Here is a 55,390-nt window from a genome sequence, read left to right on the forward strand (position 1 = left end):
GAACATTTATATGTAATATAATACATTAAAGGACATAATAAATCTATACTTATTTAGTAATACATGACAATATCCTATATTATAACATAAAATTTTCGATTTATAGTTAATATACTTCAATTGAATATATTGTATTACTAATTATTCGACATTAGTAAAACAAATAAAACATATAGCAATTAATATAAGACAAAAAAATAGAAGCTTTTACATAGCTTCTATTTTTTTGATTATTTTATCAATGCATCCTCTAAACCCATTCCAATCGTAGCTATAGATTGAGCACCGGCTACAGTAAGTTTCTTATTAATTAGGAAATAAGGAACTACATCGACTCCGATGTCTTGAGATTCTTTTTCATCCATTTGAACTCTATCAGTATATTTATCAGTATTTAAGATTTTACGAACAACTTCTTCTTCAAGGCCTGCTTCTTTAGAAATTTCAACTAAAGTATTTATATCTGAAATGTTTTTGCTATCAGTAAAATATGATTTAAATATAAGGCTTACAATTTTTTCTTCTTTACCAATTGCTTTTGAATACTGAAGTAACCTATGTGCATATAAAGTATTGACTGGAATAGCTTTATCAAGTCTATATACAAGTCCAAGCTCTTTAGCTTCAGCAGTTAATCTTTTATTGTTTTCTTCGGCTTCTTGAATAGTTATTCCATATTCCTTTGAAATTAACTCACTAATAGTACCAGTGTACACTTTACTAGCATTAGGATTTAATTCAAAACTTTTATAAATTATCTCTACGTTTTCTTTATCAGAAAAATTTTCAAGTGCTTTTTCAAACTTAGCTTTTCCTAAATAACAGAATGGGCATACAAAATCTAACCACATTTCTACTTTCATTATAGATCACTCCCCGTATTTTGGATTTTAGTAACTAAATTATTCCACTTTGGTTATAGGTTGTCAAGTGTGTTGGTATATAAGAGATACTATAGAAGAAAATGTAGGGAATATAAATGAAAATAATAGCAATTAACGGTAGTCCAAGAAAAGAGGTCTTTTATAGAAAGATTTATGTTCCCATATTTAGTTTATGATACATCTTATTCAAGTCTTTTTGGATCTTTTGAATCATTGTTCGTCAATGATACATATCAATTTAATGATTATTCAAAATATGTTTCAACATGTTTTTATGAAAAGAAAAAGGCACAAGTTAGAAAAGAGCAGTTTCCAAAGGAATGTATAAACGCTTTTAATATGGAAGTAAGATTCGCGGAGTAAATTACATCTACATAAAGTAATGGGAATAGAGATAATATTTATAAAATATTTCATCAAGTCTTTTTAGAAAAGGCACAATGAAATTAAAATCAACCGCCCATTGGTCTCATTTTACCATCACTTTAATAGTATTGTACTGAAAATTATTCAATAATATAACACATTATTATACTATTATTGATATGAATTATATATAAGAAAATAAAATATAGTTTTACAGAAGTTATACTTGTATTATATTCATAACTATAATTTATGTACTTGACATAGCAACATAGTTGCAATACAATATAGTTACTAGGTTACATTACAAGGTAGGTGATATGAAATGGCAAATTCGTCTCAATTATTAAAAGGAATTTTAGAAGGTTGTATATTAAAAATAATTTTAGAAAAAGAAACCTATGGGTATGAATTATATAGTTCGCTAAAAATCAATGGTTTTGATGATTTATCTGAAGGGACTTTATATCCTTTGTTAATAAGGCTTGAAAAAAATGGCTTATTGTCTTCGATAAGCAGGGATTCACCACTAGGGCCAAAACGAAAATATTATTCTCTTACTAAACTCGGGGAACAGGAATTTTTAAACTTTTGTAGCTCATGGGATAAAATTTCAAAATCAGTCAATAGAATATTGGGGGATGATCTAATTGATTAAAACAAAATCATTAATAAAACAATTAAATAAAGCATCTGAGAACTTATCTAAAGAAAGCAAAAGTGTATTTGATGATATTGTAGTCTATGTAAGAACATCAAATATAAAAACAAGAGATGCTGAAGAATTTTCACAACAGATACTAGACAGTTTTTTAAATGCAGAGCAGCAAGGTGTAAGTATTGAAGAGGTACTAGGAACAACAGATATTAAGCATTACTGCGAAGAAATAGTAACTACCTATAAATCAAGTTATAATTACTCATCACTATGTAGCGAATATGTTATGTATACAGGCATGATAATAACAATATTATCAATTATTAATTATATTACACAAAATTTAGAGACAATTATAAAATATGGTATTAATGATTTTACTTTTTATATAAGTTTTAATTTAGGAATTATTTTGCAGCTTTTGATTATAGGTATTACTATAATTACTATTATGGCTTATATCAAAAAAAGCTGTTTTATGGAAGAAGTCAAGGTTAGTAAAATAAAAGAGTTTTTTAAACTTTGGGTAATAGTATGTCTATGGTTTGGTATTATGGTTGCTTGTATGTTTTTAAGAAAAATATTAGTATTTAGATTAAATATAATTATAGTTCTTATTGTAGGTATTGCTTTATATTTTATAGGCCATTATTTATCAGAAAAATAAATAAATTAATATAATATTTATTGTGATGTTCTTTGGTAGATACCATAAGACATGTAAAAATTAATATTTCTTTAATTTAAAAAAGGTAACACGAACATAATATAAAAAATTATGTTCGTGTCACCTTTTTTATTGCATAATTTAGAATTAAGATATCAATGACTAATCCTAAAATTATAATTAGTATTTCTGAAATTATTGATAAAGTAAAATACTCACCTATCTGAATAAACATTAGTGCTGTTAATACGGAAGTAACTAAGAATATACTAATTAAAATAGAAAATTTCACCTTCCCAATTTTTTTTTCATATTCAATAATATCGCCCATTATATCAAGTAGCATAGATATCCCCAAAACAATACTACCCCATTTTTGAATTCCAATAACTTTAGCAAAAACCCAAAAGAATATCCCGAACACTATAATAAAATGTTTGTATTTTCTCCATAAACTCATAATAATCTACCTCCTAGTATAGACATAGCTTTTATTGCATAGTTGTGTTAATTATAAATTATAGTTAATTAAAATTTTACAGGTTTTCACAATAAAAACAATACAAATTGCATGAAACGTACATACTTTGTCATAAACAACTATTTTTATATATAAGCTAATTCGAATGATACAGTATATCCTTTATATATAAATTTTTAACATTTTTCTAACTATTGATATACTATGAAATTAGAGTTATAGTTATATTACTAATTAAAATAATATTAAAAAAGGGAGAGGATTATTAATGACAAATAAAAAACTAACACCAGAGGAAATATCAAAAATAGAAAACGATAAACTTGAACAAGCAAAAAAAGATGCGAATTTTGAACCAGAGCCATCCGATTCAGAGTTTGATATTTGTGGACCTTTACATTGTGATAAAGAACTATAAAACATATGGGCAATCTCTATACCTTAAAGTTAATTAAGGTATAGAGATTGCTTTTTTTATTTTATAGGGAATTATGGTACAAAGATGTATAATGCTATAAATGCGTAAAAATTTAATTTTACTGATAATGTACTGCAGAAGTGAATTCTTGTATAAAAGGGGTTCCGCTTGCGGATATCAGATCTACGGTTGAAATGGCAACTTGTAGGGCAGAATGTGGTTCGTAATTAGATCCATTTTTAACACTATACCCTGAAAAGCTGTGAATCATGTAATGATTATTCTTATATTTGCCAAGGTACATCATAACATGCCCGTCTAAAAATAGTGCAGCGCCTGGTTTTAATTTATCTATTAAAGTGTACCTATTTTTTAGTGAATCATCCCTTTTGAATTTAAAAGAATTAGTTTTATTAGAAAAACTATTTTCTTGTTGGCAAGCATTGCGTGGAAGTAATAACCCAAAACATTTATAAATTGTTAGAATAAAGCTAGAACAGTCTTTTCCAGAAAACTTATCTCCCCAATCGTAGGGTGTATCGATAAATTTAAGTGCCTGATTTATTATGTTATACCTTGTATATGGAAGGCTTCCATTTGTAATGTCTTTGGTGGTATCTATAGTAGCAGTTTTAAATATAAGTTTGCCATTAATGTCACGAGTTGGATATTTTATCATAAGATTATCTATTAAAGTAGATCCGTTATGCTTTAATAAACATATCCTCGTACCCATTTCACATTTTATAGTTACTTGGGTGGAGTCTTTTCCGTTAATGGTTAAATTAGTTTCTTTGGCAATAACCATTAGGAAGTCTTTGCTTCTAGAATAATCAAAAATTTGTGTTTTATCTTGTGATAATGCTATATCAGTACTTTTAATCCAGCCAAAATAATTGTAAAGTTTCACAAAATACCATTTTTTATCACGACTTCTATGGAGTACTAAAACGGGTTCAAAAGGAAGGCAACTTGTTTGTTGAAACCTGTCAAAATTATTTATTTTGCTATGTTCAAAAGATGAGAAAATAGGATCATCTACAGGAAAACTTCTTACTGAAGTCTTTTTTATGCTTATACCATATTCAATTGTAGTATGATTTTTTATTTTATTTAAATTTAAATTACGTATAATTTCTTTAAAATAATTATTGAGGAGTAACTGCCCACTAGAATCAAACATATCTTTATTGAATAGTTCATATGATTGTATGAGATCTATGAGGGTTTTAGAAGCTATAGTATCCTCTTCGTTATATAAATCATATAATGAAGTTATTCTAGGTCTGAGATTATTATTGAACTTTTCAATTTCATCTACAGAAAGTATATTTTCTTTCGCGTTAGTAATATCACGCATCCAAAACGAAGCTGAATACATAAAACTGGGTAATATATAGTCATCTTTATACATAAAGACACCTCACTAGTTAAAGAATTATATACATTATAATGCTAATTTAAAATATAATCTATATTAAATATAGATAGGTTATTTATATATATATAAATAAGCCTTAACTTTTGGAGTTGAGCGAAATGAAAATTATTGATGTAAAGATTGAATATATTTCTGTCCCATTAAACAGGCCATTTAAAACTGCATTAAGAACGGTTAATAGTGTTGAGGATGTAATTGTAAAAGTAATAACTGACTGTGGTAATATTGGGTTTGGGGAGGCTCCTCCAACAGCGGTTATAACTGGAGATACTACAGGAGCAATTGTTAGTGCAATAAATGATGTTATTAAAAAAACTATAATTGGTATGAAAATAGAAAATTTTGAAGAGCTCATGATAAAATTAAACAAATGTATGGTAAATAATACGAGTGCAAAAGCAGCAGTTGATATCGCCCTTTATGATCTTTATGGTCAATTGTACAATGCACCTTTGTATAAATTACTGGGTGGTTATAGAAAACAAATAACTACCGATATAACAATAAGCGTTAATGATCCTATAGAGATGTCCCAAGATAGCTTAGAGGCTGTAAGGCTAGGATATAAGACACTTAAGATTAAGGTTGGGAAAGAAGCAAATCTAGATATAAAAAGGTTACAAAAGATTAGAGAAGTTATTGGTCCAGATATAAAAGTCAGAATAGATGCTAATCAAGGGTGGACACCAAAAGAGGCAGTTAAGATTTTGAGAAGAATGGAGGATTTAGGACTGGATATTGAGCTTGTAGAACAACCTGTAAAAGCACATGATTTTGAGGGCCTGAAGTTTGTTTCAGATAATGTATATATACCAGTTATGGCTGATGAGAGTGTGTTCTCTCCAATGGATGCATTAATAATAATGCAGATGAGAGCAGCTGACCTTATAAATATAAAATTAATGAAAACAGGTGGGATTCATAATGCACTTAAAATTTGTTCTATGGCAGAGATATACGGAGTGAAGTGTATGATAGGATGCATGCTAGAGGCAAAAGTAAGTGTAACAGCAGCGGCTCACCTAGCTGCTGCAAAAAGTATTATAACTAAAGTTGATTTAGACGGTCCAGTTTTATGTAAAGAAGATCCAATTATTGGAGGAGCCATATTTAAAGGAAACACTATTATTCTTTGCGATGCTCCAGGGCTTGGTATAACAGGGGTTGTTTGTAATGACCATTAAATATTTTAGTGAAGGTCCTAACAATCCCCAAAATATTAACATAAAACCTTTTTTTTCAGAAAAAGATTCTACTGGACATATATTGTCTTGAAGTTGGCATATTATAGGAGGATAATAAAGATAGCTAAAGAAAAATAGTTAGATAAATTAAGTCAACTTCTGCAATTAAAATCTAAGGAGGCAAGGCGATGAAAATATATTCAATGTTAGAGACCTATGATGTGATAACTAATGAACGCTCTACTATTTTTAAATTAGATAAACATTTGGAAGCTCCAAACTGGACTAAGGATGGAAAATATATTATATATAATTCTGAGGGGCTTATTTGGCAGTATGATCTAGAAAGCGGAGAACATAGAAAAATAGATACCGGTGATATAACGGACTGTAATAATGACCATGTTCTTTCAGCAGATGGTATGAATATTGCAGTTAGCAGCATGGCTCCTGGTACTGATACGACTGCATGCGGTTATAATTCTTATGTTTATATAATTGCATTATCTGGAGGTATACCAAGAAAGGTTACTCCACTTTCACCTAGTTTTCTTCATGGATGGTCGAATGATGGTAAAATTTTAACCTATTGTGCAATGCGTGATGAGAAGAAGGGGGATATATATACTATCCCAGTTGAAGGTGGAGAAGAAACCAGATTGACGAATACGCAAGGTCTGAGTGATGGACCTGAGTATTCAGCAGATGGAAAGCATATATGGTTTAACTCTATACAATCGGGATCGATGCAAATTTGGCGTATGAATAATGATGGGAGCAATCAGAGACAAATAACTAAGGACGAACGAGATAATTGGTTTCCTCACGTTTCACCGAGCAATAAAAAAGTAGCCTATATATCTTATGAAAATGGTGATGTAGAACCGGGTGATCATCCAGCCAATAAAAATGTGGAGATTCATATCATGAATTATGATGGAACTAAGAATCACACAGTAGTAAATTTATTTGGTGGACAAGGAACATTTAATGTGAATTCCTGGTCACCAGATAGTAAAAAATTTGCATTTGTAAGTTATGAGTTATAGTAATTAAAAAGTAAATATAATATTAATAAAAAATAACTATTTAGCAGGAAAAAACTCTCAAATGTAGAATAGATATATAAAAGATTATTTAAAGGAGGTCAAATAAATGCCAAAATTTGAAATTCCCAAAGATAAGGATGAAATAAAAAAACAAATTAAAGCCTTACAAAGCCTATTACCTATAGATGATAAAAAAAGTGATAGGAAAAGTAAGCAAATACATCAAGATGAAATTAAAGCCCTTAAAAAAGCTTTAAGTGCGCAATAAGAGTTATTAACTATTAATATATTTATCACATAACACGCTCCTTTTTTATTAATACTATAAAAAAGGAGCGTGTTATTATATGAAAAATAAAAAATATAGCAAGTTATTATCTATCATTGTTGCATTAACATTAATGGTTAGTCTTTATTCGTCGGCAATAGTTTAGGCGGATACTATAAGAAATCAATATAATGGAACTCCGTCAATACTTGCAAAGGGTAACCATGAAGTTGGTAAGGGAGGAACATATGCCTCTGGATTAGTTGTAAGCAATAGCAATTATGCTGTATATGCAATAATTCATCAAGCAAATCATTTATAACTACTGATATGGATAATATTAAATCATCTTTGAATTCCATAAATTCATCAACATCGTTTTTTGTTGTTTCTCATTGCCCTATTCATTATTTTGGAAAATGAACAACAGGAAATGCATCAATGCTTGTTGATATTCTTAATAATCATAGTAAGTTAATATTCCTTTGGAGACATAATCATACGGTACATGATACAAACTACGGTAAAGCTAAAGTATCAGGTGATACCATGCAATGTTCAAAGTCATCTTCGGCAATTCCTATCAAATTTACGTATGCAAATATGGGTGCCATGAATCAAGAAAATAATGGAGCATATGGACTACTTATAAATTTAATAAAAGAGAGTAATAGTACAAACATTAAGTTTGACTATAAAGATATTTCGGGAAAAACTATTTCAAATTATTCTGTGATCATAAGTTACAATATGCCTGTAAGGGTAAAATATAAAAACTGTTTCTAGTGCATTAGAAACAGTTTTTGTATTTAGTAGAGTTTATTCAGCTTTAGCAATTAAGCAAGTAGATTATACTTGCATAGGTACATGCTTAATGAAAAAGGGGTATAATAAATGTAAGCATGAAAAGTTAAATAGGTTTGAAAGTTTAAGAGTTAAAATTTTTTTACTAGGAGAGGATTGTTGTGAAAAAACTGATTTTAGTAACATCACCACCAGCAAGTGGAAAAACTTATATAGCAAAAAAACTTGCAGAGGCATTACAACATGTTGTCTATCTTGATAAAGATACACTCATAAAATTGTCAAAACAGATTTTTGTTGTAGCAGGTGAAGAATATAATAGAAGCTCAGATTTTTTTAATGAAAACATACGCGATTATGAATACGAAACAATAGTAGAACTCGCAATGGAAGCTCTGAATTATGATGATATTGTGCTAATTAATGCACCATTTACAAAAGAAATACGAGATTTAAATTATGTCAAAAAGTTAAAAGAGGCATTAAAACAAAAGAATGCGTCATTAGTCGTTATTTGGGTAAAAACTTCAATCGAAGTAACGAAGCAAAGAATGATTGAGAGAAATTCTGATAGGGATACATGGAAACTTGCGAATTGGAATGAATATATTTCAGGAATTAATTTTGATATTCCTATTGCTTTGGATGATCCATGTGTAAAAGATGATTTGCTTATCTTCGAAAACTCTTCTGATAAAGAATTCGAAGGTTCCTTAACAAAAACAATAGATATACTGGAAGAATCATCGGGTAGAAAATAAATCAATGCTATATTGGTAAAAGAAGGGAAGGGTTAAATTGAAAAAAATTGCAGTTCTTTTAGCAGAAGGATTTGAAGAGGGCGAGGCATTATTTGTAGTTGATGTTTTAAGAAGAGCAGGCTTTCAATGTAATTTGGTAAGTATCAATGAAGAAATGGTAAAAGGTTCTCATGGTATTAGGGTACTAGTGGATAAAATTATAAGTGATGAAATAAAAGAATATGATATGATTGTTTTACCGGGTGGATTACCGGGCGCAACAAATTTAAGAGATGATGAAAGGGTCATTGAATTAGTAAAATATTTTGATAAAGCACCGGAAAAATTTGTTGCTGCTATTTGTGCTGCACCAATGGTTTTAGAAAAAGCAGGAATTATTAAGGGGCGCAAAATAACATCATATCCTGGAGATGAAAATACTACATTATTTAAAGAGGCAAATTATGTAGAAGATATTGTTGCGGTAGATGATCACTTGATCACTAGCAGAGGACCAGCTTCAGTCCTACCATTTGCTTATACATTAGTAGATGTATTAGGTGGCAATAGTAGTGTGTTAAAGCAAGGAATGCTTTATGATATGGTAAGACAAAGTAAATTCAAGTAGATAATATGAAAGAAAATATAATCAGTTTATATTGAATTTATATTGAGATAATAACTAAGCTTTATTAAATTAATAATGTTCGAAAAATGTGAATTAAGGGGAGCCAATTTTTGGCTCCCCTTAATTCACATTATATTTGTAATAAATAAACTCACCATATTTATTGCACATCCATATATATACAATATGCTTGTTTTAACTTTAACATATACAACAAAAAACTGTTTTACTGTCTTCTCAGCAAATTATACATACACAACTCATAAATGGGGGAGGAAGAGGAGGAGAAACAGTAGTAAGTTCTGCTACAGTGCGAACTATTTCTGACGGTGCAAGAAATGGTAGTCATATTTTCAAAACTTTTGGTTTCATAAGTATGTATCTATTTATAGCTTTAGTTATAATTGCATTGATAGCGAAAAAATTAAATTATAAAAGATGGAAACTAATTCATAAGATTATGGTTATAGCTTATATTATTGGTATTACCCATTACTATGGAAGTTCAAATTATGCTGTTTTGGGATTAGACCCATTTAGAAGTTTTTATCAATCAGATATATCACAGGATTACTCTATTGATTTCTTTTATGCTTTCAATAATTAAGAGGAAGGTGCATATGTTGAGGAGATAATGGGAATGCCTAATAGAAACAACTTAAGAGTGCATTTATTGAATTCACAAGAAGAAGGATTTTTGTCTGGTGAAAAGATAATTAAATATTATAGGCTTTCATTATGATAATTTTCAATTTAAATAAATAAACATAAGTAATTATTTTTTAGAATTAACGGATATCACGAGAAGCTTTAATTATAAAATGATTGAACTTAATCGTAAAAAGTGTTATGCTATCAATGGTAAACTGAGTAGAATGTGTTTGCTACATTAAAATTAAGTATAAAATTGTAATTAATAACACAATATATTGAAGAGCTTATTTTTATAGGCTCTTTTTTAGTGATAAAAAGAGAGGTAATAATATGATTAAAGTTGATAACTTGTCCTACTCATTTCCGCAAAAGGACTTGTATAATAACATCTCATTTACATTAGAAGATGGTCAGCATTGTGCTTTTATAGGAACAAATGGCAGCGGAAAAAGCACACTGATAGATATAATTATGGATCCAGAAAAATATATGTTCGATGGAAAGCTCGAGATGGACCCCAATTCTAGAATTGGGTATGTAAGTCAATTCTCACAACTGGATAAAATGAAAGAAATTACAGTCTTCGAATATATTGGGGAAAAATTTATAAAACTACAAAATGAAATAACATCTATTTGCAGCAAAATGGAAACATCTTCAGATATTGAATCTTTACTAGAAAAGTATCAACAAGCTTTAGATGCATTCGATGCAATTAATGGGGATGATTTCGAAAACAACATTAATAAAAATCTAAGTCTTGCAAACTTAATCAAGTTTAAAGATTTAATGATATCTGAACTTAGTGGTGGGGAATTCAAGCTTATTCAAGTAATTAGGGAAATGTTAAATAGTCCAGAATTAATGATTATGGATGAACCTGATGTGTTTTTAGATTTTGGGAACCTTAATTCTCTTAAAGATCTAATAATTTCACACAAAGGAACAATGTTAATTGTTACGCACAATAGATATTTATTGAATCATTGTTTCAACAAAATTTTGCATCTTGAAAATAAGGAGCTCCAAGAGTTTGATGGAAGCTATATTGATTATAACTTCTCATTACTCCAAACTAAAATTGAAATGCAAGAACTAGCTATTGCTGATGATGAAGAATTTTGGAGAAATGAGATGTTAATAAAAAAACTAAGATATCTCGCAACTGAGCATACTGAAGCTGCTAAAGGAAAATCTCTAAATGCTAGAGTTAAAATTCAAGAAAGATTAGAAAAACGTAGAATTAAAGCGCCATTTGTAGATATTAAAGAACCGAATATTACTTTAGTTACAAATAATGAAATAGCAGAAACCATTGCTTTAAAAGTTAATGATTACAGTGTTAGCTTTGATGATATGCTTCTAGAAAATGTTAATTTTGAGATTAAATCTACTGATAAAGTAGCTATTGTCGGATTAAATGGTACCGGTAAAACAACTTTATTCACAGAAATCTATAAAAATAATAATGATTCTATTGAGATAAATGAGGAAGTTGAAGTGGCTTATTTATCTCAACTTCAAGGTAAAACACTAAATGAGTCTAATACTATACTTGAAGAGTTCATAGATGCTGGGTTTAAAACTTATGAAGAAATTAAATTATATGTTGCTGGCTATGGGTTTGAAGAAGAAATCGTTAATCAAAAGATAGGGTCTTTATCTGGCGGAGAAAAAAATATGCTTCAACTGGCTAAAATTTCTGCTAGTAACGCAAACATGTTGCTTCTTGATGAACCTACAAGTCATTTAGATACCTATTCACAAATAGCACTGGAAAAAGCTATAAAAAACTATAAAGGTGCGATTCTCATGATTTCTCATGATTTCTACTCTATAGTAAACTGTATGGATTTTGTTTTAATTATTGAAGATAAGACAATTAGAAAAATGAGTATGCGAAAATTTAGAAAGGTGATTTATGCTAGTTATTTTGACAAAGATTATTTAGCGATTGAACAAAAGAAAAAATTAGTTGAAACAAAAATAGCAATGGCTTTAAAAGCAACTGATATTGAGCTTGCAAAAGTTTTGTCAGAGGAGTTAGAAGGGCTGATTAAGTTACTCTAAATTTAGTGAGTAGTTATAAACACTCCATTTAAGACTGCTTTATGTCGCTAATGATTATATTGAAAAATCAAATAAATACAACAGTAAAAGTTTATTTCATAGAGAAATCTATGGGGTAGGCTTTTTCTAGTTATTTAGATTATAAATCTGTAATTATTTACAAAAATGTTACTTTATATAAAGGTGTTTGGGATTTAATATAGAATTATAATTAGTAAAAGAACTAACTTGTTTGGAGTAGGTTCTTTGAAAAATAAATCTTATGTTAAGGATAAATTTGATTAAGGAAATCTTATTGGAAAAGAAAATTATTCTACGTATATCTCGAATTGCAGCAGGATTTATGTTAGTAGGAAGTTTTATACTATTGCAAATTATTCCAAAATAAAAGCAATCAATTTAAGTAACACATATATCAGTTAGTAAAAAGAAAAGGATTAAGGCACAAAATGCCTTAATCTTTTTTATGGTATAATTTCTCAAGAGAACTAGGGGGCGGTGTTATGGAAGATTATCATAAAATTAATTTTGTCATCACCATATTAATAGCGTTGCTACTTGTAGGAACATTTGGATATAAACTTTTATTAGGTGTTAGCATTGTAGATGCATTATATATGACTGTTATAACAATATCAACAGTAGGATATACTGAAGTGGCTATTATGGATGCAAAAGCTAAGATTTTTACTATAGTTCTTATTTTTTTAAGTTTAGGTACTGTGGGGTATATATTTAGTAGCATTGTAGCTTATTTTTAGATGGAGATTTAAAAGATGCATGGAGGAGGAGACGTATGGAAGTTGGGATATCTAATTTAAAAGACCACTATATAATATGTGGAGGGGGTGAAACAAGTGGGAATGCTATAAAGCAATTTAAAAAAAGTAATGTCCCATTTGTTGTAATAGATAAAGATGAAGAAATAATAAAGGGACTAATAGAAAATAAAATATATGCTATTCAAGGAGATGCTACGGAGGAAGAGGTATTAGATAAGGTACAGATAAAATTTGCTAAGGGCCTTATTTCTTCATTGTCTACAGATGCGGATAATGTTTATACAGTCTTAACTGCAAGAGAAATGAACAGTAAATTATATATTGTATCTAGAGCTATAAATAAAAATGCAAATGAAAAACTAATAAAAGCAGGTGCAAACAATACAATCTCTCCAAATGAAATAGGCGGAAGTAGAATGGCAGCTCTAATGCTTAGACCTACCGTTATTGCTTTTTTAGATATAGTAACCCATGATGGAGATCTGATTTTGGACTTAGAGGATGTTACTATTTGTGAAGATTCCATTATAATAAATAGGAGTCTCATGGAAGCTAAAATTCCTGAAAAAACAGGACTAATAGTTTTAGCCATTAAGATGAGTAGTAATGAAAAATTAGTTTTTAATCCAAGTTCTAACCAGATACTAAAAATGGGTGATACCATGGTAGTTCTAGGGACAGAAGAACAGGTTGTTAAACTTAAAGAAATCGCTAAAGACATAGGACAAAGAAAGTTAAGTTAGTTGCCTGAGAAGGTAAGAATGTAGGATTAGGAGGTCAGATATGATTAAAATGATAAAAATAATTATTGAAATAATTAATGAATTGCATGATATGCTTACAAATTTATTTGATAGCTTTGGTATGCAGTTTTCAGATAAGCAACTTCATTTTATTATTATAGGAATAGTTGGGATGTTTATTTATTTAGTAGTGAATTATCTCTTTAAAGCTATTTCTAAATATAGTATTTCTGCATTATCATTTATATATACAGTAACTGTACTTGTGGTTATTGTGTTTGGTATCGAAATTGAGCAAAAAATTACGAATAGAGGTCATATGGAATTTTCAGATATAGTAGCAGGACTATGGGGATTTACTGCATTTTTTGTTGCTTATCTTATAATTTATGGTTGTATTTTACTAATTAAAAAGTTCATAAAAAAATATGGACAGAAAAGATCGCTTAACCACTAACTATCTCTGTTTAGAACACTTTTATATCTTGTGCCATTCCATCTTTTCCTAAAAGCTAAGGGCGTTATTCCCTCACGTTCTTTGAAAAGGTTAATTAAATGGCTTGTATTATGAATTCCTAGTTTAGAGGCAATTTCTGAAACGGGGATTTCAGAATATTTCAATAATTCTTTAGCTAAAGAAATGCGATTTAAGATTAAGTATTCATTTGGTGTAACACCAATATATTTTTTAAACTCTTTTTCTAGATAGTATTTACTAATTGAACATTCTTTAGCTAACATATCTAGAGTAGTTTTATCTGTTAAATTTTTATCTAAATAATTCATTATATCTTTTATAAATTTGGGAAGGAAGGGTTTGGGAGAATTAGGAGCAGAAATATTAAATAGAAACTCTGTTAAAAGGTCTACTAATAGCTTAGAAGTTAATGGTTCAGTTTTTATATTTTTTTCTTGGTGAGTTAATATTAATTGCCGGATAATTGAAGGTACTATACAATCTTTTTCAAAGTTACATATTGGAGAATTACTTTGAGCGAATTGTTGATAATAACCACAGCTTGTCCCACCATTAAAATGAACCCAAAGAATCTCCCAAGGGTCACTAGTATCAGCTTTATAGTACTGATATTTCATGCAATCAATAAAAAAACTTTGGCCTTCACACATAGTATATGATTCATCATCATATTTTAAATATCCTTTTCCGGATAAAACGTAAACAATTAAATAAGAATTTAAATTTTCTCTCTCAGTATAATAATTAGACCTAGTTTTAAAATATCCCACTTCTTCTATATAAAAATAAACTGATTTAGCGACCAAGCTAGGAGTAGTTATAATACGAACTGAATCATCAGACCAGTCATAAGATACATTTTCTTTAAAGTTTTTAATTTAAAAAACCTCCAAACAAGATACTAGTATTTTACAATAACATTCTTTGATATTTTGATTGCTGTAAACTATTACAATCAATTTTAAAGAATTATATTTATTATAAGTAATAAAACATATAAAATCAATAGCTCTAATAAATATTAATTAATCTTATATATTTATTAGAGCTATTTCAAATTTGGAAATTCGCTTAATAGTATTTATTAAAAGCATTTCTAAGCAACATACTATTATTTCCTAGCAACATCCTTTGATGTTTTATCTATTGTAAACGATTATAATAAAATTGTAAAAGAGTAAATTATTTTTAATATAAGGAGTGATTGAATATGTCGAATTTAACTGCTATAAAACCTATTAAAAAACCACGTATCGGACTTTATACTATTGGACTACGAGCGTATTGGGGACAATTTGAAGGACTTAAAGATCGAATGATAGAATATGGTAAGTTTTTAGAAAAGGGAATGTCAGGCCTTGGAGAAATATTTAATTACGGATTGGTAGATACGCAAGAAGAAGGAAGAAAAGCGGGTGAATGGTTTAATAAAAACAATGTAGATTTAATATTCTGCCATTCTGGAACTTACGCAACAAGTTCAACGGTATTACCTGTTCACCAAATTTGTAAGGCACCTGCAATAATTTTAAATTTACAACCAACTGACCGAATAAACTATGAAAAAACAACAACCGGTGAATGGCTTGCATATTGTGGTGCATGTCCTGTGCCTGAAATATCCAATGTATTTAATCGTGCAGGAATTAAGTTTAGAGTAGTAAATGGATTGCTTGGACTAGACTATACTCCAAAAATTTCTTTAGCAAATGAAAACACCAGTGAAAAAAAAGAAGCAATTAAAGCATGGAAAAATATTAATGAATGGATTAGGGCAGCCTCGGTTATAAGAAAATTAAAGCATAGTAGCTTTGGATTTTTAGGTGGGTATTATAGCGGCATGCTTGATATGTATAGTGATTTTGCTATGATACAAGCACAAACAGGAATGCATATAGAAATGCTTGAAATGTGTGATCTTGATAAATTTTTAAATGATGTTACCGAGGATGAAGTCAAAGAAAAAATGGAAGAAGTGTTAGAAATGTTTGAGATTAGTGGTGATTCACCATCTGATCCTTTAGCTAAAAAGCCAACAGAACATCAGATAGAATGGTCATGTAAAATTGCAGCTGCCCAAGAAAAAATGGTAAAAGAATATAATCTGGATGCTTTAACGTATTATTATCATGGATCAGAAGGAAATCATTATGAGAAAGTTCAGAGTGGATTTATAGTGGGACATTCATTACTTACAGCAAAAGGAATTCCTTGTGCTGGAGAGGGAGATTTAAAAACAAACCTAGCTATGAAAATATCTGATATTTTAGGAGTCGGTGGTAGTTTTTCAGAGATTGTAGTAATCGATTACGTGGATGGAACTATTATCTTAGGTCATGATGGCCCTTTTCATATAGCAATATCAAATAGAAAGCCTATTTTAAGAGGAATGGGTCTATATCATGGAAAGAGAGGAACCGGTGTATCGGTTGAAGCTAAGGTTAAAACTGGAGATGTCACTACACTTAATGTAACACAAACTATAGATGGTAAATTAAAATTTATAATTAGTGAAGGAAAATCTACAAATGGTCCTACAATGCAAATTGGGAATACTCAAACACCAATTAAATTTAAGAAAGAACCAGATGAATATATGGAGCAGTGGTTTGCAGAATCACCTACACATCATTGTGCAATGTCTATTGGGAAAAATGCCACACTATTTGAAAAGGTTGCAGATCTTTTAAATATAGCACACGTGACTTTATAATAAAGAGGAGGTATTTAAATGTCTGATGCAAAGAGTAATTTTAAGGAAACACTAATTGTGTCAATGTCCAACTTTTTGGATGCAGGTGCAATTGTAGCAGGAGCTTGTGGATTGACTATGTGGGTAAATTTTTTAAATCTAAATGATTCGGCAGTAGGTTTACTCGCAGCAGTTAGTGCAAATGGATTTGGAGCAGCGATTGGTGCCTTAATAGGTGGTCGCTTAGCCGATAAATATGGAAGAAAATTCATATATAAGTATGATTTATTAATATATATGGTTGGTGTTCTATTAATAGCTTTATCTATGAATTTTCAGATGCTTTTAATAGGATACATTATTACGGGTATAGCGGTAGGTGCAGTAGTTCCAGCATCTTGGACTTATTTAGGAGAACAAGCGCCTAAAGGAAAACGTTGTGCAAACATTGGATGGGGTCAATTTTCATGGGGATTTGCACCTATGACAATATTTATTTTATCCATTTTTCTAAGTAATTTAGGTTTACTTGGAAACAGAATTATGTTTGGAATATTATTTGTTATTGCTTTAATTACATGGATTTTACAACAGCAGATTAGGGAGTCTGAAGTTTGGGAGGAGCAAAAAGAAAAAGAGAAAACGAATGGATATGTGAAAGCTCCTATTAGTGAAGTATTTACAAGTAAACCCAACAGACAAGCTTTTACTCTTTCCGCTGGTATTTATATTTTATGGGCATTGGTTGCTGGATTACAGGGATATTTTTTACCATATATTTTCACCAAAATAGGAGATTTAACTAATTTACAATCAAATGGTTTGAATGCTCTCATCTGGCTTCTAACAATTCTTTCCACTTGGTTAATTTTTATAAAAAAAGGAGATACGTGGAATAGAAAGGTATTATTTTCAATAGGTTGTTTAATGCAAATTGTGGCATGGCTTGTTCTTATTTTTGCACCAATGGGCTGGTTCTCACTTATATTCTTTGATATAGTATGGGGAATTTCGGCTGGATTTAGTTCGCAATGTTTCTTTGCTCTTTGGAGTGTAGAACTTTTTAAAACACAATATAGAGGTCAAGTACAGGGGATTATATTCTTCTTGGTACGTGCAGGGGTAGGAATAATTTCTTTAGTTTTCCCTACTATGCTAACATCTTTTGGTTTTGCGAAAACGGGAATGTTTTTAGTGGCTATCCTAGTTGCACAATTGGTAATTGGGTTAATTTATACTCCAGAAACTAGAGGAATGAGTGTTTCTGAAATAGAAACTCAAAGATATGTACAAGATTAACAATCACAAAGTTAAACTTCTTATCAACAGGTAATCTTGTGATTGAAATTAGTAAAATGACTTAAATTTATTCAACTGTAAAAAGTCTTACGAAATAGTAAGGCTTTTTTCACATCCTTTAGGAATTTATGTACTATATTTTACTTTTATTACGCTTAGTATCCATACACTTTATTTTTTATGTTGATTAGATTATAATAAGGTGTATTAGAAAAGGTGGTGCTATAATGAGTTTAAACAAACAAAAGAAAATTGCTATTGTGAATGATTTTACCGGATTTGGACGATGTTCTATAGCAGTTGCATTACCCATTATATCAGCAATGAAGATACAATGCTGTCCATTACCTACTGCAATATTATCAGCACATACAGGATTTCCAAGTTTCTTTTTTGATGATTATACTCCTCATATGAGGGATTACATGAATAATTGGAAAGAGCTTGATTTACAATTTGATGGAATCTGTACTGGATTTTTAGGTTCAAAAGAACAAATTGATATTGTTGTAGAATTTCTAGAAAATTTTAAAACAAAAGATACGACTGTCATGGTCGATCCTGTGATGGGTGACTATGGAAAACTTTATTCTACATATACACAGGAAATGTGTGATGAGATGAAGAAGTTAATTAAATATGCGGATGTAATGACACCTAATCTTACTGAAGCCTGTAGACTTCTTGATATTCCTTATCCCAAAAGAGCTTTGAGTCCTGAGCAACTTGAAAATATTGCAAAAGAACTTTGCACAAAAGGTCCAGATAAAATTGTTATCACTGGACTGCAACATAATGGGAATATCCGAAACTTTATATATGAAACAGGAAAACCATATACTATAATAGAAGTAAAAAAAATTGGTGAAGATCGTTCAGGTACGGGAGATGTTTTTTCATCTATTGTAGTTGCGAATATTGTTAAAGGAGTAGATATCGTGACTGCGGTAAAAAAAGCTACGGATTTTATTAGCAAAGCAATTAATTATACTGCTAAAATAGGTACGCCAGTAAATGATGGTATTTGCTTTGAAGAATATTTGACTGACTTACAATAACATAGCATAAATTTAGTAATATAAAGAAAAAGAGGATGATATAATATGGTTATTTTATATACATATAACAATGGTGTTTATATCAATTTAAAAGATGTTGATATCACGAGTAAAGATTTGATAAAGAAAAATATTTATATTAATTTAACTAACAATTGCCCTTGTTCTTGTTTGTTTTGTTTAAGAAAAACTAAGGAAATGGCTAAATCAAATAGTCTATGGTTAGACACAGAACCTAGTGCTCAACAAGTTATAGAAGAGTTTGAAAAATATGATTTAGCTAAGTTCAATGAAATTATATTTTGCGGATTTGGAGAACCCTTAACCCGTCTTGATGAGGTATTAGAAGTGGCAAAACACTTAAAAAATAGAAGCAGCAATAATCCAATTCGTATAAACACTAATGGACTCGCGGATTTAGTTAATAAAAAGGAAACTGCAATATTTTTTAAAGACTTGATTAATACCGTATCCATAAGCCTTAATGCATCAAATGCGAAAGAATATTTAAGATTAACTCGTAGCGAATTTGGTATAGAATCTTATGACGCAATGCTGAAATTTACGATCAGCTGTAAAGTGTATGTTCCAAATGTAGTTATGACAGTAGTCGATTGCATTGGACAAGAAGAAATAGATGCTTGTAAAGCTGTATGTGATAGTATTTGCGTACCTTTAAGAGTACGTCCTTTTGAATAAGATAAAGTTGTATGCAATCCAAGTCCAATTATAGGATTAAGTATTATTAAAAAGTATGAAGGGGGTATACCATATATAAAGGTATATCTTCTTTTTTATATTGTATTAAAAAACGAATTTCAATGTAGTAAAGCAAAACTAAACTTGCATTAAAGTATTAAATTTATATTATTATTATTATTATTATTATTTACCTTTTAAATTTCCTATAAAAGTATCCAAAGAATCATTAAAAATCATTGTGAAAATATCTTCATTTTTTACTTGTTTAAACTTTGAATCAAGGATGTCCTTATAACTTAAAATTGTATCAATTTTACTTAAAAAAATATCTACTAATTCACCATCAAAATGTTTATTCCTTTCTTCTTTTAATATTTCTATACAATTTTCAATTGGATAAGCTTTTTTATATACTCGCTCATTAGCTAATGCATCAAAAACATCTGTAATAGCAACTATTCTAGCGCAAAGTGGAATATTAGTTCCAATAAGACCTGACGGACAACCACTACCATCCCACTTTTCATGATGACCCAATGCTACTTCACAACCCATTTTAATAATATCTTGTTTTGAATTACCAAGGATTTTTGCACCGATTAATGTATGAGTTTTCATTATATTGAATTCTTCAGTTGTAAGTTTTCCAGGTTTTAAAAGGATGGCATCTGAAATGCCTATTTTCCCAATATCATGCATTAATGCTGCATAATTCATTAACCTAATTTTTTTTCCAGATGTTTCTACCATATTATATAAAAAGGATGAATATAAACTAATTCTAACCATATGCAGTGCTGTATCCTCGTCGTTATATTCAGCAGAATAACATAAACGCTTTATAATTTCGTCCGTTAATTCTATATTTTTATTTACTGCACCTTCAAGTAGGGTATTTTTTTCTATCAGTTGGGTGTTTTTATCTTCTATTTCGCTTAGTGTACGATTTAGAAAGTAGCTCATTTTTTTATTAACAATCTCTTGCTCACTTTTTAGATAATTAATATTAGGTATATTATAATAAATACCATATCCATTTAATTTACTCTTCATTACTTTTAATGAATCTACAAGTATATCTGATGAAAAACTCAAAAATCCATTAAATTTTCTAAATTGATCTTCCTTCGCAGGCTCATTATAAAATATCTCTTTACTTAAAAAAATAGCTGGATGATTGGGATGATTTACAATAATATCCCATTCATTTATCATTGAATCTTCTGGATTCAGTTCAATAAATATCGTATTTTTTAGACTCTTTATCTTACTAAAATCAATATTTCGAGCGAATATGTATATCTTTTTACATAAGTTATCAAGGATTTTGTATCTATCAAATTCCTGCATAAAAAACTCAAACTTTTGAAATGATACAAAGAGTTCTGATTCTAATTTAAATTCAGTAACCATATCTTCAAGACCATGACTTATACCGATAAGAGAAGATTTTGCATATATCTTTTGTTCAATGCTAGATGATCTAGTCATAATAATATCACTTAATTGGCGCATTTACTCAACATCTCCTTCACTTCATTGAATGTTACTAATGTAATATTCGAATTCTTTATTAAGAACTTAATATTTAACAAGAATTAACATATATGAATAATAAATTGGAATTATATTTTATTTTTAATGAACTACATCTTATACATTAACAACATATATTAACTTAATTTAGTATAATTCACTTCTTTAAAATTATTTATCACTAAATCTGCCATAGAAATATCTTGGCTTCCTGCATCACCGCTATTAATTCCTATACATTTCATACCTGCTTTTTTAGCAGCACGAACCCCATTGTGTGAATCTTCAATAACTATACAATTTTCTGGGCTTACTCCCAACTTCTCTGAAGCAAAAATAAATATATCCGGTTCAGGCTTACTTCTTTGTACATAGTCACCGGTAACAAAAACTTCAAAGTATTCTTCTATTTGAAATTTCTTTGCAATAGCCATGATTACATTTAGTGGCGATGATGATGCAATAGCTAGCTTTATTCCATTTTTATGAAAGTCTTTTATTAGTTCTTTCACCCCAGCAATAAGTGTTATCTCGCATTCATCTGAATTAAGATATTTAAAATATTTACTTCGATCATATTCAATTAACTCATCAAGTGTTTGATTAAGATTATATTTATTTTTTAGAGCTTCCCACATATAATGAGAGGTTGCTCCTACAAAAGAGTGATGCTCATCCTCTGTAACCTCTATGCCTAATTTTTTATAAGTTTCATTTTCCAGTTTCATATGTGTTGGTTCACTATCAATAATTACTCCATCCATGTCAAATATAACTGCTTTTAACATGAAATTATCCTTTTTTTTATCCAAACTTATCATCTCCTTATAAATATAGCATTTGAAATAATATGTATTTTATACTAGCGAAATATATCATACAACTCATAGTAATATATAATTTTAAATTACTCTATTATTTAACTATACAGGATTTATACATATATTACAAATTTTATTATTTTTAATACAAGTTAATAATACATTTTAAAGCAGGTAGTTAAATTAATGTGGTTTTTCTATAATGATATTAAGTGAAAAATCTGATATGATAGGTATATACATTAGTAATTTAATAGACAAATTCAAGGACAAAACATTAAAATAACAATTGATAGGAGAAAATATGAAGATATTCCAAAAGTTTATGAATTTAAAGAAGAGTAAAAAGCTACCTACAGTAGAAAAAGTAGATTCTATTAATACCGATGTTATAAATAATGATTCTGAGAATACTAAACCTTTTAAATTAGATCGACAAAAACTATTAGAGTATATGAATAAAAAGGATGAAAAATAATACTATCCTTTCCGGTAAAACATTTTTATTATTTAACCTGTTACCAGAAAGGGTAGAGATCAGTATCCAAAAAAAATTTTCTGGTTTAGTTGCCACAATAAATTTCTTATGGTTTTCTAAATAGGAGTTAATGCTTGTAGTTCATCTATTAAAGCCTAAATATATATTAGTTAAATTAAAGACCGCTCACTTTTTCGTTTTCTACTCTTAAATCAGAGGAGGAAAAAGAATTTTTCTTTCCTAATCTTAAAGCAAAGGATAAACAAAGTCCCACTAAAACAAATATTACTGCGACTGTTGCGCTTGAATGAAATCCAGTAGCTACTGCAATTTGCTCGGAAGCTGAATTATTTAAGGCTTTTAGTTGGGAAGCTGACATAATACCAATAAATAATGAGGAACCAAGTGCTGCTGATATTTGTTGAAGGGTGTTCATAACCGCTATTCCATGCGGATATGCCTCTTTTGGTAGTTGGTTAAGAGAACTTGTTTGACAAGGTGACATTGTAATACCAACCCCAATACAGACTACTATATATGAAATCATAATCTTAATAAGAGATGTATCACTATTGGAACGTGATAAAACGAATAATGCCACAAGTATTATGGTAAACCCTACTGGTATTAACACTTTCACTCCGAATTTATCATAAATTTTTCCGCCTAGTGGGGTTACAACTCCACAAGCAAGTGATGCTGGAAGTAATACCATTGCTGCTACAAATGTTGTTGTTTTAAGGGCTCCTTGAAGAAACATAGGTAACATTACGTTCATAGTGAACATTATCATCATTGTTAGCATAACAAGTACTACCCCTACTGAAAATAAAGGATATTTAAATATACGCATTTCTAACATTGGTTCTTTTAAAAATAATTGACGTTTAACAAATATAATTAATGATATTATTCCAATAATAAATATTAAACTAATAATCTTCATATTTCCATCACCACTAAAACTACTTATACCATATATAACTCCACCAATTCCAATGCTTGATAATATAATTGATATAAAATCGATTTTAGGTCTTGTAAGAGTTGACACATTAACTAAATAAATTGAACCTAAAATCATAGCTATTAGTATAAGTGGAATTAACATTATAAATAAGGCATGCCAACTAAAAAACTGTAATAAAATTCCTGAAACAGTTGGTCCAAGTGCTGGTCCAATCGAAATTACACAACCGCAAATTCCCATAGCTGCACCATGCTTTTCTGGTGGGGTTACTATTAATACTGTATTCATTAGAAGTGGAATCATCATTCCAGTTCCGCATGCTTGTAACATTCTTGAAACAAGCAACATTTCAAAAGAGCCTGAACAAGCTGCACATATTGTTCCAAATAAAAGTAACGTCATTGCACCTAAAAATAAATGCTTTGTTTCAAATGTTTGAATTAGAAATGCTGTAATTGGAACCATAACTGATACAACTATCATATATGCTGTAATTATCCATTGTACGGTTGCTGCTGTAACATTCATTTCCGTCATAAGAGGAGATAATGCTACATTTAGTATGGTTTCATTAAATACAGCTAAAAAGGCGCTGAAGGCTAATACTCCTATAATTGCGTTTGGGTTAAATTTTTTTGTAGGTTTTATTGTTTCCATTAATTTTGTTCCTCCTAATATTAGACCAGTCTTTATAATAAACTCCTAAAAAAATACCCATTTATAAAATAGGCACTAATTAATCATTTAAATTTTTTATTGCATTACTATATATTTATTAAATTATGTATTTGTTTAGCTATTATTCTAAGTGAATCACCATTTTTTTTTGTAAGTGATAAAGTAATTCCACCTTCTATCATTGCAGCAATTACACAACCTAATTCATATGCTTTATCTTTGTTAATCCCAGATTTAATTAATTTTTCTGCATAGATGTTTTTTAATGAAGTAAATATTTCGTCACAAGCTTTTCTTAAAATTTCACTTGTCATATAAGTTTCTAAAGCTATTAAACTTATAGAAATATCTGAAATTATTTGTTCGTTGTCAATTATTATTGCAATGTTTTCTATATTAAATACAATAGCTTCAATTGGATTTTCAATACTATCTAAGGCAGTAATTATATTGGTTATTATTTTTTGACCTGCTAAGTTTATAGATTCTAAAGCAAGTTGTTCCTTTCCTTTAGGAAAATAATAATATAAGGATCCTTTTGGTGATCCACTTTTTGCTAAAATTTCATTTAGCCCAGTTGCGTTATATCCTTTAATTTGAAAAAGTCTTGATGCAGTTTCTATAAATTTTTCTTTTACGTTTACCTTATTATTCATATTAGTATACCTCTCTAATAAATTATAGTGACTGGTCTATATTTTTATTATACTTTAGGTTATAGTGAATGTCAATAATTAAAATAGTTGAAACTGAAAATACAATTATATTAAAATAAATTGGAATTGTGTAACTTTTGGTGTTCTAAAAAAGCCTAACAATTATGCTAGGCTTAATTTGTTAAACATAACTGTACAATCTTCATAATATTGAGGAATAACATTGGTGATTTTACAAATCACTACAATAATAATCATAAATGCATATGCATGAACATGTGGTATAAAATAATTGAAAATATTTCCTAAAATAAAAAAGGAAACTGAAATAAGAAAACCAACACCAATTTGAACAATATCTAATTTGACCTCCCTTTCTTCCTCTTTTATTTCTAATGTATCTGATTTCATAATAGCTCCGTGACCATTGTATTTTGGAAAAGATGCTCCTATTTTAGCAATTAAAGCAGCACCAATGATTGCAAGTACGTTTCCAAAAGCAGATGCTGGGATTAATTGTGATATAATTTCTGATGAGTGTTTTCCTAACGCAGAAGCGTAAATTCCAGATAAAGGAACACAGCCAGCTCCGATACCTCCTGCAAGCATAGGAAGTGAAATATATAATACAGATTTTCTAAAACCATGACCGATTAACATTCCGACAAGTCCTACCATTAATAATGATGCGGCCATTGAAATAAATGCTACAGGGATAAAACGAATAGATGCTTTCATTAGTAAATCACGTTTCATACCCAAAACACTTCCCGTAATTAAAGCGGCAATATAGAAATCAAGAAAGCCCATACCATTTACGAAAATTGTAACTGTTTTAACTGCTCCACTAGGTAAGATACCAAATGTAGCAATAATTGCAGAAGCAAAAATACAAAAAACAGCACCACCACCTAAGTAAGACTTAAAAATAGGTAAGTGATTCCCAATGTAATAGAATAAATTTCCTAGTAGTACCAATACAGCAAGAGCTCCTAATATGCCACCTGGTAATTTATCTAATTTTATTCCGATAATTAAAATAACAAGCATAATTAAATATAAAGGAAGACTTACCCCACTAATTTTTATTGACCAAAGGCTAGTTTTTTGTTTATCAGTTTGAATCTCTTTTGAATTGTTTAATTTCTGAGTCATATATGATACTCCTTTTTCATTCGTATTCACAAAACAGCTAAGAATTTTTCTGATTCATTTTATATAGTCTTGTGATAATCATATAATCGTGGCCTATTTTAAAAAAGACCATGATTATATGCTAAAATATTTATTTTTAATAAAATATTGTTATATTATTTTATTTGATTTCTAATGGAACGTATTTAGGAATCCACTTAGCATCTGCTACTGCTTTTTTGATATCTGAAATTGGTTCTCGATTTAGTTTTTGATCTAAGACGCTTTGACCAACAACTTCGGCTATGATTTGTGAAAATTCAGCTAATTTAGCTACAGGTGGTAATATTGCTGCACCTGGTTTACTAGAATCAACAATTCCGCCTAAAGCATGGCTTGCTTGTGATAACATTTCGCTATTTACGCGAGTAGTAGTTGAGGCAATAATTCCAAGACCTAAACCTGGATACATTAGCGCATTATTTCCTTGACCGATCTGATACGTAACTCCTTTGTATTCAACATCTGCGGCAGGAATTCCTGTACCAATCAAAGCTTTACCATCTGTCCATTTAATCAGATTTTCTGCTGTTGCCTCAGCAAGGTTTGTAGGATTTGACAATGCAAAGATGATTGGACGAGCAGTATGAGCTGCCATTTCTTTGATGATTTTTTCTGTAAATGTACCTGGTTGAGTAGAAGTACCAACAATGATTGTAGGATGAATTGTTTTGACTGCTACTTCTAAGTTAGTCAATTCATCTGCATTGTCAAATTCTAAGCGGCTTCTAACAAATGGCTTTTGACCAAGGGTTAAATTTTTTGTATCTTCGAATAACACACCTTGTTTATCTACCATATAGAAATATTTACGAGCTTTTTCCTCTGGTACTCCTTGACGAATCAGTTCATCTAATAATTGGTTTGCAATTCCAACACCTGCAGTACCTGCACCAAATGTCATTATAACTTGGTCAGTTAACTTTTCTTTAGAAATGTTCAATGCACCGAGTACGCCGGCTAAAACAACAATACCTGTTCCTTGGATATCATCATTGAATGTTGTAATCTTATCTTGATATTTTTCTAGTATGGTAGCGGCATTTGAACGACCGAAATCTTCCCAATGAATTAATAATTCAGGGAATAGTTCTGTAGAAGTTTGAACAAACTGATCAATAAAGTCATAATATTTTTCACCATAAATTCTTTTGTGGCGGTTTCCTAAATAAAGTGGATTATTGAGTAACTCTTTATTATTTGTTCCGTTATCAATAGAAACAGGTAATACTTGACTAGGATTAATACCAGCAGCTGCAGTATACACCATCAATTTACCAATAGCTATATCCGCACCATTTACGCCGCAATCTCCCATACCTAATATTCCTTCAGAATCTGTGACTACGATTAAACGAATATCACGACCACCTGCTGCATTTTTTATACTTTCTTTAATATTTTCTGGTTCATTAATTGATAAGAAAGCTGCATCCTGTGGTTTTACAAATAGTTCATTATATTGTTCGATTGAATCTGCAACAGTTGGATCATAAACGATTGGCATAAATTCTACGACATGATCACACATCAATTTGAAAAATAGAGTACGATTTGTATTAAAAATATTCATTAAGAAAATTCTCTTTTCTAAATCGGTTGTTTTACTTAAATATTGTCCGTAGGTTTGCACCTCTTGTTGTTCTAATGTTTGTACTTGTGTTGGTAATGTTCCAGTCAAACCAAATTCTTTTCTTTCTTCTTTAGTAAATGCCGTTCCTTTATTAAGGAACGGATTGTTCAAAATTTCTATAGCTAACATAAATTATTCCTCCTGTGATATCTTTATTTTGTGTATGTTTTACTTAATTGTGATAGGCAATCAAAAGTCATTTACCTTTATCTTTATTATACATTTAGATTTTTTTATAACAAATATAGATTATTTATCGTGTTATAAAAAAAATTTATAACATAGTAAATAAAATACCCCATAGAGTGACTTTTTTAATTGTCTACTTTATAGGGTACATATTAATATGATGAGAGTGTGTTTTTCTATATGTTATAGGAACTTCACTTGTTTTTAAGTAAGTGGCAGAGGCATGAAAGGTAGAATGTTATTGGCGAATTTGCTACATAGCTAATTAAGTTTAAATGAAGTAATAATAGATTGTTCATCTATAGTATCTGTAATAGATGAATTTACAAGTTTAATACAATATTCATAACTAGTGTTGTTTTCAACTAATATGTCAATATATTCATAATGTTTTTCATCTTTAGAATAACCAAAAATTGCTAAATCATCCCAGCTAGTTTCATTACCTCGTTTTACTATTAATTTAAACTGAAGAGTTTGTGATTCTTTAATAAGCTGTTCAAATTCCTTGTTAATATCAATTGAAATTTTGATTTCCCCTTTGTCAGTTAAATTAGTAAGTTGTATTATATCCATATAGTTAACTCTCCCTCCAGATATTCTTTATTATTCTATATTGAAAATTATAACATATAAACCATATTATTTTAATTCATCTCTCACTTCTTCTTAAATTTATTATTACCTAAATTATAAAAATAATTCCGCACTTATGGCACGATGAAGAAGCTAAAGAAGTAGCAATTTGTTTATATAAATAAAAGTGAAATGCCTAATAAAGTTATAATTGCTCCAAACATTTCTCTTGGGAAGATTTTTTCCTTAAATACAATAATTGAAACAGGTATTAGCAGTATTGGAGTAATTGATGTTATTGTTGAAACTATTCCAGTTGATGCATGTTGAACAGCGAGTAATGAGAGGGATACACCTAAAAATGGACCAAATAGTGATCCAATAGAAATGTATTTCATTGCTCTTCTATCTTTAACCGCAACAATTAGTGCACCCCACTTTTTTAATATAGAAATGACAATTGAAAACCCAATAATTGCTGCTATAATTCTGATTTGAGTTGCAGCAAACGGATCATATGATCCCATTCCAAACTTACTAAAAACGAGACCAAAAGCTTGCCCTAATGCACCTATAAAAGCATAGGCTAATCCCTTAATTGGATGAGATAACCTAACTTTTTTATTACCTGGATTTTTAGTTAGGATTACGAGCGAAATACCAACAATAGTTATTATCATGCCAGCAAGGCCGAGCAATGTAATTTTTTCACCCATAATAAGGAAGCCTGCGATTGCTGTTATTGGCGGTACCGTTGACATAATTAACATTGATATACGTGCACCAACTTCAACATATGCCTGAAACAAAAATAGATCACCTATTACAAAACCAATTATTCCTGAAAAAGTTAACCATAACCAAGTGGAACTGGAAGCATCTATAGGTAAAATCATTCCTCTAGAAAATAAATTGTAAATTGATATTAATATAAATGCGATAATAAGTCTTATTAAATTTACGGATATAGACCCGACTTTTTTTCCAGCGGCTTCAAATGATACAGCAGTAATTGTCCAACAGAAAGCAGTTGCAAGTGCAGCAATTTCTCCTAAGTGTGATTGAAACATTTAATATTACTCCATTCTCCTTGTTCTTCAAGGATTAGTCTAGCTTGTTATCTTTCTATAAATTCTTTGTATATATCTGGTGTATCTTCTGGTTTCTTTAGGGTATACCATCTATATGCATAAATTAAAATTGTAATTCCTACAAGAAGTAATACACCATGGATTATCATGGAATACCTCCAACTTAAGGATTGGAAGGCTCCTGAAATTGTAATTGCCGCAGAATTATTTATAAAGTGTGCAAAGATACACAAATATATTGAATCCGTTCTTAAATATATAGCTCCAATAATTAATCCTAATAAAAATGCGTTTATGCCCTGTGGAATATTCATATGAACCAATGCAAAAATTGAGGCGGATATTATAAGCGCTAAGTTTGGAGCCATTTTATTAGCCATACCCTTTAGCAATATCCCCCTAAAAATGACTTCCTCATATATAGGTGCTATAACAGCGATTGAAAGTATAAGTATGATAGGTGAAATAGACATTTCTCCAAAGGCTTGACTTATAAAATCAGGCATAGGTATCTTATCTACCAGGTAAATTAAGCTATTATCGTATGCTAAACGAAAACCTATAATAATTATAGCAACACGAATAAAATTTTTCTTATTTAAGCCTTGCTTGCGTGGCGTATCATAGGATATTTTACTATACAATTTTAATAAAAGACTAATAACAAAGTATTTAACTATTACATCTGCTACAAAGTCTATATAGGGTAATGCAGTAGTATATTTTTTAGAAAGTATATTGATAATAACTATAGGTATTTGTCCTAAGGATTCTAATAAAACTGCCAAAATCATTATAAAAAATGCTCTTGTTATTGTCATTTTTTTAATACTTAAAGTTCCTTTTTCTATGTTTCTTAAAAAATTCATAACACCACACCCTCAAACTTATTGTACGATTTAAGCTGATTTAGATTAATACTATTTAAATTATACTATATGTTTATTAAAATGTCGTTAATAATACAATTCTCCTTTAATAATAGATTTATAAGAATAAAAACTATTAATGATTTAGATCGATCATATATTAATGATTTAGATTGATTATAAAATTGACAAATATAAAATAAATTAGTATAATACCAATGTAGTTAGTACACTAACTACATTGGAGGAGCCATATGCAAGACTTATCTTACTTAATAATCAAGGCATCAAAGAATCTTAAAAATAAATTAGATAAAGCATTAAAAGAATTTGACATAACTTTGGTACAGTTTTCAGTTATAATTCAAATATATTTGTCAGATCAACCAATTACGGCAGCGGAAATAGCTCAGAAACTAGGGTCGGATAGACCGACTATTTCAGGGATTATAAATAGATTAGAGAAAAAAGGCATAGTTCTTAAAATTGATAATCTAGAGGATAAAAGATCTTCTTATTTAGAAATATACAAAGAATCTTATAAGTTAGTTGAAAAAATTAAAATAATAAGTGATGAATTAACAATTAATATATTTTCAATTTATTCAAAAGAAGAAATTAAACAATTTACAGGAATGATTTCCAAATTAATTGAAGGGACGAGGGAATGATGGATAATAAGATATTATTGACAGGAATAACAGGGAATGTAGGGAGTGCAGTAGTTAACTATTTGAAAAGTATAAATATAGACTTCATAGCAGGCGTAAGAAACATAGAAAGGAGCAAGCAGAAAGATGAATCTATAAAATATATACATTTTGATTTTGAAGATGCATCAACTTATGAAACAGCTTTAAATGGTGTTAAAAAAGTGTTTTTAGTAAGACCACCACAATTGACAGATGTAAAAGGAATATTTAAACCGTTTATTCAAAAATGCAAAGAAGCTGGTGTAAGGCAAATTGTATTTTTATCTTTATTAGGTGCACAAAAAAATCCGTTTCCACCCCATCACAAAATTGAAAAGGTTATTAAAGAGTCTGAAATACCTTATACCTTTATTCGTCCTAGTTTTTTTATGCAAAATTTATCAACAATGCATGCAGAGGATATCAAAGAACGAAATGATTTATTTATCCCTTCAGGAAAAGCTAGAATTAGCTTTATAGATACAAGAGATATTGGTGAAATTATTGCAAGAACAATTACAGAGCAGGGGCATGAAAATAAGGCATATACTATTACGGGATTTGCGGCTATTACTTATTTTGAGGTTGCAGATATTATGACAAGATTACTTAAAAGAAAAATCACATATTCAAATCCACCTTTGCTTAAATTCAGGAAAAATATGATTGAAAGAGGTATCAAAAAGGATTTTGCAACGGTAATGATGATTTTATATTTTACAACAAAATTAGGCATGGCAAACCACATTACGAATACTGCTGAATTGCTTTTGAAAAGAAAACCTAGAACAATAGAAGACTTTATAAAAGATCATCTTGATGTTTGGAGGTAATTTGCATACATTTTTAGCTGATACTGTCTTTGTATTATTTTAGGTGTTAACTATTGGAGTACTCTTTTGCATTCTTTAAAATAGAAGTAATAAAGTCATCAATCATTATTTGAAAACTCTTCTCTAAGTTTACCGGATTTTGAAAATATCCATGTGCTCTTAAAGAAACAAAGCCATGCAAAAGGCTCCTCAATTCCCTACTTTTATGAATTGTAAGACTTTCGTCCTTTATAATATAGTTTATTATGGTGTTATAAGGTATCATATGATATAACGTTTATTTTATTACAATAAAATAAACACAAATAAGAAGGGATAGATATAGTTGTGAAAATATGGAAAAGAAATTTAATTGTTTGTTGGTTTGGAACATTTGTTACTATGGTAGGCATCAGTCAAATAGCTCCTATTATGCCTCTTTATATAAAACAGTTAGGAATACATAATACAGCAGCAATTGAGCAGATATCAGGAATTGCTTTTGGGGTTACATATATTTTATCAGCAATTTTTTCACCAATATGGGGTTATGCAGCAGATAAAATTGGAAGAAAGCCTATGCTTTTACGTGCAAGTCTTGGAATGTCTATTGTAGTTGGAAGTATGGGGCTTGTCCAAAATGTATATCAACTGATAGCATTAAGAATGCTTCAGGGAGTGATAAGTGGATATTGTACAGCGTGTATCACTCTTATAGCAACCCAGACAGAAAAAAGACATGTAGGATGGGCTCTAGGAGTACTTTCAACAGCATCGATTTCTGGTTCTCTACTTGGACCTCTAATTGGTGGATCTTTAGATGAAATTTTAGGATTACAATTTACATTCTTTTTAACCGGAATACTAACATTCGTTGCGTTCATTGCAACTTTATTGTTTGTTAAAGAGACGTTTATACCAGAAGAAAAAAAAGTTTTGAGCACCAAAGAAGTATGGAGGCAATTACCTGATTCTAGCCTTATTGTGACTATGTTTGTAACTTCATTTGTGTTACAACTGGCGTATTTTTCTATTGAACCTATAATAACTGTATATATATATCAGTTATCAAATAATACATCACATATTGCACTCATTTCTGGTATGGTATTTTCAGCAGCGGGTCTCTCAAGTGTAATAGCTGCTCCTAGACTTGGAAAATTGTCAGATAAGGTTGGACCACAAAAGGTTATGCTTATAGCTCTTATTGTGTCAGGAATTATATTTATACCTCAAGCTTTTGTAAAAAATCCATGGCAACTAATGAGTCTACGTTTTCTACTTGGATTTGCAACGGCCGGATTAATTCCATCAATTAATTCCTTACTTAAAAAGATAACTCCAGATGCTATTGCTGGAAGGGTCTTTGGATTTAATATGTCTGCATTTTATTTAGGAAGTTTTAGTGGGTCTGTCTTTGGAGGACAAATAGCAGCACATTTGGGTATTAAATATGTGTTTTTTATTACAAGTAGTTTACTTCTTTTAAATGCAATATGGTTTTATAATAAAGGATTTAAAAAATTAAATCTGATGACTAAAGCAAATAGAATAGATAAAAAAGCAATATAAAAATGTAAATAGTAGACAAAAAAACCTAGCAATTACACTAGGTTAAAAGAAGAAAACATTCACTTTTTAACAAATTAAGACTATCATTTATTATTTATGAGTTCTATAGCCGCTTTACCAGTTATATGTTCGATTGTGATTTCAAGTATACATACTCTATTCCATGCACTTTTAATTTCTTGCTGGCCTTCTTCAATATAGTCAGGTGAGTACTTTTCAACTAAACTGTCAATGGCATATTTCCTCTCTTCATCTTCAGTAAGAATCCTTGCTCTACCAAAAATAGACACACTGCGAAAATGGGTAGTAAAAGTTTTTTGTATTACTTCGTCTTTTTCTATGATACAAAATGTAACCTTATCATTCCGTTTTATGCTGTCAATTTTATGCCCTTCTTTTGCACCATGAAAAAAGAGTTTTCCGTCTTTATATGTGTAACTTACCGGAACTGTATATGGGTAATCATCATCACCTATTACACCTAAAACTCCAGAGGTGCACGATTTTAGAATTTTAATTGTTTCTTCTTTTGACAATAATTGATTTTTTCTTCTCATTTCTCTAAACATAATTACACACTCCTCTAATTTTTTCATTATTAATTAGTCTTGTTTTTATCACGTTATTTCAAAAAATATCATTAATGTATAGACTTTCATAGCACTTTAATTATACTGCTTTTGCTGTAAATATTATATGAAATTTAAAAAAGTTGTTAATAAATAGGGAAAAGAACTATTTCACTTTACTTCGCTAAACTTGCAACAATTACTTTTGCGCAATCTAATGCACCATTTTCAGTAGCAATATTTTTTGCAAGATTTTTTGCATTTTCTTTAATGTTGTCTTGAAGTGCAAAATCTATTGCCATCGAAAGATTTTCAGAGGTAAGTGTTTTTATAGGAATAGGTTTTGAAGCAACTCCTAAGTCATAAGCTCTATGAGCCCAAGCAAATTGATCATTGGCAAAGGGTACTATAATGCTTGGTATACCTGCCTTAAATCCAGCTGCAGTTGTTCCTGCACCACTATGATGACAGATGGCTAAAACTTTGTCAAAAAGCCATGAATGGGGTATGCTGTCAATGGTAATTATATTTTTAGGAAGATTGTCTATTTTGCCCATCCCACATATAATACCACGCTTTCCGATTTTTGTGAGAGCGCCTATGATTAATTTTGAAATAGTATCTTTTTGATCTGTATAAAAAACACTACCAAAGCCAAAAAAAATTGATTTTTCACTCGAACTTAAAAAATCTGACAACTCCTTTGAAGGTATATAATCCGTTTTTTCATAAGCAAACCAATAACCACTTTGGTGAATGTTCTCATTCCAGTCACTTGGTCTATTAAAAACAAAATTACTACAGGAAATAACAGCGGGATTTTGTTTATTAGTGTGACGTTCGTATGGACAACCAAATCCTTTTGGCTTACCTCCAAATTTTTCTTTCCAAAAACCAGTGACAGAATCTTTAGATGCTAACCAAAGCATGCCTTGAAGCATAGTATAGCTAATCTTGTTTGTGAATGGTTTAGACTTTTTCCTTCCATATTGAATGACAGAGGTCTGCTTTTTTGTTTTGTGTATAGGAAATGGTGAAGCTAAAATACACGGTATGCCTAATTTCTCTGCAGCAAAATAACCTAAAGTAACACCTGGGTGATAAATGATGAGTTCACTGCCTTCACATGAAGCATAAAATTCATTCGCAATTTTAGCTCCGTATTTTTTCATTTTATTAAAAGTTAAAAGCATTTTTAAAGGGTTGTCTGCGGATTGAGCTTGTTTAAGCATATTTTCATCAACATTAAGTGACTTAAAATCAGCTTGAATGGGATAAAAGTCGATACCGTAGCTTCGAATGAAGTCCCCAAATTCCCTCATTCCAGTTATGCGTACATCTTTACCTAGTTCTTTAAGTTCCATTGCAAGAGCTAAATATGGTTGATAATCGCCACGAGATCCTGCACAAAGAATTGTAATCATATATTTCATCTCCTCTTGTATTATCCAACAACCTGTTGTATATATAATAGTATACTTATGTTTTTACATACCATCAACCGACAATGTGATAACAAGTGTCGGATTTATAGGAGATGAATAGCAAATGAACAAGCAACCAGAGGTAACAGCGCAAACTAAGCAAAATCTAATAGATGCATTTTGGTCGCTATACTGCGAAAAAAGAATAGAGAAAATAACAGTCAAAGAAATTACACAAATGGCAGGATATAATAGGGGTACTTTTTATGAGTATTTTACTGATGTTTATGACGTTCTTGATCAAATTGAGTTGTCGCTAGTACCTACCTTAAATGAATTGCCACCAACAACTAAGTTGGATCATAGTATGGATATGCCCCTTGATATGTTCATTAAGTTATATGAGCAGAATTGCAAATATTACTCTGTTTTATTTGGAGATAATGGAGATCCGGCTTTTGCAAGTAAAATTAAGAGTTCAATTAAGCCATTAATTATGAAAACAATTTCTGAGAAAGTTGATAGAAATGACATTGAACTTGATTTTATTTTAGAATATATTCTTTCTGCTATGATTGGTATCCTCAGTTATTGGTTTAGGATGAATAAGATTTTGCCGGCAGAAGATTTAATAGCGCTTATGTATGCACTTATGGATAATGAAGTTCTGAATAAACTTAACTCGTGAAATACTAGAAACTTAATAATACTTAATACTTTTCTATAATAATTCTTAATTTATTTGTTATAAAATAAATAATAGAAGTTATTTATAAGGGGAGATTAAATATGTTTAAGTTTATAAAGGAATTTATTAAAAATCCAAAATTTATTGGAGCAGTGGCACCAAGTAGTGAATATTTAGCTAAAAAAATGATAGAAGATATTAATTTTAAGGAATGTAATTGTATTATAGAATATGGACCAGGAACAGGTGTTTTCACAGAAAAACTTATTGCAAGAAAAAAAGAGAATACATTATTACTTGTTATCGAGAATAACAAAGAATTTTATGAGAATTTATTTAGTATGTACGGTTACAAGGAAAATGTTAAAATTATAAATGATGGGGCAGAGAATATAAAAAAATATCTAAAAGAGTATAATATTAAACAGGTGGACTATGTTGTATCTGGGCTTCCTTTTACGGTATTGCCGGTAAGTATTTCAAATGCTATATTAAAGAACACAAAGGATATATTAAGTAATGAAGGAGAATTTATAACTTTTCAGTATTCTTTATTAAAAAAGAATTTCTTAGAAAAATATTTTAATAATGTAAAGGTGAAGAAAGCAATGATAAATTTACCACCTGCATATGTATTGAAATGCAGAGTGAAGGAGGAAGTATGAAAGAAAAAATTTTAGTTGTAGATGATGATAAAAGTATAAGAAATTTAATTGAAGTTTATCTAAAAAATGATGGTTATGAGGTCTTTAATGCCTGCAATGGACAAGAAGCGTTAGAGTCACTCGAGAGTAATGAACCTGATTTAATAATATTAGATATAATGATGCCAATTTTAGATGATGTCGCTACTTGCATAAAAATAAGAGAAAAGTATACAATGCCAATAATATTTTTATCAGCTAAAGGAGAAGAAATTGATAAAATACAAGGTTTAACTGTTGGTGCAGATGACTATATTACAAAGCCTTTTGGTTCAATGGAGGTTCTTGCGAGAGTTAAGGCACAACTTAGAAGATATAAAAGATTTAATTCTATGCCAACTTGTAAAAATATAATTGAGATAGAGGATTTAATTATAAATACTGACACTCATGAAGTTACGGCTAAAGGTGAAAAAATAAAATTAACACCAAAGGAATTCGATATACTGGAATGCTTGGCTAGAAATAAAGGGAGTGTATTTACTATAGAAAAATTATATGAAACAGTATGGAAAGAGAATTTTGCAGTCTCTGATACTTCTATAGCGGTACATATAACAAATTTAAGGCAAAAGATTGAAATTGATTCTAAAAATCCTCAATACATTAAGACCGTATGGGGAGTTGGATATAAAATATGAAGAATAAAATATATAATAAGTTAGCAACAAAATTAATTTTTCTAGTTATTTTTGCATTTTTAGTAAGTGCTATAATCTTTGTTGGTCTAGCTAGTGTTGGTATGTATTACATGATATTTAATTCAAATAAAGTAGGAAATAATGTAGTACAAACTTATAATATTTATTCAATAACTTTAATTATTATTCCCATTATTATTTTTGTGGCTATTTTCTTGTTTGGAATAAACAAAAGAATTAGATATCTCAAATATATTATAATCAAGGTGGGCAGCATTACAAATGAAACTTTCATTGAAGAATTGGATTTTAAGGGCAATGATGAAATCACTGACTTAGCAAATAGTATCAATATTATGTCTAATCGGCTAAAGGAAAATTATGAAAAGGAAAAGAAGATTGAAAAGGCTAAAAATGAATTGATTGTAGCTGTTTCTCATGATTTAAGAACTCCGTTAACTTCAATAATTGGATATTTAGAGTTGCTTAAAGATGATAAGTTCACATATGAAGATGTGCAGAAGGATTACTTAAATGTAGCTTATGACAAGAGTATAAGCTTAAAAAAAATAATCAATGAATTGTTTGAATTTACTAAACTTACTAATGATATTACCACTTTAGAAAAAATCCCTTTCAATATAGCTACATTGGTAAATCAAATTGTTGGAGAACAAATACCTTTTTTTAATGAAAAAAATATAAAAGTAGAAATAGAAAGTACTGCTGAGGAGTTTTATTGTGAAATAGATATCCAAAAGATGGTTAGGGTGATTGAAAATATAGTTAAAAATGCTGAAAAATATAGTTTTTCTAATACTATTTTTAAAGTTAGTATGATGGAAATTGATAATAACATAAAAATAAGTTTTGAAAATAAAGGGGAAAGAATAAGCAAAGAAGAGTTAGAAAAGATATTTGAGAAAATGTATAGATTAGATAAATCTAGGACAGGTGAAACAGAGGGTTCGGGCCTAGGACTTGCAATTTCAAAGAAAATTATAGAGATGCATAGTGGAAAGCTGTGGGCTGAGTGCAAGGATAACACCATAAAATTTAATATTTTACTTCAAAAGGCATAGTTGAAATTTTACTATGCTTTTTAATTTTTTATATTAATATTCTTAATAAATCTTAAGAGTTTCATATATAAAATCTTAAAGATTATCCTTATCGCTAGCTTGAAATAAAAGGAATAACATGCACCTAATTAATGTGTATTGCATATTATGAAGAGATTATCCAAAATGTAGAAGACGTCCTTAGTCATAAAAACAATAGTAGCTTGAAATTAATGGTCTTACTTATAGGCATGTATTAATATAGGGAGATGATCAAGATGAAAAATATTATTATACCAAATTTCTGGGATATGCATTTAGCTTATAAAGAAAAACTTTTAATAAAGCAAAATTTTTTAAACGATGATGAATTATTGAAAATTGAAGCTAAAAAAACTAAAGAAATCCGTGTAAAGCTAGGGCTTCATGGTATTGTTGGTGATCTACAGTTTGTTCTTATAAATACGGAACTCCACACACAAGAAGATACCTTAAAGGATTTTTTTAAATATACAGGACATAATTTATACGCTGCGATGGAAAATGAGTTTGAAAAAACATTTGTATTAAAGAATACCGCCACAAACTCCGCGGATTTTTTAATAAAAGCTAGAAAAAAAGGTAAAAATCCTTATCTAGATTTTAATATTCATCCCAAAACAAAGCATTTACCAAATACGAGGATAGAAGCTTTTGTATTTAAATGTAGCGATATTAAGAAATATTATACAATTCAAAAATCTAGAGGTGTTAGGTTTTTAACTAATAACATAATTGAAAGGGATAACTATTACTATATTCAAACTATACCATCTAGTTTCACAGGATTTTCCTATGGATTAATAGAATGGAAAAACATAGTGGGTGATTACTTGGATAAAGGATTTACTTCATTAAAATTAGATTTTAATAAACCTTCAGACAACTATGTTAATAACATTAAGGCTCTTGACCATGCAGCTACAAGAATACTAGCAAAGGATAGAGATGCAGCAATACTCGAACTTATGGAGTTAACTAATTACAATTTTGATTTTGCAATATATGTGAAATCTATGAATTCTATTACATCAGTGGCAAGAGTTGTAGATGGCCATTTTGCTATGGTATTTACTTCTGGAATCAAGCCTTATATATCTGATAAAGAATCAGGCCCTACTGAAAAGTTTGTACATTATTATGGTTCAAGAGTTCATCATCTTGCTTTTCATACAGAACATATTGAATATACGTATGAAATGCTAAAGAAAAATGGAATGGACTTTTTAATAGAATTAATAGGTTCTCCAGAGGAAGGTTTAAAACAAACATTTAGTTACCCATCAAAAAATACATTCTTAGTGAGTGAATACATCTATAGGTACAATGGGTTTGATGGATTCTTTACAAAAGGAAATGTAGCAGATTTAACCGGTGCAACTTCAAAGCAATAATTCTTTAGCAAAATAAATTGTGTTTATAATATGTATGAGGTGGTTTATGGATTTATTAATATTTGAAAAACGTAGATTGCTTAGATATAATTTACTATTTCAGTTATATAGAGACTTCTTTACTTACGGCTATGAAGTGTGCAGTAATATTGATTATGAGATTCCCAGGGATTCTAGAATTGAAATAATTGCAGCTCTTTATTTCATTTTCTATAAAAGATGGATTTTTTTAACATAGAAAGAGATAAAACAGTTTCTGCTTTTGTTTTAGGTCGTGGCATTGAGGAAGTAGAAAATTATTTCACTGAAACTGGTAAATTTGCACTTTCAAATGTATTTGAGGATTTGCTCATTCCCGTTATAAATAGAGAATAAATAACTGGAGGTTTAGTTTAAATTGGAAATAATGGATCCTTTGTTTGATAAAAAGGCTAATTTTGTTGGGTGGTTATTAGAATATAGTAATGTATTTAATAATGATTTAGAATGGGTAGCATATATAAATAGTAATTATGTTTGGTCAAAAAAAACTAGAATATGGATTGGTGGATTAAGAGGTACTAATCTATTAGATAGAGAGGGTCGGATTGTAGCGTGGAGTATTAGTGGACCAGTAGTTGGAGGTATAGAAATTATAAAAGCACCACTTGATATTGGACCTCCATTTCTGTCAGTTGTACCTATTATTCATGAGTTTCCATTTAATCCAGGGTATGCACCTGAGCCTGCAGGCGAATGGTCGAAGCTAACCTTCACTCAATGGATTAATCAAAGGTAGGTGTTTGATTTATGCTTCAAATAGAAAGAAATTTAATTAGAACTCAAATTTTATTTGAGTTATATGAAAATTTATTTTGTATTTGCACTTACAGAAATATTACAAGGCAAGAATACAAAGTCTCAGGTGTAAACAAGTGTGAGATAATTGCAGCTCTTTTTTATTTAGATGACAGAGGATTTATTAATGTAAGGACGACAAGTGAAGATGATGTTCTTATCATCTATATTAGATCCAGAGGGATTGATGAAATTGAACTTAAAATTAAAAAAGCTACCACATTAGCCCTATCTTCTAGCTTTAATAAACTACTTATTCCAAACTTCGATAATGTCCCTGATGACTGCTAAATTACTTTATACGCAATGTGTATCTATGAAAGAGGATGTGATTATATTGAAAACAGTTAATATAATTTTTGTTAGTGGAAATGAGGTTACACTAATGCTTGATGATAATGATAGGCGTAACTTAATCTCTTGGCTTAATGATAGTGAAAATCCCAATAACGTCTATGTGTTAAAACAAAAAAGCGCAAATATTGAGACGTTTATAACATATACAATTTATAAAAGCAAAATAGAATATGCGGTATATTAATTTGAACCTTATAGTTTGAAAAAAATTGATTTTGCTTGAGTTATAACTTATTCTTTTTCATAATTATCCCCCCTTTGATTTTTCTAAATAAAATAATTTATCAATTGGCACATGATAATTTTTATTTAATAATACCATATTTACCATAAATTAAATATATTAAAATCCCTTTTAGATTAGTTTTAATTAATAACTATACTTACTATTATAACAACTATATTCAACTTTTTGTTGACTATATACAACATAAATACTATAATAAATCTATGTGGAGGGATATTATGGTAAAAAGAAAAAAGCTATTTAATACAAAAATAAAGGTTCTTAGAGCTGAAAGAAATTTAACACAAGAAGACTTGGCCATAGATTTAGGCGTAAATAGAAGTACTATTTTAGAAATAGAAAGGGGAACTTTTAATCCATCTCTGAAACTTACTTTTTCTATAGCAAACTACTTTAATAAAAGCATTAATGAAGTTTTTGAAATTGTGGAGAAGGATAAATAATGAATAATTTAGGAAATGCATTATTGCCTGTACATGTTGCATTTGCCACTCTTATAGTATCTTGTTTTTTTATGACATTGACTGTAGACGATGATGAATTACATTAATATGCAATGAATAAATCAATCAAAGTTTCCGTTATAATAACAATATTGACTTTAATGGGATATTCTCTTTATAAATTAGTTTCCGGTAGTGGTGTTATTAGTATTAATGTGATTTTCTTTGGTATAGAGGGTTTAAGCCTTTTAACATTATTATTATTATTATATTATCTTGAATTAAAGGGATTTAGCTTATCTTTTAAAGAAAATAAAAAAATGGGCGAATTTTTAACTACAGTGTCAATAATTATAAGTATATTTACTACAATTAGTATATTATTTGAACTTAAATTGTTTGCTAACCCTACAGGAATTATTAGATATGATATGCTAATATTATTAATAAATTTTCTTATTCTACCATTAACAGTACCTTTTTTTCCTAATAGGAACAAGATACTTAGTCGAGATGCCTATAAAAAAGAGCAAAAAGAGTTGAAGAAAATATTTAATATTTTCATAGTAATATATGTAATATTTAAGTATTGAAGAAGCATTTTTTAGAAATTAATTATATTTTCTAATTTAAAATAACATATAATACAAAATTCAATAATAGCTAATTAAAAGAGAATTATAGAGAATATACAAAGTATAGTTAAAGCTATATTTTTTTAATTATATGATTTGGAGGGGAATTAAAAAATGAATAAAAAAATATATAATAAAAAAGGTTTTTGGAGCGGTGTTTTTTTCTTTTATTATCGGTTGTCTATATTATACTCTTAATAAATAATTGGAATGATATGAATTCAATAAGAAATGGTAAGAATATTTTATTCACTATTATTTGCTTATTAATTGGTATTTCGCAAATATACAGAGGGCTAGATAGTAAGTGTACAACAGAGGATACAAAGGACGATGATGAAAGAAAAAAACTAGTCACACTCAAAACTGAAAGTAGTACCTATAAAATCACATTTAATATTAGTATTGTTTTAACTTTAGTATTAGCAGTTGCCATAGGCGTTACGAAAAATGATGATTTATCAGGCATTTTCGTAGGAGTAGCAATTATGCCAACCATTATGATCATTTCTTATATATTTGCTAATGATTATCATAATAAACGTAATTAAATAATATAAATTAATATAGAAGTATAGTTTTAGTAAACTTACTAAAGGAGGAAATTATGCCTAAAATGCAAGCTAAAATATCAATTAATAATAAACACCACATTTCAGCTATAGACCAATTCACAGATCGTACTGGATTTATAGAAACATTTTGGAATTCTATGAAGGGGTTAAATACTGATGATACTAAAGTATTAGTTTATTATGGTGTAGGTGGAATAGGCAAAACTAGTCTAAGAAAAAAATTACAATATGAGATAGATAAAACAGATAAAAATATATTATGGAGTTCTATAGATTTTGAAATCAAGCAGCATAGAGAGGTGGATAATGCCTTAATATTTTTAAGAACAGAATTAAGTAAAAAATGTAAAATTGATTTTACATTATTTGATTTTGCTTATGCATACTATTTAAAAAAAACAAGTCCTCAAATACCACTTGATAAAAAGTCTTTGCCATTTGTCGAAAATGGATCTTTGATTGCTGATATTATAAAAGCATTCGATGACGTTCCATTATTAGGTATTCCAACTAAGATTGCTATGCTTCTTAGCAAAGGCCATAAAATATATAAAGACTTAACTACCCAAAAAAGAATACAAGAGATAGTCGACATGTCAACGAAAGAACCAATAGAATTATTGGAATGGTTACCTTTATATTTTGCAAAAGATTTGAAGAGATATACAGATACAAAAAAAAGAAAAGTCGTTATATTTTTAGATACATATGAAGCACTTTGTGTTAGTAGTAATACCGATAAAACTTTTATTGAGGCAGATAAATGGATAAGAGATGTATTAGTTCCAAGTTTGCCGGGGGTTTTGTTTGTAATTTTAGGTAGGGAAAAGTTAAGATGGGAAGAGATAGATGTTGGCTGGGGTCAATGTGTAGAGCAACATATTATTGGAGCCCTAGCAGACGAGGATGCGAAGAAATTCTTGGTATCCTGTGGAATTGAGGATAAAGATATTATTAACTCAATTGTTGAAATTTCTAAGGGCCATCCTTACTCGCTAGATTTGTGTGTTGATACATATGAAGCTATTAAAAAGGAAAGAATGCCAGCAAAAGAGGATTTTCTTTATAACAATAATAAGATACAAATATTTGAAAGACTTATGAAATATATACAAATTACAGAGCGGGAAACATTAAAGATACTTTCGGTTCCAAGATTTTGGGATGATGAGATATTTACGATTCTAATAAAAAAATATAATACGGGATATCCTACATCTGCTATAAATGAATTTTGTAATTTTTCTTTCATAAGTAAGAGAGAAGTAGGGCAAACGTGGGAAATGCATGATTTAATGAAAAAAAGTCTTAAAGAATATCAAGGGAAAGAACAAGTGTCAAAAATACATAAAATTATGTTTGACCATTATTCTAATAGTTTAAAGGAAACAAATAATAAAAGTGAAGAAATATATTTCAATGAAGCCTATTATCACGGTAGAAATTTTTTGGAAAAAGAGGCTTTAGGGATTTGGTTTCTAGATAAGTCAAATTATTTCTTGAAAATAGGAAATGTATTATTTTTAAAAAAATTATTCGAAGAAATATGGCAAGATTTTAAAAATGAATCTGATGGGAGTGAGCTTTCATCTTTGTTTTCAAAATTATCCTATAAGCTAGGTAAAATTTATATTAATTTAGGAAATTACAAAGGGGCAAAAGAAGTTCTTAAATATGCACAGGGAAAAGGTGATAAAGTTGAAAGGGTAAATATAATTAGTTTATTAGCAATACTTAATAAAACTACATATAACTATAAAGAGTCTGAGAATTATTTTATAAAAGCTATAAGTAATTATGAAAATATTGAAAAAGATAGTTTTAACATAGATAATTCTATAAATAAAATCAAACTAATAATTGAATATGGAAAATTGAAAGTATACCTTTCAGAAAATGATGAAGCAGCAGATATTTATAATAAAGCTCTAATAGACATAGAGGACTTATTAAAAAAGAATAATGAAGTATATACATTATTAAATTGTAAAGCGGTTGTACTTGAAAAACTAGGTGAAGTAAATAGTATATTTGGTAATTACGAAATATCTGGGGAATTGTATAAAAAAGTAATCGAAATTTATAATCAAATAAATAATGGGCATGAGTTAAACCTAGAAGATAACAGTGATTTAATATATACTTTGAATAATAACGGCATGGTATATAAACGACTTGCAGAATATTATGTTAAATTAGGACAAGTTGAACAAGCTAAATTTAATTATAGAAAAGCTTTGGGAATTTATGAAAGCTCAATAGAAAAGTTCTCTGAAAATGTTGATACGTATAAAAAAATTGGATTTGCAGCAGGGGGTCTACTAAGACAATTGGTAAAGGACAGTTCAGCAAACGAAGAGATTATCTTGGCTTTTGATAAGTGTTTAGAAGGATTTGATAAGGCTATAGAACTATCACCTAAAGATGTATCCGCTATTCATTCTAGGGGCGGGGCATATACGATGATAGGAAAATTTTATGAGGATGAATTGAATTATAATAAAGCACTAGAGTTCTATGATATAGCTGTTGAATATTCATTAAAGGCAAGTGGAATTCAGCCAGATTATTTATATGCATACGATGGAAAAGCAAAAATTCTAATATATAAGGCTGGAATTCAGACAAAGATGGGAAACAAGGAAATGGCATTAAAGCTTTATAAAGAGGGACTAATTACAATTAATGAAATTTTAAAAAGGTCACCAGAAGCACTCTATGCTATAGATAAGAAAAAAACTATTGAAACAAAGATATTTGAATTAAAAAATATATAATCTTAATTTTTTATATCAGCTAAATTTAAAAAGTAACCAATCCTATACTCTTTCTTTATAATAATTGAGATAAGCAATTATCAATTATCAATTATTGTAAGGAGGAGTATTTTTATGTTTAATAGTTCAAAAGAACTGGATATATCAAGAAGTATTTTATACAAAACTCTCTAGATAGTATGCTTGCGCCCTACATAATAAAGATGGAATATAAATTGCTTAATAATAGTATAAATAGTATAAATAGGTTAAATTCTTTAAGAAGGGAGGATAAATCTCAAGAATACACGGTTTATTTATTACTAAATAGTAGATTATAAAAATATTTGGGGGGTGTACAGAAAAATGGCAAAAATTAATACAGTACAAGAAGCAGTAGAAAATATTAAAGATGGTATGAAAATTATGACCGCAGGTTTTTTAGGTGTAGGTGCTCCGCTAAAGATAATAGATGCATTAGCAGAAACTGGTGTTAAGGATCTTACAATTATTCAAGCTGTATCAGCTCATCCAGGAGAAACTCACGATGTTGGTAAGCTTGTATCAAATAAACAAATAAAAAAATTTATAGGTGCTCATATTGGAACTTGCCCTGAAATTCAAGAACAATACAATGCAGGTACATTAGAAGTTGAATTTATACCTATGGGAACTGTAGTAGAATGCATAAGGGCTGGTGGAGCTGGACTTGGTGCAGTGGTAACACATACAGGAGTGGGAACTGTTCTTGAAGAAGGTAGAGAAAAAATGATGATAGACGGGAAAGAATATTTGGTTTATCCACCATTAAAAGCTGATGTTGCCATAATCAAAGGTTATAAAGCCGACAAGCTTGGAAATATTCAATATAGAGGTACAACTAAAGGGACAAATACAATTATGGCGCTTGCTGCTGATTTAGTTATAGCTGAAGTGGATGAAATTGTTGAAGCAGGTGATATCGCACCTGATAGTGTTGGAACACCGGGTATATTAGTAGACATAATAGTTAAAGGTGATTCTTTAGAAGCTAGAAGAAAATATTTTGAAGAGTTATGGATAAGAACTAAAAAAATGAAATAAGGAGGGTTATTAAGATGGATAGTAGAGAAATAATTGCTCGACGAATCGCAAAAGAATTTAAAGACGGAATGGTTGCTAATTTAGGATTCGGAATACCTAATATGGCTGCAAACTATTTGCCAGATGGAGTAAAAGTAACGCTTCAAGCAGAAAATGGAGCTTTGAATTTTGGACCAACTCCTAAAATAGGAGAATCTGATCCGGATTTTGCAAACTCCGGCGGAGCCCCTATTACTTTATTACCAGGTGCATCAACATTTGATATGGATCTCTCCTTTGCAATAATAAGAGGAGGACATGTTGATATAACTGCCTTAGGTGCTTTAGAATGTGACCAAGAAGGAAATATTTCTAACTGGATGATACCAGGAATCTTTGCACCAGGTATGGGAGGTGCTATGGACCTTTTAATAGGAGCAAAATGTGTAATAGCCGCTTTAAGTCATAATGATAAAAAAGGTAATTCGAAGGTGCTAAAGAAATGTACATTACCTTTATCCGCTGCAAAATGTGTTGACATTATAATTACAGATAAAGCGGTTATGAATGTTACAGATAAGGGCTTAGTATTAATCGAAGTTGCACCAGGTTTAACTGTTGATGAAGTAATAAAGTGCACTGATGCTGATTTAATAATAGCTCCTGATGTTAAGGAAATGGAAATATAATATGTTTATCTAGAAAATGAAGTTTAATAAAAAATGTATATATCATGTCTATAGATATTATATATTTGTAACCGATTTAAGGGATAGATGAAGGGAGATCATTATATGGAATTTAATGTAGAAAGACGATTCAAGAATCCACTGGTTAGCGGAGCAGTTGCAGTAGTTATAACTTTTTTAATTGCTTGCATAGGATGGCCTATATGGGGACTTATTGTAAAGGGTATCATAAGTAATTTGGCTAGTGTAGGATTAGCACAAGTAGATGCAGCAGCAAAAGGCCAATATATTAAAGATGTTACAGAAGGAACTTTCTTCTGGATGTCTATTAATTCATGGGTATGGCTTACTCTTTTATTTGGTAACTATGGTAAATATGCAAAGGGCAAAAAGCAACCTAGTGCTGGGTTAAGATATGCTGCTATAGCATTCTCACTTGGTGCAGTAGCTATGCTTGTTATGATAGGCTTTTTAGGAATATGGTGGAAGCCATTTAACTTAGCTACTATGTTCATTCCTCAGACTGGCGCGCAAGTTTTACTTGCTACAGAAGGATGGGCTACAGCTAACTTCTATGCAGTGCCTGTACTTATTTGTCAGATTCCGATTGTATCAATATTCGAGAAATGGCCTTTTGCAGGTAAAATAGATGCCCCTTTAGATGGATTTGGTGTTATGATGACAACAACAGTTTTTGCAATACTTGTATGGATGGCAATGGTTATTCCTAGTTTCTTAAAATTTCAATTAGGTGGAGAAGCTGCAATTATTACACCTATGGGATCTTGGCCATCAGTATTAGCCTTCTGCCAAATTTTTATATTCCTATTTTTATTCCCTGGCATAGGTGGAGAGCAGTATCCTTATAAATTATTTACAAAAAGGCAACCATGGAAAGGTTTAATTGGTATTTCTATTTCTTTGGTAGGAGCATTAGTAATTAGAGGTATTTTGAGAATAGTGCTTGAACCAATGAATCTTCTTAACGGACAACCGGTAGATCTTGTAATTGCTTCATTGGTTTTATCTATTGTCACTACAGCCCTTTTATGGCACCACCAATTCTTCGATTATCCTTCAGAAGATAAAATTAAAAGTTCAGGAGCAAGATTTTTGATAAGACTTGCAATTGTATTAGTGGTTGGAACTATCATGGGATTAATATGGATGAAAGTTTATAAAATTCTTCCATTTGGAGGGAATGATATGGGACTCGGTTATGCAACACTTGGCATAATCGCTGGACAATTTGTATTTATGATGCCATTTCTATATCTGAACACTTTCTTTGATAAATGGCCATTAATAAAACAAGTTAAAAAGTAATTAATAATTATTCCAATATACACAATATTTGCGGGTACCAATGGTGATGGTAAAACTTCAATTTAAAAGAGCAGCTATTAAATATTATTATATTTAATAGCTGCTCTTTTATAGTGAAAATAGAGAAACAAATTGTATTTACAATTTGTTCATGTACCCTCCGTCGAAATTTTATAAACGGAGAGAATTTGGTAAAGAATTTTTATTTATAATCTGTTGGCGTTCCCCATAGTTCTATACGATTAAACATAGGATAAACAGAATTAAATTTCACATAAATAGGTGCTTTATCTAAAGAAGAATTTTCTCTAAAAAATTCTCTATCTCCATATCTAATCGCCGAAAGTGCTAGCGGTAATTCTTTTACGAAAATGCTATTACGTACCGCTGACATTATTGGGTTCTTTTCTTTATCTACCATAACATTAACCATCAGTGCGTAATCACTATTAACCATGATCCATTCTGCCAGCACTTCATCCCTCATGTCAGTGATTTTATCATAATCATACTTTGCTGCAATAGTCAAAAATAATTTTCCGGTAACGTCTGAATGAGTAAGGGTATATTTCCTAGGAATGATTGGTTTTGTTTCACCTGTTCCCATTCCAAAATTAACGTGTAACATTTCCCTATTGAATTTGTTCAAAGCTTTCCCTCCATAATATAAATACATTATATATATTATGGAGGGAACTGTTGTAATGTTCTTGTTGTGCACTTAAGGCTAGACATTTTGTTAAACTAGTAGTTTACATCTTAATATTATATTATTGTGGCTGCATTACACCTGAAAAAACAAGCCATGCTAATATTGACTTAGCTACTAAACTAAGGATTATATAACCTCTTTCGCCATAGATATAGTTTTTCCATTTTCCTATTTTTAAATATTGTAGAATCATATTAATAGGAAACAAATTAAAGAATATAAAATATGAAGCAAATATTGCATAAACAAATACAGGTACTTTATTTAAGCTTGAATTGCCAAATGCATACATAATTATTATAATCCAAGGCCCCAAACCGGCTATAGATCCAAATATAAATGCATACCAATCTGTCTTTTTTGTATATTGGTTTATTCTTTCCATAAGCAAGCCAAATAAATTCATTGAAGCATTTAAAACAAATATTGCTATTAAAAGACCAATATCATATACACCAAATAATAAGGCAATTAAAGTTATCATTAAAGATGAACTAATGGAATATTCATACCATCTAAATGGATTCATACCTTTTTCTATATTACGATTATAAACATCATTTATCTTAGGAATTACAATTAAGAAATGAAATAGTGCGGATATTAATAAAAAAAGCGAGACACCTATAGCAAATGGAACATCAAACATCTTTTGATTGTCAGTTACGAGTCTCATTGTGGTAGTGTCAAATTTTAAAAAATTTGAATATACTGGAAGCTTAAAGGCGATAACCTTTTCAATTGTTAAAGCAAAAAATAACATAAGTGCTCCTTGTATAAAGTGTAAAAATCCCATAACTAAATTAAATTTGCGAAGTGATTTCAATTTATTAATTTTTTCCATTTTAAAACTCCTTTTAATACATATTATTAAATATATTATATTCTATATTGTTGTAAGATTCAACTAATTTATAATAATTGTTAGTTAATTATTGTTATCAAGTATGAGAAATTGATTAATAGATAAATCCTTTATCTTTTGTAAAAAAAATACTATAATTAATAAGGAGAACATATTAATTATAGCTATAAAAAAATATTAAAGACAAGCTATTTCAACTATGAATTTACGTAAGGTTTGTCTATAAATTGAGGAGTTTATATATGAGAAGAAAAGATATACTTGAATTAAAAAGACGTTTTAAAAAAGAACAATGTACCTTCACTAAAGTTTGTGGCTGCTATGTTAATGGAGAAAAACATACTATTTTAAAATTTAGAGAAAGTTTTCTAAATTTAGATGAGGAAGAATACTTTAAATATTTAGAAATTGCTAAAAAAGTATTGTCTGGAACTATTGGAAATAATATTTTAGAACTTAACTTTGAAGTTAATGAAGATTTTACAAATGAAAGACAAACTTCGCTTATGCAGCTTAAAAACAGTCAATTAAAAGATGATGCTTATCTTGATAATCTTTATGATTTGATTATAGATAATTATGATTACACTGGTAATTTTTTAATACTATTTTTTCACGACGCTTATGATGTTGTTAGCAAAACCAGAGATAATATAAAGATAGATGAATCTGAAGAAGTGTATGAATATGTGTTATGTGCAATATGTCCAGTTTCACTTTCAGAGCCTGGTCTTAGATACTTCGAAGAGCAAAACGAAATAAAAGCACGTATTAGAGATTGGGTAGTCGAGTCCCCAACTAATGGTTTTGTGTTTCCTGCCTTTATTGATCGTAGTGCAGATGTTAACTCTATTATGTATTACACAAAAAATGCAAAGGATACACATACTGAATTAATGGAAAATGTTCTAGGTTGCCTTTCAAAACAAACGGCTACAGTGCAAAAGGAAACATTCCAATCAATTATTAAAGATTCTTTTAGCGAAGGTGATGATAAAGCTGATAAAATTTTTATGGATATACAAGAAAATCTAAGCACTATGATAGATGAATACGATGACTTAAACGATGATCCAGATAGTGAACCCATAAGCCTAACAAAGAAGGATATACAAAAACTCTTAATAGAAAGTGAAGTTCCAAGCGAAATTACAACTTTGATTGAAAACTCATATGTAGAGAACTTTGGTGATGATAGTACTCTAGCTAAAAATTTAATTGACGCAAAAGCTCTCAAGGAAAATGTGCAAAGAAAAAAGGAAGAACGCCTTCACAAACAGGTAGAAACACTACAAGCAAGACTTGATGAAGTTAAACAAGACAATGCTATAGATAAGGAAGCTCAAATGGCTACACAAGATAATGATGACAATGTGGCTTTAGAAGAAGCTTCAACAACTGATTTAGAAAAAGTGGTAGAAACTAATTTAGAGAAGGTTCCAGATTTATTATCAGAAGATAATAAGGTTACCCCTGATTATGATGTTATACTACAAGTAAAACCAGAAAAAGTATCTCAAATAAAATCTCAGATAATTAATGGCCAAAAATGCATAGTTATTCCTATTAACGACAATGAACAAACTACGGTTAATGGTATAGATAATTTGATTTAAAACAATTCCTGAGGATTATGAATATTGTAAAGCAGAAAAGCACTTACCACAAACTAATAGTTTGTGGTAGCATAAAATCTATTTAAAATAACGATATTTGTTCAGTTTTCTCATTATCACTTATAATCACAGAATTGTAAGTCAGTGATTCAATATTATGCAAATATCTTTCCATATCGAATTTTCTTTTTAATCCTTTATCATTCATAAATCTAACTAATCCAAAGATAGATCTCTCACCCCAAGGTCTATCATGTTTTCCAAAGCACCAAGCTATCCCCGCAAATCCATTTGCGTCCCTACCATCTAAAAGGTACTTGTTATTTAAATAAATAGCAGTATTATAAGCTTCCTCTGGGGTTTTACTCCATTCTAATATTTTCTTTCCCCAATACATCCTCATATAGCCATGCATTTTACCTGTAATAAGCATTTCCTTTTGCGCAGCATTCCAATAACCATCATGAGTTTGTGCTGTTTCTAGTTCTTGAATAGAATAAATAAACTCTCGTGCGTCTACCAAATGTTTTTCAAGAGTATTAATAGCCCAAGATGGAAGTGATTCATAACAATCATATTTATCATTATAAAAAACAAAATTCATACTTAATTCTCTTCTAATTATTAATTCTTCTAAAAAGGCTTTTTTATCTTCTATATATACATCCATTAATTTAATGTATATGTACAAGGGAGAAATCTGACCAAAATGTAGATATGGACTCAAATTAGAAGAATAAGCTTTTGAGGGCTCATTTTTAAGTTCACTATAATGTGACAATTTGCTTAAAATAAATTCTTCAAGTAATAGCTTAGCATTACTAGTGCCACCTTTATAATATAGTACTCTCTTAACTGTTTTATCAATTTTAAGCTGTGAAATAGCCTTATCGATATCTTCTATATCATATTCATCAAGTGGAAGATTAAGATCAGTAGAATCTATATCACATTCTCTTTCGTTAAGCGGCAATGCAAACTCCTCTAATCTTTTGCTTAACTTATTTCTAAGGGTATATGCAGAATATTCTTCTTTTATAGAAGCTAATTCCACGGGTACAATGACATTAGTCTCTACCTGTACCACGCAGCATTTCGAATTTTGGGCTAAAAATGTTCTCCACTTTCTTTCTATCCTTAAATATCCTCTATCCACTACCATTAAGGCTGCAAAAGATGATATTTCTAAAGCTCCATTTTCAGGAGATATTTTTCGGATAATCATTTTAATATTTCTTCTAGCTAATTCTATTTTTACTTCTTTTAATCCCTCTAGCATAAAATAATAGTGTCTTTCATTTGCCTCTGGGAAATTATCAGTTAATCCAAAATACACAACTAATGGCTTATTAAGCTCATTGGCCTTCATTATGGCATACTCTAGGGCATGATTATATTCTGTTCTTTGAGAGCATTGCATCCAGTAAACCACATAGGGATTATCAATTATTTTTTTATTGTTTAAGATTTTAATTCTATCTTGTGAAATCATTATTTTCAGCTCCATTATTATAGATTATTTTCCCCATAATTATAAGCTAATTATAAATTTTCTATATTGTTTTGTAAAGCACAATAATAATGATTCTCCGGTAACGTATATCCTTAGTAAGGATATATTTCACTCAAAGATTTTGCTCCATAATATAAATACATTATATATATTATGGAGTTAAATGTTGGAATGTTCTTGTTATGCACTTAAAGCTAATATTATATTAATGTGGCTGCATTACACCAAAAAAAACAAGCCATGCTAATATGGATTTTGCTACTAAACTAAGAATTATATAACCTCTTTCCCCATAGATATAGTTTTTCCATTTTCCTATCTTTAAATATTGTAGAATCATATTAATAGGAAACAAATTAAAGAATATAAAATATGAAGCAAATATTGCATAAACAAATACAGGTACTTTATTTAAGCTTGAATTGCCAAATGCATACATAATTATTATAATCCAAGGCCCCAAACCGGCTATAGATCCAAATATAAATGCATACCAATCTGTCTTTTTTGTATATTGGTTTATTCTTTCCATAAGTAGGCCAAATAGATTAATTGAAGCATTTAAAACAAAGATTGCTATTAAAAGACCAATATCGTATACCCCAAATAATAAGGCAATTAAAGTTATCATTAAAGAGGAACTAATGGAATATTCATACCATCTAAATGGATTTATCCCTTTTTCTATATTACGATTATAAACATCATTTATTTTAGGCATTACAATTAAGAAATGAAATAGTGCAGATAGTAATAAAAAAAGCGAAACACCTATAGCAAATGGAACATCAAATATTTTTTGATTGTCAGTTATGAGTCTCATTGTGCTAGTATCAAATTTTAAAAAATTTGAGTATACTGGAACCTTAAAAGCAATAACTTTTTCAATTGTTAAAGCAAAAAACAACATCAGCATTCCTTGAATAAAGTGTAAAAATCCCATAATTAAATTAAATTTGCGAAGTGATTTGAATTTATTAGTTGTTTCCATTTTAAAACTCCTTATAATATATTATTAAATACATTATATTCAACGTTGTTGTAAAATTCTACTAATTTGCTAATTGTGATCTAAATGTTAAGTTTTTAATTATTTTTGATATTAATAACAACTACTTAGATTTAAACTGTTTTTAAGTGCTATTTTTGGTATAATTGTATTAATGAAGAAAATCCTATTTATTTGTTGTTTGTCTTGATTCAATTATATCCAATAAAAGAATGTTCTTCATTATTTTTGATGTAAATACTGAAATTACAGGCTATAGCCTAGATAAATTATGTGCGAAAGTTGAGGATATAATTAAAAAGCAATACTTTGAGGTTTGGATCACATAACTTATGAAAAGAAAATTTACATAAATATAATAATATTTAGTATTATTACGAGGAGTGACAATTATG

At 29.5% G+C, this 55,390-nt stretch carries 60 protein-coding genes and 1 pseudogene; 41 read left to right on the forward strand and 20 right to left on the reverse strand.

The genetic code is table 11. From position 1 onward, the window contains the following. Positions 1–230 precede the first annotated feature (230 nt). The gene (locus Q0649_RS07085; protein WP_298839372.1) at positions 231–863 is read right to left on the reverse strand and encodes a DsbA family oxidoreductase; all 633 of its coding nucleotides are present in this window, start codon (positions 861–863) and stop codon (positions 231–233) included. 174 nt (positions 864–1,037) lie between these two features. On the opposite strand from Q0649_RS07085, the gene Q0649_RS07090 reads away from it, so the two are divergent. The 3 genes from Q0649_RS07090 (at position 1,038) to Q0649_RS07100 (ending at position 2,575) form a co-directional block, all read left to right on the forward strand. Then, complete coding sequence (locus Q0649_RS07090) at positions 1,038–1,247, forward strand: hypothetical protein (protein WP_298839374.1); 210 nt, start codon at positions 1,038–1,040, stop codon at positions 1,245–1,247. A 328-nt stretch (positions 1,248–1,575) separates the two neighbouring features. Then, a complete protein-coding gene (locus Q0649_RS07095) occupies positions 1,576–1,908 on the forward strand; it encodes a PadR family transcriptional regulator (protein WP_298839377.1) in 333 nt (110 codons plus the stop codon). Continuing rightward, the gene (locus Q0649_RS07100) at positions 1,901–2,575 is read left to right on the forward strand and encodes a DUF1048 domain-containing protein (RefSeq protein ID WP_298839381.1); all 675 of its coding nucleotides are present in this window, start codon (positions 1,901–1,903) and stop codon (positions 2,573–2,575) included. The genes Q0649_RS07095 and Q0649_RS07100 overlap by 8 nt, the downstream gene beginning before the upstream one ends. Before the next feature lie 109 nt (positions 2,576–2,684). Here Q0649_RS07100 and Q0649_RS07105 read toward each other — a convergent pair whose 3' ends face one another. Further along, positions 2,685–3,035 carry a hypothetical protein gene (locus Q0649_RS07105; protein ID WP_298839384.1) on the reverse strand — a complete coding sequence of 117 codons (351 nt, stop codon included), beginning with the start codon at positions 3,033–3,035 and terminating at the stop codon, positions 2,685–2,687. Positions 3,036–3,324: 289 nt separating this feature from the next. On the opposite strand from Q0649_RS07105, the gene Q0649_RS07110 reads away from it, so the two are divergent. Continuing rightward, the gene (locus Q0649_RS07110) at positions 3,325–3,474 is read left to right on the forward strand and encodes a hypothetical protein (protein ID WP_298839387.1); all 150 of its coding nucleotides are present in this window, start codon (positions 3,325–3,327) and stop codon (positions 3,472–3,474) included. Between the two features lie 118 nt (positions 3,475–3,592). On the opposite strand, the gene Q0649_RS07115 is transcribed toward Q0649_RS07110, so the two are convergent. After that, positions 3,593–4,888, reverse strand: a complete 1,296-nt coding sequence (locus tag Q0649_RS07115; protein WP_298839390.1) for an SH3 domain-containing protein — start codon at positions 4,886–4,888, stop codon at positions 3,593–3,595. A gap of 125 nt (positions 4,889–5,013) precedes the next feature. On the opposite strand from Q0649_RS07115, the gene Q0649_RS07120 reads away from it, so the two are divergent. The 11 genes from Q0649_RS07120 to Q0649_RS07170 all read left to right on the forward strand — a co-directional run bounded on the left by Q0649_RS07120 (position 5,014) and on the right by Q0649_RS07170 (position 14,294). Further along, the gene (locus tag Q0649_RS07120) at positions 5,014–6,099 is read left to right on the forward strand and encodes a dipeptide epimerase (protein ID WP_298839392.1); all 1,086 of its coding nucleotides are present in this window, start codon (positions 5,014–5,016) and stop codon (positions 6,097–6,099) included. A 188-nt stretch (positions 6,100–6,287) separates the two neighbouring features. Then, positions 6,288–7,148, forward strand: a complete 861-nt coding sequence (locus Q0649_RS07125) for a hypothetical protein (protein ID WP_298839395.1) — start codon at positions 6,288–6,290, stop codon at positions 7,146–7,148. Between the two features lie 106 nt (positions 7,149–7,254). Beyond that, positions 7,255–7,416: a hypothetical protein gene (locus Q0649_RS07130; RefSeq protein ID WP_298839398.1), complete on the forward strand. Its 162-nt coding sequence runs from the start codon at positions 7,255–7,257 to the stop codon at positions 7,414–7,416. 441 nt (positions 7,417–7,857) lie between these two features. Next, positions 7,858–8,202, forward strand: a complete 345-nt coding sequence (locus Q0649_RS07135) for a hypothetical protein (RefSeq protein ID WP_298839401.1) — start codon at positions 7,858–7,860, stop codon at positions 8,200–8,202. Positions 8,203–8,381: 179 nt separating this feature from the next. Next, entirely contained in the window at positions 8,382–8,981 is a 600-nt protein-coding gene (locus Q0649_RS07140) for an AAA family ATPase (protein WP_298839404.1), read from the forward strand. 37 nt (positions 8,982–9,018) lie between these two features. Beyond that, positions 9,019–9,588 (forward strand): DJ-1 family glyoxalase III, encoded by a 570-nt coding sequence (locus Q0649_RS07145; protein WP_298839409.1) that lies wholly within the window; start codon positions 9,019–9,021, stop codon positions 9,586–9,588. A gap of 310 nt (positions 9,589–9,898) precedes the next feature. Continuing rightward, entirely contained in the window at positions 9,899–10,195 is a 297-nt protein-coding gene (locus tag Q0649_RS07150) for a ferric reductase-like transmembrane domain-containing protein (protein ID WP_298839412.1), read from the forward strand. A gap of 377 nt (positions 10,196–10,572) precedes the next feature. After that, positions 10,573–12,312, forward strand: a complete 1,740-nt coding sequence (locus Q0649_RS07155; RefSeq protein WP_298839415.1) for an ABC-F family ATP-binding cassette domain-containing protein — start codon at positions 10,573–10,575, stop codon at positions 12,310–12,312. A gap of 503 nt (positions 12,313–12,815) precedes the next feature. Further along, positions 12,816–13,073, forward strand: coding sequence for an ion channel (locus Q0649_RS07160; RefSeq protein ID WP_298839418.1), 258 nt, complete (start codon positions 12,816–12,818; stop codon positions 13,071–13,073). Positions 13,074–13,108: 35 nt separating this feature from the next. Beyond that, positions 13,109–13,837, forward strand: a complete 729-nt coding sequence (locus Q0649_RS07165) for a TrkA family potassium uptake protein (RefSeq protein ID WP_298839420.1) — start codon at positions 13,109–13,111, stop codon at positions 13,835–13,837. A gap of 40 nt (positions 13,838–13,877) precedes the next feature. Beyond that, a complete protein-coding gene (locus tag Q0649_RS07170) occupies positions 13,878–14,294 on the forward strand; it encodes a hypothetical protein (protein WP_298839423.1) in 417 nt (138 codons plus the stop codon). On the opposite strand, the gene Q0649_RS07175 is transcribed toward Q0649_RS07170, so the two are convergent. Next, positions 14,291–15,121 carry an AraC family transcriptional regulator gene (locus Q0649_RS07175; protein WP_298839426.1) on the reverse strand — a complete coding sequence of 277 codons (831 nt, stop codon included), beginning with the start codon at positions 15,119–15,121 and terminating at the stop codon, positions 14,291–14,293. The genes Q0649_RS07170 and Q0649_RS07175 overlap by 4 nt on opposite strands. Positions 15,122–15,525: 404 nt before the next feature. Between Q0649_RS07175 and Q0649_RS07180 the strand changes: the two genes are divergently transcribed. The 4 genes from Q0649_RS07180 (at position 15,526) to Q0649_RS07195 (ending at position 20,063) form a co-directional block, all read left to right on the forward strand. Then, on the forward strand, positions 15,526–17,028 hold the full coding sequence (locus Q0649_RS07180; protein ID WP_298839429.1) for an L-fucose/L-arabinose isomerase family protein: 1,503 nt from the start codon (positions 15,526–15,528) through the stop codon (positions 17,026–17,028). Between the two features lie 18 nt (positions 17,029–17,046). After that, positions 17,047–18,306, forward strand: coding sequence for an MFS transporter (locus tag Q0649_RS07185; protein WP_298839431.1), 1,260 nt, complete (start codon positions 17,047–17,049; stop codon positions 18,304–18,306). Positions 18,307–18,533: 227 nt separating this feature from the next. Continuing rightward, positions 18,534–19,364, forward strand: a complete 831-nt coding sequence (locus Q0649_RS07190) for a pyridoxamine kinase (RefSeq protein ID WP_298839434.1) — start codon at positions 18,534–18,536, stop codon at positions 19,362–19,364. A gap of 45 nt (positions 19,365–19,409) precedes the next feature. Further along, entirely contained in the window at positions 19,410–20,063 is a 654-nt protein-coding gene (locus tag Q0649_RS07195) for a TatD family nuclease-associated radical SAM protein (RefSeq protein WP_298839437.1), read from the forward strand. A 186-nt stretch (positions 20,064–20,249) separates the two neighbouring features. On the opposite strand, the gene Q0649_RS07200 is transcribed toward Q0649_RS07195, so the two are convergent. Both Q0649_RS07200 and Q0649_RS07205 read right to left on the reverse strand, forming a co-directional pair. Then, entirely contained in the window at positions 20,250–21,581 is a 1,332-nt protein-coding gene (locus Q0649_RS07200) for an HD domain-containing phosphohydrolase (RefSeq protein WP_298839444.1), read from the reverse strand. Positions 21,582–21,739: 158 nt separating this feature from the next. Next, positions 21,740–22,414: an HAD family phosphatase gene (locus Q0649_RS07205; RefSeq protein ID WP_298839446.1), complete on the reverse strand. Its 675-nt coding sequence runs from the start codon at positions 22,412–22,414 to the stop codon at positions 21,740–21,742. Positions 22,415–22,727: 313 nt separating this feature from the next. On the opposite strand from Q0649_RS07205, the gene Q0649_RS07210 reads away from it, so the two are divergent. After that, entirely contained in the window at positions 22,728–22,901 is a 174-nt protein-coding gene (locus tag Q0649_RS07210) for a hypothetical protein (RefSeq protein ID WP_298839451.1), read from the forward strand. Positions 22,902–23,076: 175 nt separating this feature from the next. Here the strand turns inward: Q0649_RS07210 and Q0649_RS07215 are convergent, their stop codons facing one another. The 7 genes from Q0649_RS07215 to Q0649_RS07245 all read right to left on the reverse strand — a co-directional run bounded on the left by Q0649_RS07215 (position 23,077) and on the right by Q0649_RS07245 (position 30,757). After that, positions 23,077–24,528 carry an MDR family MFS transporter gene (locus tag Q0649_RS07215; protein ID WP_298839454.1) on the reverse strand — a complete coding sequence of 484 codons (1,452 nt, stop codon included), beginning with the start codon at positions 24,526–24,528 and terminating at the stop codon, positions 23,077–23,079. 107 nt (positions 24,529–24,635) lie between these two features. Beyond that, positions 24,636–25,205, reverse strand: coding sequence for a TetR/AcrR family transcriptional regulator (locus Q0649_RS07220; RefSeq protein WP_298839457.1), 570 nt, complete (start codon positions 25,203–25,205; stop codon positions 24,636–24,638). Positions 25,206–25,367: 162 nt separating this feature from the next. Continuing rightward, positions 25,368–26,360, reverse strand: a complete 993-nt coding sequence (locus Q0649_RS07225) for a 2-hydroxycarboxylate transporter family protein (RefSeq protein WP_298839460.1) — start codon at positions 26,358–26,360, stop codon at positions 25,368–25,370. A gap of 160 nt (positions 26,361–26,520) precedes the next feature. After that, a complete protein-coding gene (locus tag Q0649_RS07230) occupies positions 26,521–28,161 on the reverse strand; it encodes a malolactic enzyme (protein ID WP_298839463.1) in 1,641 nt (546 codons plus the stop codon). Between the two features lie 321 nt (positions 28,162–28,482). Continuing rightward, positions 28,483–28,797, reverse strand: a complete 315-nt coding sequence (locus tag Q0649_RS07235; protein WP_298839466.1) for a hypothetical protein — start codon at positions 28,795–28,797, stop codon at positions 28,483–28,485. 173 nt (positions 28,798–28,970) lie between these two features. Continuing rightward, positions 28,971–29,867, reverse strand: coding sequence for a DMT family transporter (locus Q0649_RS07240; RefSeq protein WP_298839468.1), 897 nt, complete (start codon positions 29,865–29,867; stop codon positions 28,971–28,973). Between the two features lie 47 nt (positions 29,868–29,914). Next, positions 29,915–30,757: a CPBP family intramembrane glutamic endopeptidase gene (locus Q0649_RS07245; RefSeq protein ID WP_298839471.1), complete on the reverse strand. Its 843-nt coding sequence runs from the start codon at positions 30,755–30,757 to the stop codon at positions 29,915–29,917. Between the two features lie 254 nt (positions 30,758–31,011). On the opposite strand from Q0649_RS07245, the gene Q0649_RS07250 reads away from it, so the two are divergent. Then, positions 31,012–31,428 (forward strand): MarR family winged helix-turn-helix transcriptional regulator, encoded by a 417-nt coding sequence (locus Q0649_RS07250; RefSeq protein WP_298839475.1) that lies wholly within the window; start codon positions 31,012–31,014, stop codon positions 31,426–31,428. Continuing rightward, the gene (locus Q0649_RS07255; RefSeq protein WP_298839477.1) at positions 31,425–32,282 is read left to right on the forward strand and encodes an SDR family oxidoreductase; all 858 of its coding nucleotides are present in this window, start codon (positions 31,425–31,427) and stop codon (positions 32,280–32,282) included. The genes Q0649_RS07250 and Q0649_RS07255 overlap by 4 nt, the downstream gene beginning before the upstream one ends. Before the next feature lie 46 nt (positions 32,283–32,328). On the opposite strand, the pseudogene Q0649_RS07260 reads toward Q0649_RS07255, so the two are convergent. Continuing rightward, positions 32,329–32,529: pseudogene (locus Q0649_RS07260) on the reverse strand (TetR-like C-terminal domain-containing protein); the annotation flags it as partial. Positions 32,530–32,609: 80 nt separating this feature from the next. Between Q0649_RS07260 and Q0649_RS07265 the strand changes: the two are divergent. Then, positions 32,610–33,833 (forward strand): multidrug efflux MFS transporter, encoded by a 1,224-nt coding sequence (locus Q0649_RS07265; RefSeq protein ID WP_298839481.1) that lies wholly within the window; start codon positions 32,610–32,612, stop codon positions 33,831–33,833. An 83-nt stretch (positions 33,834–33,916) separates the two neighbouring features. On the opposite strand, the gene Q0649_RS07270 is transcribed toward Q0649_RS07265, so the two are convergent. Then, a complete protein-coding gene (locus Q0649_RS07270) occupies positions 33,917–34,402 on the reverse strand; it encodes a pyridoxamine 5'-phosphate oxidase family protein (protein WP_298839485.1) in 486 nt (161 codons plus the stop codon). 176 nt (positions 34,403–34,578) lie between these two features. Continuing rightward, the gene (locus tag Q0649_RS07275) at positions 34,579–35,826 is read right to left on the reverse strand and encodes a glycosyltransferase (RefSeq protein WP_298839487.1); all 1,248 of its coding nucleotides are present in this window, start codon (positions 35,824–35,826) and stop codon (positions 34,579–34,581) included. Between the two features lie 124 nt (positions 35,827–35,950). Here Q0649_RS07275 and Q0649_RS07280 point away from each other — a divergent pair, with 124 nt between their 5' ends. From Q0649_RS07280 to Q0649_RS07360, 17 genes are all read left to right on the forward strand, one after another. Beyond that, on the forward strand, positions 35,951–36,514 hold the full coding sequence (locus tag Q0649_RS07280; protein ID WP_298839490.1) for a TetR/AcrR family transcriptional regulator: 564 nt from the start codon (positions 35,951–35,953) through the stop codon (positions 36,512–36,514). 101 nt (positions 36,515–36,615) lie between these two features. After that, positions 36,616–37,179 (forward strand): class I SAM-dependent methyltransferase, encoded by a 564-nt coding sequence (locus Q0649_RS07285; protein WP_298839493.1) that lies wholly within the window; start codon positions 36,616–36,618, stop codon positions 37,177–37,179. Beyond that, on the forward strand, positions 37,176–37,859 hold the full coding sequence (locus Q0649_RS07290) for a response regulator transcription factor (protein ID WP_298839495.1): 684 nt from the start codon (positions 37,176–37,178) through the stop codon (positions 37,857–37,859). Before Q0649_RS07285 ends, Q0649_RS07290 begins: the two co-directional genes overlap by 4 nt. Then, positions 37,856–38,941, forward strand: a complete 1,086-nt coding sequence (locus Q0649_RS07295) for a cell wall metabolism sensor histidine kinase WalK (RefSeq protein ID WP_298839499.1) — start codon at positions 37,856–37,858, stop codon at positions 38,939–38,941. Before Q0649_RS07290 ends, Q0649_RS07295 begins: the two co-directional genes overlap by 4 nt. Positions 38,942–39,198: 257 nt before the next feature. After that, entirely contained in the window at positions 39,199–40,353 is a 1,155-nt protein-coding gene (locus Q0649_RS07300; protein WP_298839502.1) for a hypothetical protein, read from the forward strand. Positions 40,354–40,399: 46 nt separating this feature from the next. Further along, complete coding sequence (locus tag Q0649_RS07305) at positions 40,400–40,591, forward strand: hypothetical protein (protein ID WP_298839505.1); 192 nt, start codon at positions 40,400–40,402, stop codon at positions 40,589–40,591. Next, positions 40,573–40,728 (forward strand): hypothetical protein, encoded by a 156-nt coding sequence (locus tag Q0649_RS07310; RefSeq protein ID WP_298839507.1) that lies wholly within the window; start codon positions 40,573–40,575, stop codon positions 40,726–40,728. The genes Q0649_RS07305 and Q0649_RS07310 overlap by 19 nt, the downstream gene beginning before the upstream one ends. A gap of 22 nt (positions 40,729–40,750) precedes the next feature. Then, a complete protein-coding gene (locus Q0649_RS07315; RefSeq protein ID WP_298839510.1) occupies positions 40,751–41,131 on the forward strand; it encodes a 4-fold beta flower protein in 381 nt (126 codons plus the stop codon). Positions 41,132–41,142: 11 nt separating this feature from the next. Continuing rightward, positions 41,143–41,481: a hypothetical protein gene (locus tag Q0649_RS07320; RefSeq protein WP_298839513.1), complete on the forward strand. Its 339-nt coding sequence runs from the start codon at positions 41,143–41,145 to the stop codon at positions 41,479–41,481. A gap of 46 nt (positions 41,482–41,527) precedes the next feature. Then, positions 41,528–41,731, forward strand: a complete 204-nt coding sequence (locus Q0649_RS07325; protein ID WP_298839516.1) for a hypothetical protein — start codon at positions 41,528–41,530, stop codon at positions 41,729–41,731. A gap of 281 nt (positions 41,732–42,012) precedes the next feature. After that, positions 42,013–42,237 carry a helix-turn-helix transcriptional regulator gene (locus tag Q0649_RS07330; protein WP_298839519.1) on the forward strand — a complete coding sequence of 75 codons (225 nt, stop codon included), beginning with the start codon at positions 42,013–42,015 and terminating at the stop codon, positions 42,235–42,237. A gap of 113 nt (positions 42,238–42,350) precedes the next feature. Further along, on the forward strand, positions 42,351–42,830 hold the full coding sequence (locus tag Q0649_RS07335) for a hypothetical protein (RefSeq protein WP_298839522.1): 480 nt from the start codon (positions 42,351–42,353) through the stop codon (positions 42,828–42,830). 257 nt (positions 42,831–43,087) lie between these two features. Further along, the gene (locus tag Q0649_RS07340) at positions 43,088–43,423 is read left to right on the forward strand and encodes a hypothetical protein (protein ID WP_298839525.1); all 336 of its coding nucleotides are present in this window, start codon (positions 43,088–43,090) and stop codon (positions 43,421–43,423) included. A gap of 56 nt (positions 43,424–43,479) precedes the next feature. Beyond that, positions 43,480–46,224 (forward strand): hypothetical protein, encoded by a 2,745-nt coding sequence (locus tag Q0649_RS07345; protein WP_298839528.1) that lies wholly within the window; start codon positions 43,480–43,482, stop codon positions 46,222–46,224. A gap of 345 nt (positions 46,225–46,569) precedes the next feature. Beyond that, on the forward strand, positions 46,570–47,286 hold the full coding sequence (locus Q0649_RS07350) for a CoA transferase subunit A (protein WP_298839531.1): 717 nt from the start codon (positions 46,570–46,572) through the stop codon (positions 47,284–47,286). A 14-nt stretch (positions 47,287–47,300) separates the two neighbouring features. After that, positions 47,301–47,954, forward strand: a complete 654-nt coding sequence (locus Q0649_RS07355; protein WP_298839534.1) for a 3-oxoacid CoA-transferase subunit B — start codon at positions 47,301–47,303, stop codon at positions 47,952–47,954. Between the two features lie 105 nt (positions 47,955–48,059). Next, positions 48,060–49,280 carry a hypothetical protein gene (locus Q0649_RS07360; RefSeq protein WP_298839536.1) on the forward strand — a complete coding sequence of 407 codons (1,221 nt, stop codon included), beginning with the start codon at positions 48,060–48,062 and terminating at the stop codon, positions 49,278–49,280. A 202-nt stretch (positions 49,281–49,482) separates the two neighbouring features. On the opposite strand, the gene Q0649_RS07365 is transcribed toward Q0649_RS07360, so the two are convergent. After that, a complete protein-coding gene (locus tag Q0649_RS07365) occupies positions 49,483–49,929 on the reverse strand; it encodes a staygreen family protein (protein WP_298839538.1) in 447 nt (148 codons plus the stop codon). Between the two features lie 121 nt (positions 49,930–50,050). Then, on the reverse strand, positions 50,051–50,836 hold the full coding sequence (gene heR / locus Q0649_RS07370; protein ID WP_298839541.1) for a heliorhodopsin HeR: 786 nt from the start codon (positions 50,834–50,836) through the stop codon (positions 50,051–50,053). 263 nt (positions 50,837–51,099) lie between these two features. On the opposite strand from heR (Q0649_RS07370), the gene Q0649_RS07375 reads away from it, so the two are divergent. After that, positions 51,100–52,473, forward strand: a complete 1,374-nt coding sequence (locus tag Q0649_RS07375) for a DUF4317 domain-containing protein (protein WP_298839544.1) — start codon at positions 51,100–51,102, stop codon at positions 52,471–52,473. A gap of 82 nt (positions 52,474–52,555) precedes the next feature. Here Q0649_RS07375 and Q0649_RS07380 read toward each other — a convergent pair whose 3' ends face one another. Next, positions 52,556–53,965 carry a deoxyribodipyrimidine photo-lyase gene (locus Q0649_RS07380; RefSeq protein ID WP_298839546.1) on the reverse strand — a complete coding sequence of 470 codons (1,410 nt, stop codon included), beginning with the start codon at positions 53,963–53,965 and terminating at the stop codon, positions 52,556–52,558. A 226-nt stretch (positions 53,966–54,191) separates the two neighbouring features. Beyond that, entirely contained in the window at positions 54,192–54,977 is a 786-nt protein-coding gene (gene heR / locus Q0649_RS07385; protein ID WP_298839549.1) for a heliorhodopsin HeR, read from the reverse strand. Positions 54,978–55,390: the final 413 nt, after the last annotated feature.

Origin of the sequence: uncultured Clostridium sp., assembly GCF_937920395.1 — a bacterium.
GTDB lineage: Bacteria > Bacillota > Clostridia > Clostridiales > Clostridiaceae > Clostridium_AD.

Excerpts from the sequence above, each read along its gene's own strand:
- Q0649_RS07085 (WP_298839372.1), bottom strand. The coding sequence starts at position 863 with ATGAAAGTAGAAATGTGGTTAGATTTTGTATGCCCATTCTGTTATTTA.
- Q0649_RS07090 (WP_298839374.1), top strand. The coding sequence starts at position 1,038 with ATGTTCCCATATTTAGTTTATGATACATCTTATTCAAGTCTTTTTGGA.
- Q0649_RS07095 (WP_298839377.1), top strand. The coding sequence starts at position 1,576 with ATGGCAAATTCGTCTCAATTATTAAAAGGAATTTTAGAAGGTTGTATA.
- Q0649_RS07105 (WP_298839384.1), bottom strand. The coding sequence starts at position 3,035 with ATGAGTTTATGGAGAAAATACAAACATTTTATTATAGTGTTCGGGATA.
- Q0649_RS07110 (WP_298839387.1), top strand. The coding sequence starts at position 3,325 with ATGACAAATAAAAAACTAACACCAGAGGAAATATCAAAAATAGAAAAC.
- Q0649_RS07115 (WP_298839390.1), bottom strand. The coding sequence starts at position 4,888 with ATGTATAAAGATGACTATATATTACCCAGTTTTATGTATTCAGCTTCG.
- Q0649_RS07120 (WP_298839392.1), top strand. The coding sequence starts at position 5,014 with ATGAAAATTATTGATGTAAAGATTGAATATATTTCTGTCCCATTAAAC.
- Q0649_RS07125 (WP_298839395.1), top strand. The coding sequence starts at position 6,288 with ATGAAAATATATTCAATGTTAGAGACCTATGATGTGATAACTAATGAA.
- Q0649_RS07130 (WP_298839398.1), top strand. The coding sequence starts at position 7,255 with ATGCCAAAATTTGAAATTCCCAAAGATAAGGATGAAATAAAAAAACAA.
- Q0649_RS07135 (WP_298839401.1), top strand. The coding sequence starts at position 7,858 with ATGCTTGTTGATATTCTTAATAATCATAGTAAGTTAATATTCCTTTGG.
- Q0649_RS07155 (WP_298839415.1), top strand. The coding sequence starts at position 10,573 with ATGATTAAAGTTGATAACTTGTCCTACTCATTTCCGCAAAAGGACTTG.
- Q0649_RS07160 (WP_298839418.1), top strand. The coding sequence starts at position 12,816 with ATGGAAGATTATCATAAAATTAATTTTGTCATCACCATATTAATAGCG.
- Q0649_RS07165 (WP_298839420.1), top strand. The coding sequence starts at position 13,109 with ATGGAAGTTGGGATATCTAATTTAAAAGACCACTATATAATATGTGGA.
- Q0649_RS07170 (WP_298839423.1), top strand. The coding sequence starts at position 13,878 with ATGATTAAAATGATAAAAATAATTATTGAAATAATTAATGAATTGCAT.
- Q0649_RS07180 (WP_298839429.1), top strand. The coding sequence starts at position 15,526 with ATGTCGAATTTAACTGCTATAAAACCTATTAAAAAACCACGTATCGGA.
- Q0649_RS07185 (WP_298839431.1), top strand. The coding sequence starts at position 17,047 with ATGTCTGATGCAAAGAGTAATTTTAAGGAAACACTAATTGTGTCAATG.
- Q0649_RS07190 (WP_298839434.1), top strand. The coding sequence starts at position 18,534 with ATGAGTTTAAACAAACAAAAGAAAATTGCTATTGTGAATGATTTTACC.
- Q0649_RS07195 (WP_298839437.1), top strand. The coding sequence starts at position 19,410 with ATGGTTATTTTATATACATATAACAATGGTGTTTATATCAATTTAAAA.
- Q0649_RS07200 (WP_298839444.1), bottom strand. The coding sequence starts at position 21,581 with ATGCGCCAATTAAGTGATATTATTATGACTAGATCATCTAGCATTGAA.
- Q0649_RS07210 (WP_298839451.1), top strand. The coding sequence starts at position 22,728 with ATGAAGATATTCCAAAAGTTTATGAATTTAAAGAAGAGTAAAAAGCTA.
- Q0649_RS07215 (WP_298839454.1), bottom strand. The coding sequence starts at position 24,528 with ATGGAAACAATAAAACCTACAAAAAAATTTAACCCAAACGCAATTATA.
- Q0649_RS07220 (WP_298839457.1), bottom strand. The coding sequence starts at position 25,205 with ATGAATAATAAGGTAAACGTAAAAGAAAAATTTATAGAAACTGCATCA.
- Q0649_RS07225 (WP_298839460.1), bottom strand. The coding sequence starts at position 26,360 with ATGACTCAGAAATTAAACAATTCAAAAGAGATTCAAACTGATAAACAA.
- Q0649_RS07230 (WP_298839463.1), bottom strand. The coding sequence starts at position 28,161 with ATGTTAGCTATAGAAATTTTGAACAATCCGTTCCTTAATAAAGGAACG.
- Q0649_RS07235 (WP_298839466.1), bottom strand. The coding sequence starts at position 28,797 with ATGGATATAATACAACTTACTAATTTAACTGACAAAGGGGAAATCAAA.
- Q0649_RS07240 (WP_298839468.1), bottom strand. The coding sequence starts at position 29,867 with ATGTTTCAATCACACTTAGGAGAAATTGCTGCACTTGCAACTGCTTTC.
- Q0649_RS07245 (WP_298839471.1), bottom strand. The coding sequence starts at position 30,757 with ATGAATTTTTTAAGAAACATAGAAAAAGGAACTTTAAGTATTAAAAAA.
- Q0649_RS07250 (WP_298839475.1), top strand. The coding sequence starts at position 31,012 with ATGCAAGACTTATCTTACTTAATAATCAAGGCATCAAAGAATCTTAAA.
- Q0649_RS07255 (WP_298839477.1), top strand. The coding sequence starts at position 31,425 with ATGATGGATAATAAGATATTATTGACAGGAATAACAGGGAATGTAGGG.
- Q0649_RS07270 (WP_298839485.1), bottom strand. The coding sequence starts at position 34,402 with ATGTTTAGAGAAATGAGAAGAAAAAATCAATTATTGTCAAAAGAAGAA.
- Q0649_RS07275 (WP_298839487.1), bottom strand. The coding sequence starts at position 35,826 with ATGATTACAATTCTTTGTGCAGGATCTCGTGGCGATTATCAACCATAT.
- Q0649_RS07280 (WP_298839490.1), top strand. The coding sequence starts at position 35,951 with ATGAACAAGCAACCAGAGGTAACAGCGCAAACTAAGCAAAATCTAATA.
- Q0649_RS07285 (WP_298839493.1), top strand. The coding sequence starts at position 36,616 with ATGTTTAAGTTTATAAAGGAATTTATTAAAAATCCAAAATTTATTGGA.
- Q0649_RS07290 (WP_298839495.1), top strand. The coding sequence starts at position 37,176 with ATGAAAGAAAAAATTTTAGTTGTAGATGATGATAAAAGTATAAGAAAT.
- Q0649_RS07295 (WP_298839499.1), top strand. The coding sequence starts at position 37,856 with ATGAAGAATAAAATATATAATAAGTTAGCAACAAAATTAATTTTTCTA.
- Q0649_RS07300 (WP_298839502.1), top strand. The coding sequence starts at position 39,199 with ATGAAAAATATTATTATACCAAATTTCTGGGATATGCATTTAGCTTAT.
- Q0649_RS07305 (WP_298839505.1), top strand. The coding sequence starts at position 40,400 with ATGGATTTATTAATATTTGAAAAACGTAGATTGCTTAGATATAATTTA.
- Q0649_RS07310 (WP_298839507.1), top strand. The coding sequence starts at position 40,573 with ATGGATTTTTTTAACATAGAAAGAGATAAAACAGTTTCTGCTTTTGTT.
- Q0649_RS07320 (WP_298839513.1), top strand. The coding sequence starts at position 41,143 with ATGCTTCAAATAGAAAGAAATTTAATTAGAACTCAAATTTTATTTGAG.
- Q0649_RS07330 (WP_298839519.1), top strand. The coding sequence starts at position 42,013 with ATGGTAAAAAGAAAAAAGCTATTTAATACAAAAATAAAGGTTCTTAGA.
- Q0649_RS07335 (WP_298839522.1), top strand. The coding sequence starts at position 42,351 with ATGAATAAATCAATCAAAGTTTCCGTTATAATAACAATATTGACTTTA.
- Q0649_RS07340 (WP_298839525.1), top strand. The coding sequence starts at position 43,088 with ATGAATTCAATAAGAAATGGTAAGAATATTTTATTCACTATTATTTGC.
- Q0649_RS07345 (WP_298839528.1), top strand. The coding sequence starts at position 43,480 with ATGCCTAAAATGCAAGCTAAAATATCAATTAATAATAAACACCACATT.
- Q0649_RS07350 (WP_298839531.1), top strand. The coding sequence starts at position 46,570 with ATGGCAAAAATTAATACAGTACAAGAAGCAGTAGAAAATATTAAAGAT.
- Q0649_RS07355 (WP_298839534.1), top strand. The coding sequence starts at position 47,301 with ATGGATAGTAGAGAAATAATTGCTCGACGAATCGCAAAAGAATTTAAA.
- Q0649_RS07360 (WP_298839536.1), top strand. The coding sequence starts at position 48,060 with ATGGAATTTAATGTAGAAAGACGATTCAAGAATCCACTGGTTAGCGGA.
- heR (WP_298839541.1), bottom strand. The coding sequence starts at position 50,836 with ATGGAAAAAATTAATAAATTGAAATCACTTCGCAAATTTAATTTAGTT.
- Q0649_RS07375 (WP_298839544.1), top strand. The coding sequence starts at position 51,100 with ATGAGAAGAAAAGATATACTTGAATTAAAAAGACGTTTTAAAAAAGAA.
- Q0649_RS07380 (WP_298839546.1), bottom strand. The coding sequence starts at position 53,965 with ATGATTTCACAAGATAGAATTAAAATCTTAAACAATAAAAAAATAATT.
- heR (WP_298839549.1), bottom strand. The coding sequence starts at position 54,977 with ATGGAAACAACTAATAAATTCAAATCACTTCGCAAATTTAATTTAATT.